A 57671-nucleotide genomic window follows, 5' to 3' on the forward strand; every position below is an offset into this window, starting at 1 on the left:
CACCCGCACTGAGCTCTCAGGCGGCGTAACGCTTAAGGCTTAGATCATGCGTTTCAATGTCCGGTGTCTGGCCGCTGATCAGGTCCGCCAGGAGCTTGCCCGAACCGCACGACATGGTCCAGCCCAGCGTACCGTGGCCGGTATTGAGCCACAGATTGCCAAAGCGCGTCGGGCCGATGATCGGCGTGCCGTCCGGCGTCATCGGGCGCAGGCCCGACCACAGGTTCGGGTGATTGAGGTCACCCGCTCCGCCAAACAGGTCTTCAACGACGTGTTTGAGCGTGTTGAGGCGTGCTTCGGGCAGGTCCTTCGAAAAACCAGCGATCTCGGCCATGCCACCGACGCGGATGCGCGTACCCAGGCGCGTAATGGCCACCTTGTGCGCTTCGTCCATGACGGTTGAAAGGGGCGCACGGGATTGATCAATGATGGACAGGGTCAGAGAATAGCCCTTGACCGGATAGACCGGCACGTCAAGGCCCAGCGGTTGCAGGAAGGCGGGCGTATAGCTGCCCAGAGCCGCCACGAACAGATCGGCCTCGACATCGCCATCGGCGGTCTGCACCGCCTTGATACGTTCGCCCTCGCAGACCAGCCCGCGCAGATCGACGCCATAGCGGAACACCACACCCGCCGCCTCAGCTTTTGCAGACAAGGCATTGGTAAATTTGAAACAATCTCCGGTTTCATCATTGGGCAGACGTAAGCCCCCAACGATCTTGTGACGCGAGGCCGCAAGCCCCGGTTCAGCGGCGACACAGCCGTCCGTATCGAGCAGTTCAAACGGCACACCGCCGTCTTTCAGCACCTGAATATCCTTAGCAAGGCCGTCGATTTGCTTTTGTGTGCGAAAGACCTCCAGCGTGCCTTTTGTGCGTTCATCATAGCGGATGCCGATATCCTGACGCAGGGCCATCAGGCAGTCACGGCTATATTCGGCGACGCGAACCATTCGGCCCTTGTTGCGCTTGTAACTCGCGTTGTTGCAGTTCATCAGCATCTGCCACATCCAGCGCACGGCCTTCGGGTCGAGGTTGGGGCGGATGATCAGCGGGGCGTGGTTCATGAACAGCCAACGCAGCGCCTTTTGCGGGATGCCTGGTGCTGCCCAAGGCGAAGAATAGCCGGGCGAAATCTCTCCGGCATTGGCAAAGGAGGTTTCGAGCGCCGGGCCCGGCTGACGGTCAATGACCGTGACCTCATGCCCGGCCTGACGCAGGTACCAGGCCGAGGTGACGCCAATGACTCCGGCCCCCAGAACGACGATCTTCATGCCTCAGCCCTCCGCAACGATGAGGTGACGGTGATAGCGCGGACCCAGTTGGGTCAGGATTTCGTAAGCGATGGTGCCCGCCGCTTCGGCCACAGCGTCCAGCGACTGATGCGGGCCGATCAGTTCGACAAAATCGCCGGTCTTAAGCGTGCCTTCGGGCAGGGCGTCTATGTCAATAATGATAGAGTCCATCGACACGCGGCCGATAAACGGCAGACGCGTGCCCTTGAAATAGACCGCGCCCTGATCCCCCAGCCGACGTGGCAGACCGTCCGCATACCCGGCCGATAGGGTGGCCAGACGTTTGGGCGCGTCGGTCACTACTGTGCCGCCATACCCAATGCGCGTCCCAGCGGGGACAGTGCGCGTCTGAAGGACGGCCAGATCGAGCGCAATGACCGGCTGCATGGGATTGGGCCGGTCGAGGTGTGGCGCGGCCCCGTACAAGGCAATTCCGGGACGGCACAGATCGGCGTGGTATTCCGCCCCCAGGAATAGCCCACCGGAATTGGCAAAGCACAAAGGTGTATCGGGAAACAGGCGCGAGGCCATTTCAAAGGCTTCGAGTTGCTGGCCATTGGCCGGATTGGCGGGCTCATCGGCACAGGCCAGATGGCTCATCAGATAGTCGATACGCAAGCCCTGAAGACGCTCCTGTGCGGTGGCCAGCGCCTTGAGGTCTTCGGGCATGAAACCTAGCCGCGACATGCCCGTATCAACCTGCAACAGGGCGGGCAGGGTCTGCCCCCTCTGGCGCGCTACGGCAGCCCAGGCGTCGAGCTGTTCGGGGCAGTCGAGGACAGGGATCAGCCGGGCTTCGGCGGCGCGGGCTTCGCTGCCGGGCGTCAGTCCGTTCAACACATAGAGCGCGGCATCTGTGGGCAGATGCGAGCGGAGTTCGAACGCTTCGCGCGTCAGGGCTACGAAGAAATGGCGGCAACCGACGGCGTGCAGCGTGGCGCTCACCGCCTTGACCCCCAGACCATAGGCATCAGCCTTGACCACGGCGCTGACCGGGGTAGGGGCCGCCAACTGACACAGTTTAAGATAGTTGGCTTTCAGAGCGCCAAGATCGACGCGCAAAATTCCGCCCGCGCCGTTTGTCAAAGCCTCATTCGCCAGAGCCTGATCCATGCCGCTATCCTTCCGCCAGTAACGGTGAGATTAACGCAAGGATCGTCGAATGTTCGTGCTATTTGACGTGATTAGTTCATATATGCGTCACATGTCGCAACATTTGTTGGTATTGAGAAAGAATCTGTCATGCGCCCTCTCGATGCGGTGGACCGCAGCCTAATCCGGCTTCTTCGGCTCAACGCGCGGATGAGCAATGCCCGACTGGCCGCCGAAGTGGGACTGTCGCCGTCGGCCTGCCTGCGGCGCATTCAGTTACTAGAAAAGAGTGGCGTCATCCGCGGCTATACGGCCCTGATCGGCGAAGAGGTCGAGGGTGAGCCTATAGCGGTCATTATCCGCATCTCGCTGGAGCGTCAGAGCGAGGGGACGCTGCGACGCTTTGAGGCAGCGGTGCGGCGTTATCCGGAAATCCGGGAATGCCTGCTGATGACCGGGGATGCCGACTATGTGCTGCGCGTTGATATTGCCGACGCGCGCGAATTCGAACGCATCCACACCGAGGTCTTATCGAAGCTCCCCGGCGTGCAGCGTATCCATTCCAGCTTTTCGATCCGCAATGTGCTGGCGCGGGCGGTGTGACTACTTCGGCGGGGTCAGCCGTGCATCGACTGGCGCATTGCGATCCACCGTCAGCCAGCCATCGGGGCCGATCTTCAGTTCGGCCACCTGAATGACGGTGCGCTGGCCGTACTTGGGATCTGAAGCCGCTTCTTGCGCTTTGTATTGATGCACAAAGTAATAGATCAGGGCGCGGCCATTATTGACCACTACGTCGGGGTGCTGGCCTTTGTCATTATCGGTCGCTTGCGTGCCTGGTTGTTCCAGCAGGCGGTTGGGTTGCGGCGTCCAGATCTTCAGATCCTCTGAGCGCAGGACGATAAGCCCTTTCCACACGTCGGCGATCAGCCAGTAATGGCCGCCGAACTGAAACACCTTCGGCCCTTCGGCATTGACATCGATGACCGGATCGGGCTGACGCACCCATGAGGTCAGGTCCCGACTTTCGAGTACAAACAAGCGGCTGCCCCTGCGCTCATCCTTGTACCATAACCGATAGAGGCCATCCTTCTGAAGAACGCTGGCGTCAATTGCGCGGTCGGTCCCCAGATCCAGCCGCTCACCACAGGTCCAGTTTTTGAGGTCCGGGCTGGTCAGGTGAACGATAAAGCGCCCGGCCTTCCAGTCCTTGAAGACACCCGGCACGACCGTCAGCCACATATGATAGGTGCCCTTGTCAGCATAGACTTCCGGAGCCCATAGGGTTTCGCCTGTGCACGACAGCGGGATATCGGCCGTGCCCTGATAGGCCCAGTTCTCGCCGTCCTTTGAGGTCGCTACCCCGATGGGCGTGCCATGCACCCACGACACGTCGCCGTCGGGCGTTTTCAACGTGGCGCGGCGATTGGTATAGAACATCTTCCAGTCTTTGGCCGCGCGGTCGTAGATGATCGACACGTCTGCCGCTCCGTCATAGACCGGGTCGCGGTAGAGGGGCTTGGGCGCGATGTACGACGCCTCGGCTGGGAGCAGGGCGGCACAGCCCCCCAGCGACAGGCTTAGAAGGGCGAGGCTGAGGCGCGTTTTCATCGGACGTTTCCCTTGGCTATTTGTCCGACTTATAGAGCAATTTCGTTCAATTCCAAGCGCTATCGCGCATAAGAAACGCCTGCCGAGCGGGTCGGCAGGCGTCACAGTCCCCCAGAAGCGTTTACACCGTCCACTCGCCGCCCAAAGCGCGTATCAGGCGCACGGTTGCCTGATACTGCTGGGCGCGGACCTGAAGGTCCTGACGGCGGATACGCAGGTAGGAGCGCTGGGCATCGAGCACCTCAAGTTGTGAGACATAGCCGTGTTTGTAGCGCGCGTGCGACAAGTCTAGCGCCCGGCGCGCCGCCGCCAGACCGGTGGCCTGAGTCTCGGCTTCGCTGGACAGGCCTTCAATGTCCGAGAGGGCGTTTTCGACGTCGCCAAAGGCCAGCAGAACCGACTGACGATACTGCGCAAAGGCGATGGCCAGATCGCCCTGCGCCAGTTCGATGCCGGCCTTGCGTTGTCCGCCGTCGAAAATCGCCTGAGCGACAATTGCCGTGACCGACCAGTTGCGCGCGCTATCAGAGAAGACGTCCGACAACTCATTCGACGCGCCCCCGGCAGAGGCGGTCAGGCTGAGGCGCGGGAACCACGCGGCTTTGGCGATGCCGACGCGCTTTTGGGCTGCCTGCATGATCTTTTCGGCGGCGGTGACGTCCGGGCGACGCGTCAGAAGCTCAGACGGCAGCCCCGCCGGGATCAGCGGCACGGCCCCGGCCCAGGGTTGCGTTTCCCACGCCTTGGCCTCGACGCGGAAGGTCGAAGGCAGGTCGCCAACCAGCAGACCCAGGGCGTTTTCCACCTGCGCACGCTGGCGGTCGAGCGCCTTCAGTTCGGCCTCGGTCGTGGCAACTTCGGTTTGCAGACGCACGACATCGAGTTCGGCGACTTCACCGGCTGCGTAGCGGTTTTGCGTGACGCTGAGCGTGCCCTGATAGGCCTCTAGCGTTTCGGCCACGATGGCACGGTCTTCATCCAGGGCGCGCAGGGCGAAATAGGTCTCGGCCACCGCACCCTGAACGAGCAGTTGCGCCCATTTCGCATTGTCTTCGGCGGCGGTGGCATCGAGCGTCGCCGCTTGCGTCGCCTTCAAGAGGCGCCCGGACAAATCGACCTCGTAACCGAGATCGAGACCGGCCGCGTGCAGGGTTGAGGCCTTGGGCGACTGACCCGTTTGCGAGGCGCGCGACGATTGCAGCCCGGCGCTGACCTGCGGCAACTGCACGGCGCGGGCCTGACGGATCAGGGCGCGGGCCTGCTGTACGCGGGCGGCAGCGATGGCCACATCCGTATTGTGGGTCATGGCGCGCGCTTCGAGATCGTCGAGCGCCGGGTCACTGAAGATCAGCCAGAAGGCGTCGGCCCTTTGGGCCAGAGGCGGCGTGGTGGTCTCGTTCGTGGCCGGGGCCTTGAAGGCCGCCGGTGGGGTGAGGCCTGCATCCTTCGCCAGGGGTTCGCCAGCGCAGCCCGTCAGAAGCAGGGCTGCAAAACTTAAGGGTATCAGATGTTTATATCGAGACATTAATGTGCCTCCGGATGTGAGTTCAGTGTGGGGGTGCTCGGCGCGGGGTCGATCCCTTCGTGGCTGGACTCATCGGGGTGGGTGTGAGCCTTGAGCGGACGGTTGCCGGTCAGGGCGCGCAGGGTGACGTAGAAGACGGGCGTCAGGAACAGGCCGAAAATGGTGGCTCCGATCATGCCGGCAAAGACGGCGACACCCATGGCGTGGCGCATTTCCGAACCGGCCCCGTGCGCCAGCACGAGAGGCAGGACGCCCATGATGAAGGCGATGGAGGTCATCAGGATCGGGCGCAGACGCAGGCGGCTGGCCTCGATAGCGGCCTGTAGAGGTTTGTGTCCGGCCAGTTCCAGCTCGCGGGCAAATTCCACGATCAGGATGGCGTTCTTGGCCGACAACCCCACCAGAACGAACAGGCCGATCTGAGTGAAGATGTTGTTGTCGCCGCCCGAAATCCACACGCCGGTGATAGCGGCCAGGAGGCCCATCGGGACGATCAGAAGGATCGACAGCGGCAGGACCAGACTTTCATACTGCGCCGCCAGTACGAGGAAGACGAGCAGGATGACCAGCGGGAAGATGATGGCTGAGGAGTCACCGGCCAAAATCTGCTGATAGGTAAGGTCGGTCCATTCGTACTCAATCCCCGGCGGCAGGACTTCGGCAGCGATTTTGGCGGCGGCCGCTTCCGCCTGACCGGAGGAGAAGCCGGGGGCGGGGCCACCATTGATGTCGGCGGCCAGATAGCCGTTATAGCGGGTAGCATTCACCGGCCCAAAGGATGGCTCGACCTTCAGAAGCGCCGACAGGGGGATCATCTCGCCGCTGCCTGAGCGTACCTTGAGCTGACCAATGTCTTCCGGGCGGGCGCGATAGGGCGCATCGGCCTGAAGACGGACCGAGTAGGTCCGGCCGAACTTGTTGAAGTCGTTGACATACATCGAGCCCAGATAAATCTGCATGGTGTCGAAGACATCCTGGACATTGACACCAAGCTGACGGGCCTTGACGCGATCAATGTCGGCATAGACCTGCGGCACATTGATCTGATAGTTGGAGAAGACCCCGGCCAGTTCCTTGGTTTGATAGGCCTTGGCGACAAAGGCCTTGGTGGCCTGATCGAGCGCTTCGGGCCCAAGCGCGCCGCGATCCTGAAGCTGAAGCTTGAAGCCACCCGTGGTGCCGAGGCCGAGAATCGGCGGCGGTGGGAAGACGACGACATAGGCGTCACCAATGCCCAGAAATTTCTGGTTCAGCGCACCGGCAATGGTGCCGGCGTCGAGATGGTTTTTGCCGCGTTCCTCAAAAGAGTCGAGCGCCAGAAACACCACCGCGGAGTTGGACGCCAGGGTAAAACCGTTGATCGACAGTCCGGGGAAGGCCAGGGCGTCCTTAACGCCGTCCTGCTTCATGGCGATATCGGTCATGGCGCGTGACGCGGCCTCGGTGCGGTCGAGCGTAGCGCCGTCGGGAAGCTGGACCATACCAACCAGATACTGCTTATCCTGCGCCGGGATAAAGCCGGTGGGGACGGTCTTGAACACGAACATGGTGGCCAGCACCAGCACCGCATAGACGCCCAGCATCATGGCCTTGCGCGAAATGATGCCGCCCAGACCTTTGCCGTAGTTTTCTGACGAACGATGGAAGAAGCGGTTGAACAGGCGGAAGAAGCCGCCCAGCCAGCGGTCCATGAAGCGCGTCAGGACGTCCTTCTTGGCGTGATGATCCTTGAGCAGGAGTGCCGCCAGAGCTGGGGACAGGGTGAGCGAGTTGATGGCCGAAATGACAGTCGAAATGGCGATGGTCAGCGAGAACTGACGATAGAACTGACCCGACAGGCCGGTGATGAAGGCCAGCGGCACGAAGACCGCGGCCAGTACCAGGGCGATAGCGATGATGGGACCGGAGACTTCGCGCATGGCCTGATAGGTGGCCTCCTTGGGCGATTTACCGGCTTCGATATTGCGCTCGACGTTTTCGACGACGACTATGGCATCATCGACGACGATGCCGATGGCCAGAACGAGGCCGAACAAAGTCAGGGCATTGATCGAGAAGCCAAAGGCGTGCATCACCGCGAAGGTGCCTATGACGGACACGGGCACGGCCAGCAGCGGGATGATCGAGGCGCGCCAAGTCTGAAGGAAGACGATGACGACGATCACCACCAGCAGGATGGCTTCGAGCAGGGTGTGGATCACCGAGTCGATGGATTCCTGCACATATTCGGTCGTGTCGTAGGCGATGCGGTATTCGACGCCTTCGGGCATGGTCTTCTGAAGTTCGGCCATCGCCTTTTTGACGTCGGCAGACACTTTCAGCGAATTGGCCCCGGCCTGTTCAAAGATGGGGATTCCGACGGCCTTCTGATTGTTCAGCAGCGAGCGCAGCGAATAGTCCGCGGCCCCCAGCTCGACGCGGGCCACGTCCCCCAGATAGGTGACAGCACCGTTATCTGAGCGGACAATGATGTTGCGGAAGTCCTCTTCGGTCTTCAGGCGACCCTGCGCATTGACCGACATCTGAAGCGTGATGTCAGGCTGTCCGGGCGAGGCCCCGACGATACCGGCGGCGGCCTGCACGTTTTCGCCGCGCACGGCATTGGCGACGTCCGACGCCGACAGGCCGCGTTCGGCGACCTTTTGCGGGTCGAGCCAGATGCGCATGGAATATTCGCCGCCGCCGAACATCTGGATCGGGGCGACGCCTTCGATCTTTTGCAGGCGGTCCTTGACGTGGATCAGGGCGTAGTTGCGCAGATAGTTTTCGTCATAACGCCCATTAGGCGAGACAAGGTGCACCACCAGCGGCAGGGAGGACTGGCTCTTTTGCGTGGTGACGCCCAGCGCCCGCACGTCTGAGGGCAGGCGAGCCTCGGCCTGAGACACGCGGTTTTGCACCATCTGCTGGGCCAGGTCCGGATTGGTGCCCAACTTGAAGGTGAGGGTCAGGGTCATCTGTCCGTCGGAGGTCGAGGCCGAGGACATGTAGATCATGTCTTCGGTGCCGGTGAGGGCTTCTTCGATGGGGGTAGCGACGGTTTCAGCGATGACGGCGGGGCTCGCCCCCGGATAAACGGCGCGCACCACCACCTGCGGCGGCACGACTTCTGGGTATTCGGAGACGGGCAGGGTGCGCAGGCTGAGAAGCCCGAACACCACGATAAGCAGCGACAGCACACCGGCGAAGATCGGCCTGTCGATGAAGAATTTTGAGAGGTTCATGGGTGGCCCTTTGGGCAGCATGAGGTTGAGAATCCCTCTCTTCCCTACGAAGTGGGAAGGTTGCAGCCCTCAGGGCTGACGAAGGGAGATTTGAAGCGGCTATCGGCGACGAAGCGATGAAATTCCCCTCCCATCGCGGCACGACAGGGAGGAGATTTTTACGCGTTCGGCTTTGGCGTGGCATCGATGACCGGGCGGGCGGCGATCAGTTGTGGCGCGACGACCGTACCCGGCCGCAGGGCCTGAAGACCCGATATCACCACGCGATCACCGGGTCTCAGGCCCGCCGTGACCACCTTGTGACCATCGATCGTGCCGCCCAGTTGGACCTCGCGGTATTCCACCGCATTGCCCTTGCCCACCACATAGACGAAGCGCTTGGACTGATCGGTGCCAATGGCCACTTCGTTGATGAGGATGGCCGGCTTGGCCGTGGCCTCCCCCAGCTTAACGCGCACAAATTGACCCGGGATCAGCTTGCCATCGGTATTGGCGAAGACGGCACGGGCGCGCACGGTGCCGGACTGACTGTCGAATTGATTGTCGATCAGTTGCAGGTGCCCGCTCAGCGGTTCGGAACCGTTGTCCAGCTCCAGCTTCACCGGCACCTTGCCGAATTCGGCGCCGTTGAGATCGGCCAGCGTGCGGTTGATCACCTCTTCATTGGCGTCGAAGCTGGCATAGATGGGGGAGACCGACACCAAGGTCGTCAGTACGGCTGAACCGGGGCCGGAGGCGATCAGATTGCCCTGCGTGATTTCGATCTTACCGACGCGGCCAGAAACCGGCGCCCGCACCTGAGTGTAAGACAGGTTGAGATTGGCCGATTGCAGCACGGCTTGCGCGGCGGCGAGGTCTGCTTCGGCGCTGCGCAGGGCATTAATGCGGGTTTCGGCCTCAGACTGCGAGATGGCGCGCTCGTTCAGCAGGCGTTCGGCGCGGCTGTTTTCCGAGCGTGCCAGCGTCAGGCGCGCTTCGGCGGCCTGCACCTGTGCACGGGCGCGGGCGACCTCAGCGGCGTAGGGGGCCGGGTCGATGGTGACCAGAAGCTGGCCTTCCCTGACGAAAGCCCCTTCGCGGAAATGGATGGCCTTTACCGCCCCGGACACGCGTGAGCGGATTTCAACGCGCTCGACGGCTTCCAGACGGCCAGAGAAGGAGTCCCAGCCGCTGACGGTCTGTTCTTCGATAAGGGCGACCTTGACGGGAATAGCCTGCGGGGCGGCGGCGGTGGCCTGAGCGTCGGCTTTGGAGGTCAGGGCGTAGATACCGAAGGCCCCCACGCTCAGGGTGGCGATGGCGGCGGCGGTCAGGAGCGCCTGACGCGGCGCGCGCCGGTAAAGGTCGGACGGGGTCAACATGCGGGTCACCTTTGGGGAGAAAGGGAAAAGAAAGGGAAGCGGCACCGGGAACAGCCCTTGAACCGGAGCCGCAGACATCCATTTATGTACTGTTTCGCAAATTAATAGAGGCTTTGCCAAATTTTTGTGCGAATTGGTACAAAAAATTGTCAGTAGTCGCGAAAGCGTGACGAAATCTTAGAGCAGAATGATTTCTACTGGAATCGTTCCGCTCAAGCCGCCATTGAGGCGGCGGCCAAGGTGGCGAAGCCACCGCCCGGCGAGGGGCTAAACAAAAACCTGGATCATTATGTTTCTACCAGAAATCATAATGATCCAGCGTTTAGATAGGCAGATATGACATCTGCGTGTCGGGGACTGGCAGCAGGGAAGCGGACACGCTACATAGGGGGCAGTAAAGGGAGTAATCGTGTTGCCATGGTGCACCAGCCTTACGAGACGCTGATCCATAAGAGCGAGGCCGTAGATGCCGACGCTATGGTGCTGGGTCTGCCCGATGTCTGCGGCGATCAGGCGCTGGAGGCGAGCGCCTGCTGTAAGCGTCCGCGTGGTCGCCCGCGCGCCTACGACCCTGATCTCGTGCTGAAAAAGGCCTTGCATGTGTTCTGGCAAAAAGGCTTTGCCGCGACCTCTCTTGACGATCTGGTCGAAGCGACGGGCGTCAACCGCCCTAGCCTCTATGCCGGGTTTGGGGATAAGGAAGCCCTCTATCTCAAATCTATGCAAAGTTATCGTCAACGTATCAGCGAGCAACTGGATACGGTGCTGAGTTGCAAGGGTCAGGGCGACAGTCTGGTGACCATTGTCGGGCGCTATTTCGACATCATGATCGGTACCTATACTGGTCAGAGCGAACATCCTTTGGGATGTGCCTTTATGTGTACGGCGCTCAACGAAGCGCCGCAGCACGAGTCGATCCTGGAGATGTTGCAAAACACTATCGAAGAGTTCGATGTCCGTTTTGAGCGTTTCTTTACCGATGCCCAAACCTACGGCTGCCTAACCACTAATCATGACCCGAAGGCGCTGGCCCAGATGGTCGGCGGTATTACCGCAAATCTAGGGGTGCGCGCCCGCGCTGGGGCTTCGGCCGACGAATTGCGCCAGATTGCCGGAAATATGACGCAGATACTGTTTGGGTAATGACTAGATCATTATGATTTCTGGTAGAAACATAATGATCTAGATTTTGTCTAGCCCCTCGCCGGGCGGTGGCTTGCGCCACCTTGGCCGCCGCTTCAATGGGAACTTGAGCGGAATGATTCCAGTAGAAATCATTCCACTTTAAAACAGGCGCATCTGCGGGTCACCGCCACGAAACTGCGTCGAATCGAGCGGTGTGCGTGGCGTATCCAGGCCATACCGCCGCACCGCCAGTTCATAGCGCTGTTTCAGCAGGTCCGCCTCCAGTCCCGTGCCGGTCATGCGCGTTTTGAAATTCGGATCGTTCAGCTTACCGCCGCGCAGGGCCCGGATGCGGTTCAGCACGCGCTCCGCGCGGTCTGGAAAGTTGAGTCTTAGCCAGTCTTCGAACAGCAGCTTGATCTCGTTCGGCAGGCGCACCGGAATATAACCGCCGCGGATGGCGCCCGCCTCGGCCCCGGCCTTTAGGATGTTTTCCAGTTCGTGACAGGTCAGGCCGGGGATTAGCGGCGCGGCCAGCACACTGACGCGAATGCCGGCGGCGCTGAGCGCGCGGATGGTTTCGATGCGTTTGGCGGGTGTGGCGGCGCGCGGTTCCATCATCCGCGCGATGTGGCGATCGAGCGTCGTAACCGACAAGGTGGCTGAAAACAGATTGGCCGCCGCCATCGGAGCCAGAATATCTAAATCCCGCAGGATCAGGGCCGACTTGGTGACGATGTGCACCGGGTGGCGAAACTCCCACAGCACCTCCAGCAGCCGCCGCGTTAAACCTTCTGTCCGTTCAATCGGCTGATAGGCGTCGGTATTGATACCGAGCGCCAGCGGCGCAGGGCGGTATTTGGGGTGAGACAATTCTTCGCGCAGCCGTTCGGGGGCATCGGGTTTGCGAAAGATGCGCGTTTCGAAATCCAGTCCCGGCGACAGGTCCAGATAGGCGTGGGTCGGGCGGGCGAAACAATAGATGCAGCCGTGTTCGCAGCCCTTGTACGGATTGATGGAACGGCTCGATCCCACATCCGGTGACTCGTTATAACTGATGATCTTACGCACGGCGTCTATGCCGAGGATGGTCTGAACGCGTTCTATATCGGGATGGTCTTCACTATCCCAGCCGTCGGTTGTGTCGTAGCGATCAGGGGCATCAAAACGGCCGCTCAGACGGTTCGACACCGCGCCGCGTCCCTTGCGCACCCGATCGGGCAAGGCGTTTTCATCGGTGATGCGTTCGGTGCGCAGGGTAGGCAGGGGCTTTGATGGCATGCCCTGAGCTTACCACCAAAAAAGAACAGAACAAGAACAAATATCTCGAATCCGAACGGAAGGTTTGATCAAAAAAGGCAATGGGTAAACGTTGTCATCTGTCTGGATTCCGGTTTACAGTGCGACCACTGCATACGTTCAAACAGAGGAAACCCCCATGATGGATCGCCGACAGCTTTTAATGGGTGCCGGTGGCCTGCCGCTGGTCGCCAGTGCCGCCGCAGCCACCGCCCAAACAACCGGCAAAGCCGCCGGTCAGCCCCTGCCGAGTGGCGTCGATCTGCCGGAACCACCCAAAAAGCGTCTGGGCTGGGCCGTGGTCGGTCTGGGCAGCTATGCCATCAATCAGGTGATACCCGGCTTTCTTCAGGCCGAAGAGTCGCGCATGACCGCCTTCGTGTCTGGCAACCCAACTAAGGCGAAAGACCTCGCCGACCGTTATGGCGTGGCCAAGACCTATGGCTATGACGATTTCGATAAGATCGCCGCCGACAAGGATATCGACTGCGTCTACATCGTCCTGCCGGTAGGGCTGCACGCTGAATACACGATCCGCGCCCTGAAGGCGGGCAAGCATGTCCTGTGTGAAAAGCCGATGGCTTCAACGGTCGAGGAATGCGAAGCCATGGTCGCCGCCGCCAAGGCCGCCAATCGACAGTTAGGTGTGGCCTATCGCGTGCATTTCGAACCGCTAAATACTGAGGTCAAGCGCCGCTGCAAGCAGGGTGAACTGGGCGATCTGCGCTACATCACCGGCGATGCTGGCTTCAATGCCGACCCGCAATACCCGCCGATGAAGTGGCGTCTGGACAAGCCGCTGGCGGGTGGCGGTTCCATGTACGACATCGGCATCTATGCGCTGAACGGCACCCTGATGATGGCGGATCAGATGCCCGACACAGTGTCTGCCGTCTATGCCTATCCGAAGGACGATCCGCGCTTCAAGACCGTCGAAGGCGGACTGAACTGGCGGATGACCTTCCCGTCGGGGCTCAGCGCGCAGGGCTCGTCCTCCTACTGCTATGCCGGGGGATCACGTATCAAGGTGTTCGGAGCCAGTGCCGCCATCAACATGGACCCGGCATCGGACTATTACGACAACCGCGCCAACCTGCACCGCGGCTGGGACCCCGGTACGCCCGTGCGCGCTGCGCCGCCGTATACGCAGTTCGCGGCGCAGGTAGACGGCTTTTCGCAGGCCGCGCGCAGCAATACACCGCACCGCACGCCGGGCGAGATGGGGCTGCGCGACATCCGCCTGATTCAGGCCATGTACCGCAGCGCCGATCAGGGCGGGGTCGTCGTTAAGGTTTAACCCGCGAAAGGCGTCGCGGGCAGGCCTGTGTGCCCGCGCAGCCGGGCCGGCGACACTTCAAACAGTGTCCCGGCTACGGCCTTATCCGGCGCAGCATCAGGCAGGAACTGCGCCGCCGAACTGATATACAGGTGGTCGAGTTTGGCCCCACCAAAGGCCATACTGGTAATCTGAGTGGCGGGCAGGGCAATGGAAAAGTCCAGTTTGCCATCCGGAGTATAGCGACTGACGCGGCCGCCGCCATAATGAGCGATCCATACGCCGCCCTGCGCATCCGTGGCCATGCCGTCTGGCGCGCCAATATCGCCCTCAAACTTTACGAAAAGCCGCTTGTTCGACAGTGTGCCATCGGGCGCCACGTCGAAGGCAAAGACCTCTTTGTCGTACGTTTCGGTATGCCACAGGGCGCGGCCATCCGGGCTGAAGGTCGGGCCGTTGGCGCACAGATAGGGACCATCAACCTTGGTGACGCTCAGATCGGAGTCAATGCGATAAAAAGCTCCGACCTTTTCCTTCCATTTGGTGTCCATAGTGCCGGTCCACAGACGGCCTTTGGCATCGACCTTGCCGTCGTTCAGACGTGTATCGGCGCGCTTTTCGGGTTGCACCAGAAGGGTGAAGGCGCCGGTCTTGGGATCGAAGCCATAGACGCCGTCGCTAAGGCCCGCGATCAGGCCACCGGATTGACGATCGGCGAGGAAGCAGACGGGCTTAGGCGCCTTCCAGGTCCTCAGATCGCCGCTCTGTGGATCGAGCGCGTAGATGGTCTGCCCCGAAATATTGACCCAGAACAGGCGCTTATGCGCCGCCGACCAGTAGGGGCCTTCGCCCAGCGCATCACCCGCCCCCCCAAGCCCCCTTATGCCGGCTTCCGTCGCTATGCTGTGAAGCGGGAAGGCTATGGCGGCCAGTCCAAGGGCAAGGCTGTGGCGACGTGTGATCATGGAGGTTTCCTCGGTCCGGAGGGCGCGGATTCGCCCTGCTTTATAAGGTGACAACGTTATCACCCCTCGCGCCGCGCGAACAGAGAAAAGCGCGTCTGCGCCACCTGTCGCGACAGGTGACGCATCTCACACATCAGAGGGTAATTTTAAAATAAAACATGAGGAAGTATCATTTAAATATTGGTTTTAAACGAGAATTGGAATTAAAATGCACTGATGCTTTAGGAGTGGTTTCAGAATTTAAAGCCGGTGCGAAGACTCAGTTTGTAGTTGCTGTATTCACTATACTTTTCGCCTTCCGCTTCAAGTGCTATATAACCATATTCATTACCGGCCATCATGCGCATGCCTATCAGTGGTGCGCCGCCTTTAAGGTTCCCTGCCGACAGGGTAAACGGGTCGCCGCCTGTAAAGCGCGCGATGGTATCGTCCACCGTCACCGAAAAATTATTGCGATAACCCACCCAGATTTCCGGTTGCAGCAGGGCCGCGCGATCACCACGCCCGAAGCTGAGCAGCGCAGAGGCGGTGGCGATATGGCTCCGGCGTTCGTCCATGCTGAGGTCAAAGGCGGTGCCGCCACCGCTCTCATTCCGCGCCTCTTCCTTCAGGGCGTAATAATCGATGGAGACGAGCGGTTTTACGCTGATTGGCCCCAGTGTCGCCCGGTACGAGGCCCCCGTGCTGCCCGACACACTGTAGCCATTCCATTTGGCGCGCGCGGTGAGCGTATTGGCTGAGCCGACCATCTGTCGCTCCGTCTCGAAGAAGGTCCCGCCCGCCCCGGCGCTTAGCCAGGCCTTCAGGCCGCCGCTATTCAGTCGCCAGTAGCCCCCAAGGGTGAAATCGGCCGCCGAAGAGGTTTCATAGGCGGTGGCGTAGGTGTCCTTCGGTGTCGCCGCCGTGTAGCTGGTGAAAAGACCAACCGCTTGTCCATAACCCAAACCTCGTTCGACACCGCCGGCAAAGCTGAAACCCGTACTCTTGAACCCCAGAGTTTCACCGCGTTCGCGGTTGAGCTGATAGCCCTCTTCCTGAAGCCAATAATGGGTTTCGCCCACGCCGGGCAGGATCGACTGTTTTTCAATCGAGCGCGTCAGCGCCTCGCGTCCGCGCGACAAAGACAGCAGGGTTTCACCCGAAAAATCAGGCAGAAACGCCGCGTAGGTACTGACAAAACCGGTTTTAGTGGTGGCAGCCAATAGGGTATTGGTCGTGTCATCGTCGGTCGCGGCCGCCGTCAGGACCGCACCCAGTGCGCTGTATTCGGTAACGCTCAAACCGGACTCAGACTGCGTGCGCAGACGAAAATCGGCATAGAGCCCGTCATTGGCGGTACCCGTCGTCAGGGTGGACTTGTAAAGCCAGGGGACCTGCTCCTCCATGTCTTCGAAGTCGAGCGTCCCGAAGTCGATGTTTTTGCCGGTCATGAGGGTAAAACGCGTCGGCGTCTGAATGATCTTGTCCAGCGTCAGATAGAGAGCGGCCCCATCGTCGAACACCGTCGTGCCTGTGTTGATCAGAAGCGGGCGGGTGGGATCTGCGGTGGTCAGCCCCAGATAAAGCTCGCTCTCACTCCCCACTTGCAGGCTCGACAGGGTCAGTTGCGAACCTGCGCTCAGCCCCAGACGGCCGTTGGCGACATCGACAGCCACCGTTCCAGACCCCGTCAGTTTGCCGAGAACGATGCCTTCCTCTTCAATCGTCAGGCTGTTGCTGCCCGCGCCGAAGTCGATATTGCCGTAGATATAGCCGTTGGAGACGCGGACAGTATCATTGCCGGAACCCAGTTTCACATCACCGGTGATATAGGGCAGGGCGTAGTCGTCATCATCCAGATGGGCATTGACCACCTCAATCGTCGTCGCCACGCTATTGGCACTGAGGTCTATGGCCACCGCGCGGTTTACCGCGGTATCGGTCACATCGTCTTCGTCCTCATCGCCGGGGGTGATACCGGCGGAGATACTGCCGTTGATCACGAGTGAGGTCAGGGTATTGGAGGTGTCGCGCAAGGCCGTGGCATTGGCCGTCGTACCGTAGCCAAACGCAGTGAGCGCCCCTCCGGTTTCAATTTTCAGCGTGTTTAAAATTGCACCGCTGCTGATATCCAGACCGTAGGCCGTGTGGGAATTGGTCGTGGTGGTGCTGGCGGAAAGCGAACCCGACAGATTAAGCGTGCCGACCTGCGCACCGCTTCTCAGCGCCAGACCTGTGGCGGACGCTTCATAAGCGGACGCAGTGACCGATCCGGACAAGCCTATACCATTGGTGACATACACATCGTAGCCCAGACCGGCGATCTGTACAGCGGTGGCGCTGACCCCCTCATAGACCCCATGGGCGGCCACAGAACCGCGTATGTCCAGCCCGTAGGTACGGCCGCTGTAATCGTCAGTGGCCGTATCATTATAGGCTATGGCCCCTAGCGTAATCGCCTGCGTATCTGAGCCGATCAGCAGGGCCGGGGCCGAGCCATATTGCGTGATGGCGGCGGTGCCTTCATCGCTGTCATCTATGCCGTTGCCATTTTCGTCGTCATTGTCGTCGTCTTCGCTTGTCACGGCGGCGTTGATCAGCACGCCCCCGCTGACGTTGCTGGATATTTGCACGGCTGCCTTGGCTTGATAGAGGTCATCCACATCGAGCAGGTCCAGATAGTCTTCATCAATGCTGGTGTAACGATAACCAAGATTGGTCACGCTGGCGTCCAGTATCAGCGCACCATCAATCTGACCGGAAAGTTCAACCGCCTGCGCGTCCTTGCCCTGGGTATAGATCGAACCGCTTATATAGACCTGCCCGGTTTGCGGGCCACGCAGCGCAATACCGCGGGCGTCGTCGCCCAGAACAGTGATCGTCCCGTCAAACAGAAAATCGCCGACCTGACCTTTCTCAAACAGAATAGCCGCGGACTGATTGCCGTGGACAGTGATCGTTGAATCAATATCCGCGTCGCCCGTCAGCAGCCCTGTGGCGCGTACCCCATAGCGGTTTGTGCCCTCGGCAAAGGGGCCATCGACAATATCGTCGTCATCCTCGTCTTCGGCCGTGTAATCGTCTGTGACCGTGATGGTGCCCGATAGGTCGAGGTCTGTGGTACGCGGGCCATCAATCAGAACACCCGTCGCACCGCTATCCGATGAAGACATGGCGATTTCACCGTTCAGTATCAGGGTGTTATTACTGTTTACTGTGATCGCCGCACCGCTGGTTAAGGTGATCGAACCGTCAGAGGTGATATCAATATCATCTGCGCCGGTGCTATTCGCTGTAGCTGTTTGCAGCGGTGTGGTGGTGGCCGTCGAAACCGTGGTGGTCGCCAGCGCCGCCGGGCTGGTAAAAACGAGAGCCAGAGCGGTGGCAGAAAGAAGCAACGAACGACGGGGATGGCGCATGATCGACCTTGGCGGGGAATGACAGTCGCCAAGGGGGTAAAGGGCCGCTGAGGCGGCAGAAGGGCCTTAAGATTACGCGAAGGTCGCAGAGTGTCAGGGCTGCAATCCAAAGCGACAGAGCCAAGAAAGGTCATTGGATGATCGAAGGCGGAAAGCGATGCTTGCTTAATCCGTTGTGTAACTCATAATTGTGTAAGGCGACTCTGTTCGGATGAGTTGTGCACATCGCGGGGAGGGGGCTTTGTCCGCTTATTCACACCATGGCTTGCCCATGTTCGCTTTACTGTTTGCCGCTCAGTTCGCTTTACCAACGACCGGATATACCCAGAGCCCAACCCAAACGACAGGTGAGAAAAAGGCGGAAACGCCTAAGACCTCTGAAGGTGACGATAAAGCTGCGACAACCATTACGGTTCAGGGCAAGAAACGTGTGGACCCAACGGGTAAAGAGGTCTACGACCTTTCAAAAGACCCGGCGGCTGCCACGGGCACAGCGGCCGAGGCCCTGAACAAGATGCCCGGTGTGTCCGTCGATGCGCAAGGTGATGTCAGTGTGCGGGGTCAGACCGCGCGGGTTTATCTGAACGGTCGTCCGTCACTGATGCTGTCCGGAGATAATCGCGCTGTGGCACTACGCGCCATGCCGTCGGCCTATATCTCCAGCATTGAAATCATCTCCAATCCCGGCGCGCAATATTCTTCCAGCGGCTCGGGTCCAATCGTCAATATCGTGACCAAACGCAATCTGCCGCCGGGCCTGTTTGGGTCCGTGTCCGCGCAGGTCGCTTCGCGCGGCGGCGGTAACACCAACGCCTATCTCAGCTACACGCAGGGTAAGCTGAATATAGGTGGCTTTGCGGCGGTGTTTGACGGCCGTTTCGACAGTGATTTCGACAGCGCCTCGACCGCCTTTGATGCGTCGGGCGGCGCAATCCGCGAGGCGCGGTCTGAGGGGACCGTCAGGGGCGATACCGCATAGGCTCGCTGACGACGAATCTGCAATACGACCTGAGCGACAATGATGTTCTCACCGGAGGCCTTAGCTACAACCAAGGGAAGGTGAATAGCGACTTTGCAGGTTATACCGCCTCGCGTGGGGCCGACGGCGCCCTGAGCGATGTCTTCCGCTCCCAAAGCGACGGGCGGACCCCTAACGACAACGGCAGTCTGAGCTTTGGCTACACCCACTACGGACAAAAGCCGGATCAGTCGTTCAAGCTCGACCTGACTGTCTCGCAATCGAACCGGGATACGCCGTCGCTCACCCGGCTGGACTATGAACGCGCTTCGGTAAGCACCAACACCGGCAGGCGCTATACCCGACGCGATGGGGGTTCCAATACCCGCACCGCCATGCTGTCTGTCGCGTACAACACCACCTTTAACCGCGTTCAGGTCAGCGTCGGTTCGCAATTTGATACGGAAACCAGCAAAACCGAGACCTTGTCCCTTGGTCCGGCGGGCTCCGTAGCGGATTTGCAGCTAGATGCCCTTTTAGTAATCGCTTCAGCTATGTGCAACAGTCGGCGGCGGTATATGCCACGGCGCAGTGGGAATTGACGCCCAAATGGACACTGCTAGGCGGGCTGCGGGCCGAAACCCTTGAGCTTTCGACCGAAGTACCAGGAACGACGCTTGAAAATCAGATCGACTACACCCGCTTCAACCCCAGCCTGTTCGCCACCTATGCCTTTTCCGCCAAGCGCCGTCTGCGTTTAAGCTATACCCATAAGCAGCAGCGACCACAGCCTGTCGATCTCAATCCGGGTCTGGTGTTCAGTTCTGCGACCGCCGTCACCATCGGGAATGCAGCGCTTGGGCCCGAAGAGGTGGACAATCTGGAAATCATTTACGAGGTCAATCGGCCACATTCGGATTATAGAATAACGGGCTTTTATCGTTTCAAGGACGAAACGATCGTCACCTCAAGCCGCGTAATTGCCGATCCGCAGAACCTTGGCAATTTCGTCACCGAGACAACGCGAACGAATGCGGGATGGGAGCGCAATTATGGCCTGACCGCGACCTATAGTCAGCGATGGAACAACACGCTTAATGTGTACGTCGACATGACGGTGACCTCTGTGGACATCGATGTGCCGGAATTGTCTATCCGTCGTTCGGACACAGCGCTAAGTGGTGGGGTATCACTCATCTATACGCTCAAAAAGGGTTCTTTGTCGCTGAATTACAAGCTAAACGGGCGGCGCTACACGACGCAGGGGTATCGCGGCGCCAATGGTTCCGGGATGATTGACTATCGTCGCAATCTGAAGCCGAAACTGTCGCTGGTGATCACGGTGCAGGAACCACTGCCCTTGACGAAGATCGAAACGGTTGCCGAGACAAATCGCTTCCGTAGCGTGTCTGTCAGTGAGAATCGTACACCGACCATCATGATTGGTCTCAGCCGGCAATTGGGTGGTTTCAGTTCCGTACCCAAAAAGCGCTGATTCGGTTTAACAGCACCGTTTAGAGCGGAATGATTTCCGATTGAATCATTCCGCTTAAGCTGCCATTGAGGCGGCAGCCAAGGTGGCGGAGCCACCGGCCGGCGAGGGGCTAATCAAAATCTAGATCATCATGTTTCTATCAGAAATCATAATGATCTAGGAAACCGTCGCAAGGGGCACCGCCTTCTTGGCCCCAAACCTTATGTCAGCTTACCCATGACATTGCACAGGGGCTTTCACGTCGCCACTGACCTGAATAGCGATTATAGGTGCATATATAACCGGAACCCCCTTCGACTTGATGCCCATAGGCAATGACGGCGCGCGTGCGAAACAGGCTGTATTGGGGTCGTGAGACGTAGGTATGGCGATAGGCGAAGGCAAAGACGTCGGCCGATACACGGCGTGCGTCAAGGCTATAGTAGTTTGTAATAAAATACCCACCTTCGGGCTCGTTTTTTGTATAATGCTTGAGTCCATATTTTGAAAAATGGCAGTTCATCTGACCATTGACGTTCAGATAGACTTCGCCATCGTTTTCAAGATTGGCTTCGTCGCGGAGCACTGTGGCCATCAGCGCGCAGTCTGCATCGGGTATGGTTTGAGGGAAGATGAGGTCGAAACTCTCGCCGGGGGCATATTCCGACAGGTTGGCCTCGCACTCAGTACGCTCCTCTTTCCTGGTTCTGTGTCCGCAGGCGTATTCCACATAGGGTTTGGGCAACGTCAACGCCCGCCACTGCGCTTCATAGGTCGGGCGCAAACGGGCGCTTTCGGGCACGTAACAAAGTCCGATGCCGATAAACCCGGCAATCATCCCAAAACCTAAAACCACCGATACCCAAAGGCGACGCAACTGAGTCTTCCTCTATCAACTTAGTGTTGATAAGTTATCAGGAAAGATAAAAAGCACAATCGCAAAGCGCAGGGATCTTTGTTGAGCCATTACCCGCAAATAAAAACGGCCCCGTTTCCGGGGCCGTTCGTTTTAGTCTTCCTTCTGGCGCTTTTTGCGGAACGAGGGGTTCAGTTCCTTCTTGCGCAGACGGATATTGAGCGGGGTCACTTCGACCAGTTCATCGTCTTCGATATAGGCGATGGCCTGTTCCAGAGTCGGACGACGCGGCGGGGTGAGGCGGATGGCTTCATCCTTGCCCGACGCGCGGACGTTGGTGAGCTGCTTGGCCTTCATCGGGTTGACGTCGAGGTCGTCAGCGCGCGAATTTTCGCCAATGATCATGCCCATGTAGGTCTTTTCGCCAGCGCCAACGAACATCACGCCGCGCTCTTCGAGGTTCCACAGGGCGTAGGCCGCCGTTTCACCGTCCGAGTTCGACACCAGAACGCCCTTGCGCTGCTGCTCGATCGGGCCCTTATAGGCTTCGTAGTGCGAGAAGACTCGGTTGAGGACGCCCGAACCGCGCGTGTCGGTCAGGAATTCGCCTTGATAACCGATCAGCGAGCGCGATGGTGACTTGAGCTGGATGCGGGTCTTGCCCGCGCCTGACGGGGCCATGTCCTTCAGTTCGGCCTTACGCGCCGACAGCTTTTCGATGACGACGCCGGTGAACTCTTCGTCCACGTCGATCATGACGTCTTCGATGGGCTCCATGCGCTCACCGGTTTCCGGATCGGTCTGATAGACCACGCGCGGACGCGAAATGGCGACTTCGAAGCCTTCGCGGCGCATGTTTTCGATCAGCACGCCCAGTTGCAATTCGCCGCGGCCGGCGACTTCGAAGGCGTCCTTTTCACCCGACTCGGTGACGCGGATGGCGACGTTCGACTCGGCTTCCTTCAGCAGGCGGTCGCGGATCACGCGCGACTGCACCTTGGAGCCTTCACGACCGGCTAGCGGCGAGTCGTTGACCGACACGGTCATCGAGATGGTCGGCGGGTCAATCGGCTGCGCCGGCAGGGCGGTGTCGAGCGACATGTCACACAGCGTATCGGCAACCGTGGCCTTCGACAGACCGGCGATTGCGACAATGTCACCGGCTTCCGAACCTTCGTCCAGCGGCTGGCGCTTCAGACCGCGGAAGGCCAGCACTTTGGTGATGCGGCCGCGCTCGATTTCCTGTCCGTCACGGTTAAGCGCCTTGATGGCCAGACCGGGGGTTGCCTTACCCTGCGCGATGCGGCCCGTCAGGATGCGGCCCAGGAACGGATCGGATTCGATCAGAACGGCCAGCATCTGGAAGGGCTCATTGACCTTGGCCTGCACGGCGGGCGGCGGCACGTGATCGACGATCAGGTCGAACAGCGGCGCGAGGTTATCGGACGGCACATTGAGGTCTAGCGTCGCCCAGCCCGAACGGCCCGACGCATAGATGTGCGGGAAGTCGAGTTGCTCATCCGTCGCGCCCATGGCGGCGAACAGGTCGAAGGCTTCGTTGTGCACGCGGTCCGGATCGGCGTGGGCGCGATCGACCTTGTTGATGCAAAGGATCGGACGCAGGCCGAGTTTCAGCGCCTTACCCAGCACGAACTTGGTTTGCGGCATGACGCCTTCTTCGGCGTCCACGAGGATAACGCAGCCGTCCACCATGCCCAGAATACGCTCAACTTCGCCGCCGAAGTCGGCGTGGCCCGGCGTGTCGATGATGTTGATGCGGGTTTCGCCGGCCTTACCGTTCCACAGGACTGAGGTACACTTGGCGAGGATGGTGATGCCGCGCTCGCGCTCCTGATCGTTGGAATCCATGGCGCGCTCAACCGTGGCTTCGTTGGCGCGGAAGACGCCCGACTGAGCCAGGAGGGCGTCCACGAGCGTCGTCTTGCCGTGGTCAACGTGGGCGATAATGGCGATATTGCGAAGATTCATAAAAGACTCTGATCTTTCCTCGGCCCATATCGGGAGAGGATGGCGCGCCGATCTCTGCATCGGGGGCCGGGTGGGGGGCATTCCGCACGCCTCCGTCAGGTGCCGGAGGCGCTTGCCAACCCATAAAAAAGCCTCTCGCAGACATATGTGAGAGGCCAAACCGGTTCGGCACGCGTGATTTGGCGCGGTCTATAACCGAATCTGCGTCAAAGCGCCACCCCGAACCGTGGATTATTTTTGCGGATGCGAAGGGACGGAGCGCTTCCGGCAGGAAGCGCTCCGTCCCTTTGCCTACTTTGCGGCCGGTTTTTCCGCGCGCGGCGGAGCGTTCTTGACATAGGTGTCCAGCCAGCGCGTCATCTCCCACAGCGTATGCAGGTTAGACTCTCTTGCCCGATAACCATGCGCCTCGTTGGGCAGGACCACGTAGCGCACATTGGCCCCGGCGCCTTTCAGGGCGGCGTAGAAGCGCTCGCTCTGAATGGGGAAGGTGCCGGAATTGTCGTCCGCTTCGCCGTGGATCAGCAGGATCGGGTTCTTGATATTCCGCACATAGGTGAAGGGGCTCATCTTCGTGTAGGTGTCGGTCGCCTCCCAGTAGGTGCGTTGTTCCGACTGAAAGCCGAACGGCGTCAGGGTGCGGTTATAGGCCCCGGAGCGCGCGATACCAGCGCGGAACAGGTCGGTATGGGCCAGCAGATTGGCGGTCATAAAGGCCCCATAGCTGTGGCCACCCACGGCGATACGGTTACGGTCGGCAACGCCCAGAGCGACCACGGCATCGACCGCGGCTTTGGCGCTGGCGGTCAGTTGCTCGACATAGGTGTCGTTGGGTTCGGCACCGTCCTTACCGATGATCGGCATGGACGGCCCGTCCAGCACCGCATAACCCTGGGTCAGCAGGAACAGGTGGCTGGCGCCGCCCGGACGCACAAAGCGATTGCCGCTATCCACCGTCTGGCTGGCGACCGAGGCGTCGGTGAACTCTTCCGGATAGGCCCACATGAAGAGGGGGAGGGGGCCATCCTTGGCCTTATCGTAACCGGCGGGCAGGTACAGCGTGCCCGACAGCTTGACGCCATCGGCGCGCGTATAGGTCAGGGTCTGCTTGGTGACCCCGGCAAATTGCGGCGCGCGGTCCGGGAATTGCGTCAGAGCGCGGGTCTTGGCGCCCGTCGCTACCGGACGGATGAAGTAGTTAGGCGCGTCATCCTTGCTTTCGCGGCGGGTGATGACCGACTTGCCCGCCAGATCGGCCAGCGCCACCGGCGCTTCGTAATAGGGGGCTTCGGCCTGCCACACACGTGTGACCTTGCCGTCGCTCAGTGACATCTTGCCGACAAACGGGAATTCGCCCTTGGCCGAGGCGCCGGCCCCCATCACGAAGACCGACTTGCCGTCCGGGGTGAAGTGCAGCACCTCTTCGCCTTCGGCGGTCAGGCGCGAGACGGCGCTGCCCGGATCATTGTAGCGGTCCTGATAGTTGCGCTCCAGCAGCACACGGCCGTTACCCGGTTTTGAGGGATCGAGTGCGATGCGCTTTTCCTTGCGCGTATCGAACCAGCGGCTGGTCACCAGCGCGAAGTCGGCGCGGCCCCAGTCGAGCCCGGCATAGCGCTGATCGAGGTCGATCAACTTTTGCGGCGCGCCGTCGAACGGGGCGTTCAGCGTAAACAGGGTATCGCGGATGGCCACCTTGGCTTTCGGATCGCCGCCGTCCTGCGCTTCAGCCCAGACGAGCGTGGCCGAGGCATCGGCGCGCCAGGAGACGGAGCGCGGCCCGGTAGGCACGGCGTCAAAGGCGGCGGGCAGATTGTCGGTCAAAGGCCGATCAGCCAGCAGCTTGACGGGTTTGCCATCCAGCGTGCTCACTGCGATCTCGGTCGGGAAGCGCCCGGCGGGCACAAGATAGCTGTAGGGGCGCTTAAGGCGGCTGGTCAGCAGGTACTTGCCGTCCGGCGATACCGACATAGAGGTATAGAGACCCGGCGTGCCGATGGCGGTGATCGTACCGTCACTTAGGGAAACGCGCGTGATCTGAGACGTGAAGTAGTAGTCGAACAGGGCCTCGTCATAGGCATTGCCCAGCAGGTCCTGATAGGTGCGGATGGCGGCGGTGCGCCCCTTCGACTCCTGAATAATGGGGCCGGACGGCGTGGGGTCCTTCAACGGGGCGGCACCGCGTCCAGCGGGAACGGCCGAAAAGAGAGCCCCCGAACCGTCGGATAGCCAGTCAAAACCGGCCCCGAAGGCCGCATTGACTATGCCGCCGGTCAGCTTTTTGGCCGTCGCGGTTTTGACATCGGCGACCCAAAGCTCAAGACCGCCGCTGGCGTCCACCAGAAAACCCAGCCTTGTGCCGTCCGGCGACCAGCGTGGCGACAGAAAGCGTGTCCCGGCGGGCAGGGCGACCGGACGCACGGACCCCGTGGTCACGTCTTCGAAGGCCAGACTGTTCATCCAAGCGGCGCGGGCTTCGATCGGGCCATTATTGCGCGGATTGATGCGATACCCGCCCAAGCGCAGGATTGGCTCGGATACAGCCGCGATGGAGGGAAGATTCTCACGGCCCAGTTGCGCCATGGTGCGGCGTTCGGGGCTGACTATGACGCCGGGCGTCGGCGGGGCATCGAGGATCTGCGCAATCGGTGCCGGGGGGAGTTGATAGCCTGTGGCCGGTGCGGCCCACACCGGCGTCATCGTGGCGGCAGCAATAAAGGCGGTGACGGCGGCCGCAGTGGCGCGCAGGTGGCTGAGTCTCATGGCATGGCCCTTTTTGATTAGGGCGACAGTCTTACGGTTGTCACAGATGTAATCAAGGGGCGGGTTCATCCCTCTCCACCGGGGTGCGGCGATTTATCATAATGAGAATTGTTTTCAATGCGCTTGCGAATGAATTGCAGGAGTGCTAGTCAGCCCTATCGTCCGGATCGTTGGGGTCCGGCTCGTTGTCACTGGCTTTTGACGCATGACCGCCCAGAGTATTCTCACCGATGCAAACGGTACAACGCGCAGCGAACGTAAGGTGCCTGCCGCTGTAAAGCGTCTCAAAAGGACGAGCGGCGGAACATCGGTGGCTATCGGTGTGTCACTGGCGGTTCATGCCGCTCTGGCCGCCTATATCGTCAGCACACAATTTCGTCTGACGACGCTGGAGATCGAGGACACCGCGCCTTTGGTCGTTGAAATGGTGCCGATTGAATCGCGCCGCGCGCCGCCAAAGCCCGTGATCATGCCCGATACACCCAAACCCGAAACGCCCGTGGTTGAACCCAAGCCGTTGCTTCAACCGCGTGAAACGCCGACACCGGTTGTGGCGCAGGTCGCCCCGCTGGAGATGACCCCCGTGAAGGCCCCGCCGGTTCAAGCCCCGGTAGCGCCTCCCGTTGTGGCCAAGGCCGCGCCGGCAGCGGCACAACCGCGCAATGATTTTGTCGGCGTCGATGTCGAGTCGGCACTGAACAGCAATCCGCCGCCCGCCTATCCCCCGCAAGCCAAGGCGCGGCGCGAGGAGGGGACGGTGCAGCTACGTCTACAGGTGCGCCCCGACGGCACTGTCGGTGAGGTGCAGGTGCAGGCGTCCAGCGGCTACATGCGACTGGATCGCGCCGCTATAGACTCGGTCAAACGCTGGAAGTTCCGTCCGGCGACCCGTGGCGGTCAGGCGGTCGATTCGTGGGCCACCGTCCCCATTACCTTTGGCCTCAAACGCGCCTGATACTTCTTTAAGAACACATTCCGGAGACTCATCATGACCCTGCTTCAGCGCCTTCTGACCGGCACCGCCGCGTTGGGCCTACTGGCGACCGCCCCGGCGGCTCTGGCCCACAGCCAATGGCTGCTGCCCTCGGCGACGCAGGTCGAAGCCTCGGCCAATCCGCAGCGTCCTACCTATGTGACGGTGGATGCCGCCTCGTCCAATGGCCTGTTCTATGCCGACCATAACGCCATGCGCCTGACCAATCTTCAGATCAGCGCGCCGGACGGTTCGCCGGTCGAAGCCGAAAACGCCTCGACGGGCAAGCTTCGCTCGACCTTTGACGTTAAGCTGGCGACCGAAGGCACCTATCGCATCGCTTCGGTCAATCGCATGGTGATGGCCACGTGGAAGGCTGGCGAAGAGAGCAAAACCTTCCGCGGTTCCGAAGACGACTTCGCCAAGCAGGTGCCGGCCAACGCGCCGGAGCTTAAGGTCAGCCGCAATTTTGGCCGCGTCGAAACCTTTGTGACGTCGGGAAAACCGTCTGAAATCAAGCCGGTGGGGCAGGGACTTGAACTGTTCCCGCTGCAACCGACGACCGATCTGGTGGTGGGTGAAACGGCAAAATTCCGTGTGCTGATGGATGGCAAGCCGATGCCGGGCCTCAAGGTCAAGGTGGTGCCGGGCGGCGTGCGCTTCCGCGGCGAACTGGATGAGCAGACGGTGACCGCTGACGCCGAAGGTACGATTTCCGTCAATTGGAAATTCGGTGGTCAGTACTATCTGAACACCTCTTACCCGCCGCGTCCCGAAGCCGACGACGACCATGGCCCCCAAGCCGGACCGCAGGGCGGGCCTCAGGCCGGTGCTGAGGGTGCGCGACCGCAGGGGCAACCGGCGCAACGTGACATGCCGCCGGTGCGGTCGTCCTATGCCGTGACGCTGGAAGTGTTGCCCTTCTAAGGTTTTCAGAGGGTATAATATGCCTTACCCGCTACGGCGGGAACGGGGGCCGGCGTTGCGGGTGTGGGACCACGGCGTCGGCCCTCGGTCATTTCGGTGTTGCGACTTGTTGAATTTGCGACACACTTGCAAAAAACAGCGTCATACAGTGGAAAACGGTCATTTTGCGGTTGCAATAAAGCCGCAGTGCGGTATTTGCACCTGACAATTATTCGCAATTCCACCGAGAATGCTCATAGGCCGCTCTGCCGGTCACCCTCCCTCGGCGTCAGACGGAAACCGCGACGCCTCATTTCAAAGATGTTGATGCACATGTCTCACATTCGCAATCGCAAACACGCTTCCAACCGTTACCTGACCGCCGCCCTGATGGCCGCGGCGGCGGTACCGGCACTCGCCTCAGCGGCGCTGGCGCAGGACAAGAAGCTGGAAGGCGTCACCGTCACCGCAGACGACAACAGCTATAAAGCCGACGTGGTGTCGTCGCCCAAGCAGACCCAAGCCCTGATCGACACGCCGCAGACCGTCAGCGTCATCAAGAAGGAAGTCCTTCAGCAGCAGCAGGCTGCGTCCCTGATGGAAGCTCTTCGCAATGTGCCGGGGATCACGGTTCAGATGGGCGAAAACGGAAATACCTCGGCCGGTGATACCTTTCAGATGCGCGGTTTCGATGCGTCGACCTCTGTGCTGGTCGATGGGGTGCGCGATATGAGTTCGGCCTCACGCGATACTTTCAATCTTGAGCAGGTCGAAGTGATCCGGGGGGCCGGTGGGGCTGATATCGGGCGCGGGGCCTCTTCGGGCTATATCAATCTGGTCTCCAAGCATCCGACGCTTGCAGCAGCCGCTTCGGGTACGCTGGCGGCCTACAGTCAGGGCGGTGCGCGCGCCACGGTCGATGTCAACCGTGCCGTGGGTAAGACCAGCGGCCTGCGCCTCAACCTGATGGCTGAAGATGTGAATGCGGTGGGCCGCGATGAGGTGAAGAAGTCAGGCTATGCGGTTGCGGCAGCCTATGGCATCGGTATCGGCACGCCGACGCGTCTCTATGGCTTTGCGCAGGTGTCAAAGGGCGACAACGTGCCCGACGGCGGCATTCCTTCGGTCGGCTATCCGGGATTCTACAACGCCACGCCGGCCATTCAGGCCGCACCGCGTGTTGATCCCGAAAACTACTACGGCTCGGCGCGTGATTACGAAGATACGGAGTCCTCGCAATTCACCGTCAAGTTCGAGCACGACTTTGAGTCTGGCGTCTATATGACCAACACGACGCGCCTCAGCCGGACCTCCCTGGACCGCGTCCTGACCGGAGTGAGTACGGGCAGTGCCGGGATCACCGCGACCAATCTCACTGATCGTTCGACGTGGACCGTCAACCGCTCGCGTCAGCATGTGGTCAAGGATAATGACGCCCTGATCAACGCGACCAACTTTACGGCTTCGGTGACCACGGGGGCCTTCACGCACGACCTGTCCTACGGTCTGGAGTTTTCAACGGAAAAGGTGGCGGTCTATGGCGTGAACGCAGTTACGCTGACCACCGCCCAGCAGGCCAATCTATACAATCCGAACCCTAATGTTGATCTGCCGGTCAATGGCCTAAATGGGGCGCGCGCCTTCGTTAAGCTGAATGTGGGGTCGGCCTATCTGTTCGACACCATCCATTTCGGTGAAAAGTGGCTGTTCAGTGCCGGGGTACGCGTCGACAGCTACGGCGTCACCACCACGACCCCCACCAATAGCCGTATCGAGGGCGACGGCACACTGACCAGCTATAAGGCCGGTCTGGTCTATAAGCCGGTTGAAACGGCCAGCCTATATGTGGCCTATGCCAATTCCAAAACACCGCCGGGCACGGTCAATCTGGGGGCTTCGACCACCACGGTTGGTGGTAGTGAAACCTCGACCAATATCAACAACCCGAATGTCGATCCGACCGAGACGCGCAACCTCGAAGCCGGGGTCAAGTGGGACGTCCTGTCGGGCCGCGTCTCACTGACCGCCGCCTATTTCTCGACTGAGCACTTGAACGAGTTTGTCGAAGACCCCTTCAACACGGGCTTTGGTGAAAACTTCGGCAAGCGCACGGTCAAAGGCTTTGATCTGGGCGTGGTCGGCAAGATCACCGACAAGTGGAATCTGACCGCCGGTATCCAGACTATGGATACCGAGGTCGAAAGAGGTACGACGGGCGCGAACGCCACCGGTGCTGTCACCCGATGGTCGCCGGAACTGGCGGCTACTTTCTGGACCACCTATGAGGTGTCGCCGAAGCTGACCCTTGGCGGCGGCGCGCGCTATACCGGTGAGCAGGTGCGCGCCAATACGCCCGGCGTCGATCTGGCGACCCAGAACGTACCGTTCATCCCGGAATATTGGGTGGTCGATGCCTATGGGTCGTACAAGCTGACGGATAAGGTGTCGGTGCAGTTGAACGTCTATAACGTGCTGGATGAGGACTATATCGCCACGCTGAACAATGGCGGTTCGCGTCTGATCCCGGGTGCGCCGCGTTCGGCCACCGTTACCCTGAACTATCAATTCTAAAATATCAGGGCCTGAGTCACTGTTTCGCAGACGCGGCCCTTTCCACCTTTTATCAATCGCGTCATGATCTTCTGGCCCCGACCTTCCGGTCGGGGCCATGTTTATGTGAGTTCACCATGCTGTTGCATCTGCCCGAAGTCCTGAGCCGCGAAGAGGTGGCCGAGATACGTGCCGCACTGGCTGAGGCGCGCTGGGTGGATGGTGCGGCCTCGGCCGGGCCGCAGGCGCAGAAGGTCAAGCAAAACAAGCAACTGCCCGCCGATGCACCTGAGGCCCGGACACTGGGTGAACGCATAGAGGCGGCGCTGCGTCGGCATCCTCTGTTTCAGTCTGCCGCCCTGCCACACATTGTGCTGACACCGCGCTTTAATGCCTATGAGCGGGGCGGGCATTACGGCAACCACGTGGACAGCGCCCTGCATCACGATCCGTTTAGAGGGGTGACGGCGCGCACCGACATTTCAACCACGGTCTTCCTCAATGACCCCGACGAATACGAGGGCGGCGAACTGATCGTCGAAGACACCTACGGCGCGCATGAGGTCAAGCTGAACGCCGGGGATGCCATCCTCTATCCGTCCACCTCGCTGCACCGCGTCGAGCCGGTCACCGGTGGCGTGCGGCTGGCCTCCTTTTTGTGGACGCAAAGTCTGGTGAAAGACAGCGAGCAACGGCGGATGCTGTTTGAACTCGACATGACCATCCTGCGCCTGCGCAGCCAGTTGGGCGACAGCGAAGAGGTGGTAGGCCTGACCGCCCACTATCACAATCTCCTGCGGCAATGGGCGCAGATGTGATGTCCCCCAAGTCCCCCCTGACGGTCATTCCCCCCGATATCGTAGCGGTCTCAGACTACGAGGCCTATGCCCGTGAGCGGCTGAGCGATATGGCCTGGGCCTATCTTCAGGCCGGTGCCGGGGATGAACACACGGTCCGTCGTAATCTTGAGGCCTTCTCTGAAATCCTGCTGAAAGGACGAGTGCTGGGGTCGGCGGCCGGAGGCCACACGCGCCTGAGCCTGTTCGGCCATGTCTATGAACATCCAATCTTTTTAGCCCCTGTGGCCTATCAGAAACTGTTTCATAGCGACGGCGAACGCGCCACGGCTTTGGGTGCAGCGGTGACCCAGACCCTGATGGTGCTTTCGACCCTATCGACCGTCACGCTGGAGGAGGTGGCTCAGGCCGAAACCGCGCCGCCTCTGTGGTTTCAGCTTTACTTACAGGCCGATCGCAGCGTGTCGCTTGACCTGATCCATCGGGCTCAGCGTGAAGGCTATCGCGCGCTGGTCATCACGGTCGATGCGGCAATGGCCGGGGTGCGCAATCGCGAACAGCGCGCCGGGTTCCGCCTGCCGCCGCATCTGTCGGCGGTCAATCTGCCATCTCAGTCGCCGGTGCCCACCGCGGCACCGGGGCAAAGCCGCGTCTTCGACGGTTTGATGAAGACGGCCCCCGGCTGGGACGACATCGAATGGGTGCTGTCTGAGGCACGTTTGCCGGTCATCCTCAAGGGAATTATGGCCCCGGAAGATGCCGATCATGCGTGCCGCATGGGCGTGCACGGCCTGATCGTCTCCAATCACGGGGGCCGGGTGCTCGATACCCTGCCGGCGGCCATCGAGGCCTTACCCACTGTGGCGGCGGTTGTGGCGGGACGGGTGCCCATCCTGCTGGATGGTGGTATCCGGCGCGGCAGCGATGTGTTCAAGGCGCTGGCTTTGGGGGCATCGGCGGTGCTTGTCGGGCGTCCTTACGTGCAGGCCCTGGCCGCCGCCGGGCCTCTGGGTGTGGCCCATGCGATACGCACGCTAAGGGAAGAACTGGAAGTGGTCATGGCCCTGTCGGGAACCCCAACGCTGGACCGTATAAGAGCTGAACATCTGTCTCTTTGAGGCGGATTGCTGCCTTGCAAAAGGCGGGATGCCTTGATAATGAGAATGATTATTAGATAAAGCCTCAAACCTGATGACGACCGCGTTTAAACCGACTCCCTCCTTCTGGCGCAATCAGCTACGCCAATGGCACTGGATATCTTCGGCCCTTTGTCTGGTCGGCATGATCCTGTTTTCGGTCAGCGGCTTTACGCTCAACCACGCCAGTGTCATCGAGGCCAAGCCGCAGGTCACCAACTGGGAAAAGGAGATCAGTGCGCAGACGAAGGCGCTTTTGCCAAAGGCGCAGGACAAGACGCGTCTGCCGGACGATCTGGCTAAGGCGCTCAAGGCGGATACGGGGGTCGATGTCTCAAAAGTTCTGCCCGAAGTCTCTGATAGCGAACTCTATTTTGCCATGCCGGGACCGGGTTTTGACGAATGGATGAGCGTCGAGCGTGACACAGGCTATGTGACCTACGAAAAAAGCCATCGTGGCTTTATTGCCGTGCTCAATGACCTGCATAAGGGGCGCAATGCCGGCCCGGCCTGGAGCCTGTTTATCGACATCATCGCCATTGCCTCGGTCATCTTCTGCGTTACCGGGCTGGGTCTTCTGTGGATCTACGCGCGGGGGCGGCGCATCACCTGGCCGCTGGTCGGTCTGGGCACCATCGTGCCCTTCATCCTCTTTCTTCTGTTTATTCATGCGTGAGGTTTATCATGTTCGCTAAAGCCGCCATCTGGACGACGGTCCTCAGCGCCGGTGCGGTCGGTGCCGCTCAGGCCGGGACCGTAACCGTCGATGTCGAAGTGCCGCGTCTCAGCGTCGCCGAGTACCACAAGCCCTATGTGGCGGCGTGGATCGAAGACGGCGCGGGCGCACACAAATCAAACCTGTTTGTCTGGTATCAGATCGGTAAGGGCGACAAGTGGTTGAAGGACCTGCGTACCTGGTGGCGCAAGTCAGGCCGCGATCTCAGCGCCGAAGACGTCAGCGGTCTGTCGTCGGCTACCAAGGCACCCGGCCGTCAGACGGCGAAGATCGACACCTCGGCTTTGAAGGGCCTGACGCCCGGCGACTATGTGCTGAATGTCGAAGCGGCGCGCGAAGGCGGCGGCCGCGAAGTGGTCAAGGCACCATTCAAGTGGGACGGCAAGAAGGCGGTAGCGGCTTCGACCAAGGGCACGACCGAGCTGGGTGCTGTGGCGTTCACCATCAAGCCGTGATCTGTCCATAACTCCCCCGGCACGCCGGGGGAGCCGGTATATCAAATGATCCAAACAGACACTTTAGCAAACCGGCGCGTTCTGGTTCCGGCGCTGATCACGCCGCCGGAAGATCTATCGGCGTGCCTGCTGTGCGAAGTGTCCGGGAAGGCCTTTGCCACGACGTGGCGGGCGCGGCTGTTCAGTGACGGACCGGTCGATAGGCTGGGCTTGTCGGCGCGGATGCAGGCCATACTCGACCGTATCGACGCTGAAATGTCGCCCTATCGCGCGGATTCCGACCTGACGCGCTTCAATGAGGCCAGGGCAGGGGCGTTTGTGCCCCTGCCGCCTAGGCTGATGCAGGTCATCGCCCACGCACTCGACATAGCGCGTCTCACGGAGGGGGCCTTCGATCCGGGTCTGCTGGAAGCCGTTGAGTTGTGGGGTTTCGGCGCGAAGATCGTGCCCGAAGGTGTGCCGACCCTACAGGTGCGCGCCGCACTCAAGAAACGTCAGAACTGGCGCGCCCTCGACTGGCAGCACGACGGACTGATCAAACCCGAAGGCCTCAAACTCGATCTGTGTGGCATCGCCAAGGGCTATGCAGTCGATGCGGTGACTCAGATGCTCAAGGCGACGCCGGGGGTGCGTTCGGCGCTGATCGAGATTGGTGGCGAATTGAAAGCGTTTGGCGTGCGCGCAGAGGGTCAGCCGTGGTGGGTCGAAATCGAACGCGCTGATCCGGCGCACACTGAAACCCTTGTCGCCCTGTGCGATCTGGCCGTGGCCACGACGGGCGACAGCCAACGCTATTTCATCCATGACGGCGTGCGCCTGTCGCACACGATCGATGCTGCCACCGCCGCTCCGGTGCAGAGTGGTATTCGTCAGGTCAGCGTCTTTGATGCCCAATGCTGGCGCGCCGATGCACTTGCCACCGCCCTGATGGTTATGGGCGAAGATCGTGCCCTGTCTTTTGCGCAAACCCATGCTATCCCTTGTCTGATGGGGCTGAGCGACGGGCGTGAGGTTTTAAGCCCGGCTCTTGAGGACTGGCTATGATCGACTTTGTAACGACCGATCCGCTGCGCGTGGGGCTGGCCGCGGGGGCCGGCGTGCTGTGGCTGCTGATGAGCGGCGTCATGCTGACACGCGGACGCGCCCGTGCGTCGGCTGTGGCCGTCGATGCCCTGATCCTCTCGGCCTCGCAGACCGGGCAGGCCGAGGAACTGGCGCGCCATACGCACAAGGCGTTGAACACGGGCGGTCTGACCACGCGCCTGATGTCGCTGGGCAAGGTAACGGTCGAAGACCTGCAACAGGCAAAGCTGGTACTGGTGGTCGCCTCGACCACCGGCGTCGGTGATGCCCCGGACGACGGCGCGGCCTTTGAGCGCGCACTTATGTCTGCGCGTCCGGACCTGTCGGCCCAAAGCTTTGCCGTGCTGGCCTTGGGCGATCGCAGCTACGAAGACTTCTGCGCCTTTGGCCATCGCGTGCACAACTGGTTCACCGCCTGCGAGGCGACGGCCAAAAAGCCAATCACCGAGGTTAATGATCTCGATGCACAGGCTCTGAAACAATGGGAGTCCTACCTCAAGGAGTGGGGCGGGGCGGCGATGCAAGCGGATAATCCGTTCGCCCCCACGTCCCTGATTGCGCGTGAACGGTTGAATCCCAAAAGCGAGGCGGCGGGGCTTTACGCCATTGAGTTCGCAATACCCGAAGGCGCGACGTGGGTGGCCGGTGATCTGGCCGAAATCCGGACATCGTCCGGGCATCGTCGCGACTATTCCATTGCCTCCCTGCCCGAAGAGGGGCGGGTGCGCCTGTTTGTACGGGAAGTCATCAAGGCCGATGGTTCACGGGGTGAAGGTTCCGGCCTGCTGACGACGCTTGCTGTCGGCGAAAACGTGCCGCTGCGTCTGAAAACGCATAAGGGGTTTCATGCCCCGACGGGCGACGGCCCGGTATTGCTGATCGCCGCCGGGTCGGGTCTGGCCGGCTTGCGGCCGCATCTGCTGGAACTGGCCGGGCGCGGGCGGGGCTGCTGGCTGATCTATGGTGAGCGTCATCCGCTGCACGACGGACGCCTGTCCGACGAGATGCGCGGATGGCAACAGGGCGGGCGTATCCGCAAGCTGGACCTTGCTTTTTCGCGGCCTGACGATGGCGTGAAAACCTACGTGCAGGACGTAGTGGCACAGCAGGCCGCAGCCATCCGCGACTGGCTCGGGCAGGGCGGCAGCGTGTTGGTCTGCGGCGGGCTGGATATGGGGCGCGGCGTCGATGCGGCGCTGAAAGCGGCATTGGGACCGGACTGGCTGGAGGCCGCGCTCAGCCACGGGCGCTATCGCCGCGACCTGTATTGATCCAAAAAAAACCCGCCTCATGAAGAGGCGGGTTTAAGTGCACCGAGGATAATTGAGCGACAAGACGTCTCTCAGAAAGCGCCGGAAGGGGAGGCTGTCCGGTCCCGAACGCTTGAGATTATTTAGCCTTGATGGTGTATTTTTGTCAATGCGAATTATTCGCATTATTAGCTTTGTAGGTTTCCGTTCACGGAAATGCGAATAGGCGATGCGGCGATTTCGGTTACACTTGCAAGCGGTGATGACAACCGCGAGGGTGCAAACCGAATGAAGTCAATGGCTGCCCTGCTGGGAGGTTTCTGTCTGGTGTTTGCAGCCGGACAAGTAGCGGCGCAGCCGTGCGAGCGGACGATAACCCTCGATATCCGCAGCATCGATTATAAGACCAAACCCTATGATCCGATGCTCAAACCGTTGCTTGAGAAGGTGGACCCGGAGATCGGGCGTATCGAACTGACCTTTGCCTCGGCACGCGTACATCCCGAAATCGTCGATCTTCAGGCCGCCGGCCTCAAATATGTGCAGTCACGGATCACGCTTCAGGGCTACGACCCCGCTCTGATTCAGCGTCAGGAGGTCATGCTGCCGCGTAGTTTTGCCGGCAAGGATGAGCTTTACCGCCTGATTGTCACCTATGGTCCCAAAGAACACGCGCCTGCCTGCTGAACCGTGACCGGTTCCGGGTCGTATTGGCCACATGGGTACACTCAGGCTTGTTCTTGCGGATCAGTTGTCGGCGCGTCTCGACATCCGGACTCGCGCCGATAAGGAAACCGATGTCTTTCTGATGGCTGAGGTGGCCGAAGAGGCCAGCTATGTCCGCCACCACGTCAAGAAGATCGCCTTCCTGTTTTCAGCGATGCGCCATTATGCCGAGGCCTTGCAGCAGGCGGGATACCGCGTGCGCTATGTGCGGTTTGATGACCCGGAAAATACCCACAGCCTGAAGCGCGAGATCGACCGGGCGCGCACGGAGTTGAAGCTGTCTGCGGTCCATGTGACTGAGCCCGGCGAGTGGCGGCTGAAGGAAGTCTTTGCCGCCATGGACGATGTGACCTTGCTCGAAGACAACCGTTTCCTCTGTTCGCCGCAGTGGTTTTCGCGCTGGGCCGAAGGCCGCAAGCAACTGCGTATGGAATACTTCTACCGCGAAATGCGCCGCGCGCACGACATACTGATGGACGATGGCAAACCGTGTGGTGGTGAATGGAACTACGACGCCGAAAACCGCTCGCCGCCGCGCGACGGGCTGGTCTTTCCGCGCCGGCTGAGCTTTCGCAAGGACTCCATTACGCGTGATGTGCTCTATCTGGTCGCCAAAGTCTTTCCGGACAATCCCGGTCAACTGGAGCCCTTTCATTTTGCAGTCACCCGTTCGCAGGCGCTGAAAGAACTCGATCATTTTGTGGCGCACATCCTGCCGCAGTTCGGCCCCTGGCAGGACGCCATGCTGGGGCGCGAACCCTATATGTATCATTCACTGCTCTCGAGCTATATCAATGCCGGGCTGCTCTATCCGCTGGAGGTCTGTCTGGCGGCTGAGCGCGCCTATCGCGAAGACGGCGCGCCGCTCAATGCCGTCGAAGGGTTTATCCGTCAGGTGCTGGGCTGGCGTGAATATGTGCGCGGTCTTTACTGGCACTTTATGCCGGACTATGTGGCGATGAACGCGCTGGACGCCCACGAGGACCTGCCGTGGTTCTACTGGTCCGGTGATACGCAGATGAACTGCGTGCGCACGGCGGTGGCGCATACGCTGGAACACGCCTATTCACACCATATCCAGCGGCTGATGATTACCGGTAACTTCGCTCTGCTGGCGGGTGTTGATCCAAAACAGGTGCATGAATGGTATCTGGCCGTCTATGCCGATGCCTATGAGTGGGTGGAACTGCCCAATACGCTCGGTATGGCGCTGCACGCCGATGGTGGGATTATGGCCTCGAAGCCCTATGCCGCGTCAGGGGCCTATATCAACCGCATGAGCGATTATTGCAAAGACTGTCATTACAAGGTCGAAATGCCGGTGGGCGAAAAATCGTGTCCGTTCAATGCTCTGTACTGGGATTTTATCGCGCGTCACGAAGAGCGTTTCCGCAAAAATCCGCGCCTGTCTTACGTCTATGCCAACTGGACGCGTATGGGCGACGACAAGCAAAAAGCCCTGCGCGCCCAGGCACAAGCGCACCTTCAGGCCATGCGCGAAGGACATCTGTGATGCCACGCGGGGTAAAGAAATGCGACCTGCCGCAAAAGACCTGTCAGGGCTGTGGCCTGCCCTTCACCTGGCGTAAAAAGTGGGAAAAGGTGTGGGCCGAGGTGAGCTATTGCTCGGACCGTTGCCGCCAGGCTAAAAAGAGCGCCCGATAACCGGAACCGCTCTCATGACCCTGCCGCCGCTCAATCCGGTCTATGCCGGGCTTGGCACGACCATCTTCACCACCATGTCGGCAATGGCGGCTGAGACCGGCGCCCTCAATCTGGGGCAGGGCTTTCCCGAAACGGACGGCTTCCCGGAGGTGCGTGAGGCCGCAGCAAAGGCGCTGATCGACCGCTCAAATCAGTATGCCCCGATGAAAGGGCAGGCTGCGTTACTGGAGGCCGTGGCAGAGTTTTATGGCCGCACGCAGGGCCTCAGCCTTGATCCGGCAAGAAATGTGCTGATCACCTCCGGGGCGACCGAAGCGCTGGCGGCGGCGGTGTTTTCGCTGATTTCACCGGGCGATGAGGTGATTGTTTTTGAGCCCCATTACGACGCCTATGCGCCCCTGATCGAGCGCGCCGGGGGCGTGGTGGTGCGTGTGCGTCTCAGCCCACCCGACTGGCGCTTTACCGAGGCGCAACTGACCGAAGCCTTTTCGCGGCGCACCCGCATGGTGATGGTCACCACGCCCAACAATCCGACCACCCGCCTGATACCCACCGAGGATTGGGCGCTGCTGGCACGGTTCTGCATCGAGCATCAGGCCTATGTGGTGTCAGACGAGGTGTGGGAGCAGGTCGTGTTCGATGGCGCGACCCATAAGGGCGTGCTGAACGTCCCTGGACTGGAGACTTTAGGGGTCAAGATCGGCTCGGCAGGCAAGCTGTTTGCCCTGACCGGCTGGAAGGTGGGCTTTGTTTGTGCCCATGAGCGTCTAGTCAGCCAAATGGCGAAGGCGCATCAGTTTCTGACCTTCTCCACGCCCCCTATGTTGCAGTCGGCGGTGGCCTTTGGTCTGGGTTTACCCAAAAGCCGATTTGTCGAAGAGGTCGCCGCCCTTCAGCGGTCCCGCGAACGCTGGCGCGCGGGCCTTGAGGCTGAAGGCTTTCGAACCCTGCCGTCCGAAGGTACCTACTTTCTCAATATTGACCTTCCGGGCTCAGGTATTGCGCTGGAGGGGGAGAGTTTTGCCCGTCGTGCTCTCAAAGAAGCAGGTGTCGCCGTCATCCCGCTCGATGCGTTCTGCGCGCCGGGAGGTGACAGTCTGCCGGTTGTCCGGCTCTGCTTTGCCAAAAGCGATGCGACGCTGGATCGCGGGATTGAGCGGCTCACCGTTGCCCGCCGTCTTTGTGGGATAGTCTAAGACGGATTATTTGCAGTGCAGCAAAATGGCCACAGTTTCAGTTGCGATCAAACGGTTGAAGTGGCTCAGTTTTGTTTCCTGACAAAGCGTTTCTTAAATCGCATTTATGTTTAGCGGACTTATTGCGGAGCACAAAAAACTGTGTGACGTTTTTATGATCTATACACAGTGAGTGGTCGGTATTGTGCACCACCGGCGCTCCGCAAAAGGGGATCATACATGTTGAATGCGACAGGCCGTCTCAGGGCGAAAAGTCTTTCCCAATTTGCCGGCGTCTCTGCTCTGGCGCTTCTCAGCGCGGGTGTGGCATTTGGAGACGAACTTGCGCCGGAACCTGAAGTGACAGACGTGGTGGTGACGGCGACGCGCCGCGCTACTAATGTGCAGAAAATCCCCTACAATATTTCGGCCATCGGGGCTGCCGAAGCTGAACGCAACGGTATCGTGGAAATCGCCGATCTGGCGCGCGTAACGCCGGGGCTGAGCTTTCGCGACGTAGGTGCCCGCGACAACGGCTCCGTCATCTTACGTGGCCTGTCCGTTTCACCCCTGCGCGTCTCGACAGGTGGCGATAACGGATCAGTTGCACAGTATATCAACGAGACACCGGTCACCAATCAACCGCGGGTGTTCGATATCGACCATATCGAAGTCTTGCGCGGGCCACAGGGGACACTTTATGGCTCGGGTTCTCTAGGGGGCGCGATCCGCTACATCGTCAATGACCCTAAAATGTATTTCAATACCTCTGCCGGTGCTGATGTTTACAAAATTTCCCAAGCCGGGGAGGGGTCGTATAAATTGACCGGCATGATCAATCTGCCGTTGGTCGAAGACAAGCTGGCCCTGCGCGTCGCCCTGCAGCACCTTGATGATTCAGGCTTTACCGATTACCCCATGGTCATCAGCGGTCCGAAAACCGATCTTGATTTCGAAAAGCGTACCACGACGCGTGCGTCTCTCCTCTGGAAGCCCACAGCGGTCTTCTCTGCGACGGCCAGCGTCTATTACGACAATGCCAAGGCGGGCGGGCGCACAGGCTCCAATGCCGGTCTCACCATCAAGGCGCCTTATGACGGCGTCTCGGATAATTCCGACCCGACAATGTGGTCCTATCCGGCTTCCAACTATCGCCCCTACACACTCGGCAAGTTTGAGATCGGCCAGCGTTTCGAGGAGCCTGAATCCAACCACTACCTCCTATCGGCACTTGAACTTAAATACGATCTAGGTTTTGCGGACCTGACGTCGTCGAGCTCCTACACTACGGAAAGCGTGCTGGGTCACAGAGACCAGACCGACCTCCTGCTGGGGTTGGGGTTTGGCTACGAAAACTACCCCGATTTCCGGGCCTTCACCACGGAAGAATCGGATTTTGAAGCCACGGTGCAGGAGCTGCGTCTGGTGTCGAAATCGGGAGGTGCGTTCGATTACGCCGTAGGTCTCTACTACACCCGCGAAACGGCCCACAGTACCTCTAAGGAATTCACCCCGGGACTTGCCCAGTTTTGGGGGCTAGGACGTACGGATGACCTAGAGTATTTCTCGGTCGAGGACTCAAAATATACCGAAATGGCGGCGTTCGGGGAACTGACTTGGCATGTCAATGATCTGTGGCAGATCACCGGTGGTCTGCGGACGTTCGAACTGAAAGACGATGTGGTGTCGTGTACGGCCCTGCCTCTTTATGACGATCCCTTCTCGGACACTATCACCTTCTCTTGTGCAAACGGCGCGTCCAAGGTCAGCAAGACCATTTACAAGGCAAATAGCTCTTACCAGCTGACGCCTGACATGATGCTCTACGGCACCTTCTCGCAAGGTTTCCGACGTGGTGGTGTCAACACCCTCCCTGACGGTGCGCAGTTTGCCGGCATCACCGACGCGCAGCGCAAGTATATTCCGGATAGTGTCGACAATTTCGAACTGGGCGTGCGTTCACAGTGGTTCGACCGTCGTCTGACGCTCAATGCCGCCCTGTTTCACATCGACTGGCAGGACGTGCAACTGGCTTCTCTGGCACCGGGCAACCTTCCCATCATTGCCAATGCCGGAAAGGCGACCTCCGACGGCGTCGAGCTGGAATCGGAGTGGAAGGCCAATGACGCTCTGACGTTCAGTTTCGGCTACGCGTACACGAAGGCCGAGATGGCGCAGACCTATTACAATCGTAATGAAGACGGCGACATCCTTAACACTTTCCTCAAAGGTACATCTCTGCCGGGGACGCCGGAACACCAGGTCAGCCTGGCGGTCGATTACAACCTCCCGACCCTACCGGTCGGCGAGTTGAGCCTTCATGCCGATGTCAGTCATTCATCGAGCGTAACCACGTCGGCGGAAAAAGACAGCCTCGACTACCGCATGCTGGATGGCTTCTCTGAGGTCAATGCCTCGGCCTTGCTGATCCCGTCTAATGGGATGAAGATCCGGTTCTATGTCACCAATCTAACCAATGAGTACGCTTTCGTTTCGTCGCAGGGGCCGTCAACCTATGGTCTGCAAGGCCAGTTCCTCATTCCGATCCGCCCCCGCACGATAGGTGTGTCCATCTCCAAGAATTTCTGAGTGTTACAACTTGATCCAGATGCTATTCTGGCCGAAGCGCTGAGGCTTCGGCGGGCCGGATATTTGACGGACGCGATCGCTGCCGCGCGCCGCCTGACCGAGGTGGCTCCTTGGCGGCTGGAGGCTTGGTTTATCTGGGGAACCAGTGCGCTGGCCGCCGGTCGTTTGTCCGAAGCCGAGCAGGTGCTGGGGGAAGGGGCGCGTCGCTCTCCCGTAAATGCGCGGGCGAGGTTTCTCGTTCCGCGCGCCCGGACCCTCACAGCGCTCGGTCGCTCAGCTGAAGCGGTCGCCAACACACGTGCAGCCGTCCCGCAGATCACTCAGGCCGCGGATTTCAATACGCTGAGCGCCGTGATGTCACAGGCGAATTTGCTCGACGAGGCCCTGCCTTTGTCTGAGGCGGCGGTCGCACTCGATCCGCTGGCGTCAGATGCTTGGCACAACCTGGGCAGTTTGTACCAGTTTATGGGGCGTCTGGAGGACGCGGCTACGGCCTTTGAGCGTGCTATTTCAGTCGAGTCCAATGCCGCGGCGCATCTGGCTTTGGCAAGGCTGCGTAAATGGTCTGTTACAGATAATCACATTGAACGGTTGAAATCGGCACCACTGGTTTCGCCGCTGGACGAAGCGCGTCTTAACTATGCCCTGTTCAAAGAACTGGATGATGTCGGCCATCACGATGAAGCCTGGGAGAGGTTAAGGCGCGGTGCTGAGGTCGCGAAAGTGGCCATCGGGGGGTGGGACGCGGAGCAGGAGGCCGAGACGCTTGCAGCCTGGATGACGGCGTTCCCAAACGCCGCCTCTCTAAAAAGGGGCGACGGCCTGAGCCGGATAGAGGGGATGCGCCCGCGCCGACTCTTTATCGTTGGTCTGCCGCGTTCCGGCACAACGCTTGTAGAGCGCGTACTGGCGGCACATTCCGAAGTTCAGGCTTTGGGCGAACTTCAAACTTTTGGCCTCGCGGTCAAGCGCGTGTCGCAAAGCCGCACTCCGTATCTGCTAGATGCCGATACAGTGCGCCGCGTGTCTGAAGCCGATCCATCGGAAATAGCTGCCTGTTACGACCCCGAGACCGACTACCTGTGGGACGGGCGAAGCTCGGTCACCATCGACAAGCTGCCGCATAATCATGACTACTGCGGCCTGATCCGCCGAGCCTTTCCGGATGCGCTCATCGTACACGTCCGACGTGAGCCTCTGGATGCCCTGTTCGGAGCCTATCGTCTGCTATTTGCGCATGCACACAAATGGTCCTATGACTTCGAAGATCTCGCTACCCATTACGACCATTATCGCCGTCTGATGGCGCATTGGCAGGCTGTTGATCCGGCCATTATTGATGTTTCGCTCGAAGGCCTTATTGCGAACCCCGAAAGTGAAATTCGCCGGTTGCTTAGCGACTGCGGCCTGCCGTTCGAGCCTGCCTGCCTGTCACCGCATGAGGTCATGGGTGCGGTGGCCACCGCCTCTTCGACACAAGTACGCAAACCGATCAATGCCGAAGGAATTGGTGCCTGGAGACGCTACGCCAAAGGTTTGAAGCCGCTTCATAACCAACTGACAGCTCTGGGCTATATTTCCCCTTCCCCATAATTGGGAATGCGATAGTCTGTGATCACGAATTGGCGTCGGAGGCTCCCATGCGACATATCTCACACTTTATCGGCGGGCAGGCGGTAGCGGGGGTGTCGGGCCGGGTCGGTGAGGTGTTCGATCCGAATACCGGCCGGGTTCAGGCGAAGGTCGATCTGGGCACCTCGGAGGAGCTGGCTCAGGCCGTAGCGGTGGCGAAGGTGGCGCAGGCGGGTTGGGCCGCGCTTAATCCGCAGCGCCGCGCGCGGGTGATGTTTGAGTTCAAACGCTTGCTGGAACGTGACATGGACGCGCTGGCGCATCTTCTGGCATCCGAGCATGGCAAGGTCATTTCCGATGCGAAGGGCGATATTCAGCGTGGGCTGGAGGTCGTTGAGTTCGTCTGCGGCATCCCGCATCTGCTGAAAGGCGAATATACAGAAGGCGCCGGGCCTGGCATTGACGTCTTTTCGATGCGTCAGCCACTGGGGGTCGTGGCCGGCATCACGCCATTCAACTTCCCGGCCATGATCCCCATGTGGATGTTCGCACCGGCGCTGGCCACCGGCAATGCCTTCATCCTCAAGCCGTCCGAGCGTGACCCTTCCGTCCCCGTGCGGCTGGCGGAGCTGCTGCTGGAGGCTGGTCTGCCCGAAGGCGTGCTCAATGTCGTGAACGGCGACAAGGTGGTGGTTGATGCCATACTTGATCACCCCGATATCCGCGCCGTGAGCTTCGTCGGCTCGTCTGACATCGCGCAATACGTCTATGGTCGCGGGTCGCAAAACGGCAAGCGGATGCAGTGCATGGGCGGCGCAAAGAACCACGGCATCGTCCTGCCTGATGCCGATCTCGATCAGGCGGTGGCCGATATAATGGGGGCCGCCTATGGCTCTGCCGGCGAACGTTGCATGGCGCTGCCTGTGGTGGTGCCGGTGGGCGAAGAGACGGCGGAGCGTCTGCGGCCGAAGCTTCTGGCGGCGGCCGAAGGCTTGCGCGTCGGTGTCTCGACCGATGCCGAGGCCCACTATGGCCCGGTCGTGTCGGCGGCGCACAAGGCGCGCATCGAACACTATATCCAGATGGGCGTCGATGAGGGCGCTGAACTTGTGCTCGACGGGCGCGGCTTTAAACTTCAGGGGCATGAGGAGGGCTTCTTCCTGGCCCCCAGCCTGTTCGATCACGTGACCCCCGCCATGCAGACCTATCAGGACGAAATCTTCGGTCCGGTGCTGCAAATCGTGCGGGCCAAGACTTTGGAAGAAGCCATCCGCCTGCCGTCGCAACACCCGTATGGCAATGGCGTGGCTATCTTCACGCGCAACGGCGACGCGGCGCGCGAATTCGCCTCACAGGTTGAGGTCGGCATGGTCGGCATCAATGTCCCCATCCCCGTCCCAGTGGCCTATCACAGCTTCGGCGGCTGGAAGCGCTCCGGTTTCGGCGACCTCAACCAATATGGCATGGATGGCGTGCGTTTCTATACCCGCACCAAAACCGTTACACAAAGATGGCCGCAAGGCGGGGTTGTACGCGACCAAAGCTTTGTTATCCCAACGATGGCGTAGGGCAGCTTTTCGCCCAGTGGGGACGTCGGTTAACTCGGTACTACCTTGCCCGCAAGTGGTCATCAAGGATTCAATATTCCCCAATAAGACCGGTCGAGAAGCGGGGCAATGGCAGCATAGTCCTCTACGCGTTAAGCCAGCGCGGCACTGTCCCCGACGCACCAGCACCCAGCCCGGATACTCGGCGAGCAGGCAAGAGGCCGCGTCCAGCACGACTAGGTCTTCGGCATTAAGCTTAACCTCTTGGGCCTTAACATTGTCGCTCAGTTGCACCGAGCATTTGGCCCCGATGATGACGCTGCCACGTGCTTCTGATGTAGGAGCCACGACAGAGCCACCTGCGCCACGCTGACGCCCTCTGCCGGCGCCACCTCATGCAGCACAGCGATAAAGGCGTCGCCTCGCGCGAGAACGACCGGTGTGAAGTTCGGCTTGGCGCGGAAGCCTAGTGACAACGGCCTTTGTTTTTTATCTCTTCACCGTGTATGGAACGGCAGGGCGGGCAAGCCTTCCTTATTCATCAGGTTGGGGCGGGCGGCTTCGTCCCAGGCAAACCGCACGGAAATGGGTTGTCGCACATTGGGGTTTGAGGCGATGACTGTTTCAGCGGAGATACTGGCTGTAGCGGGCCACCATACGCCGTCAGCACCGGAAATTTGAAACCACGTTAGTGGCTTGGCGTCCCTAGCGACCAGCCCGCCGCCAATGTCGTCAAAGCTGAGAATGGCTTTATCATTTTCAATACGCACGTCGCGGAACTTAGGTCCGTTGATGACAAGGCCCGTCTGTCCATAGGTCTTCGACAGGGCCAGATTGGCCAGACGCTGCCCCACCGTAACCTTATCACGCGGGTGGATGTCGCTCAGATCATCGACCAGATCGGTGGTGACGACCATGCCGGTATTGGGAATGCGCAGGGCAGCCGTCTGAGCCTCCCACATCTGCGGCAGGCCTTCGGCTGAGGCTACCTGAGCCGGGCGCACAACGTGATAAAGATGCGGCGCAAGCTGAACATAATAAAAGGCAAGGTCCTGCCCGAACACCTTGCGCCAGCCCCCGATCAGGGCTTCCATCTTGTCTGTGTAATCGGCCGCCCCGCCCGGAAACTCACCGGCAGTCATGAGATTTGATTCTCCCTGATACCAGATCACGCCTTTCAGCCCGAAGGGCGCCAGTGGAGAAATCATGCTATTGTAAAGGCCTGAGATATCCGACCCGTCCACCTTCTGACCGGGTTTAACATCCGCATAGCGTTTGAGCGTCGGCACAGCTGCCATGCCTTCCGGGGCCGTCCACGGCTCGATCCGCGTGCCGCCCCAGGTCGAGTCGATCAGCCCGACTGGAGTGTTCAGTGTCGTATGCAGGCGCTTGCCGAAGACATAGGCAACGGCGGAAAAACGTGATGTATCAAGCGTCTCTGGCGTTGTAATCACCCACTGCCCTTCAACATCCGCTGCGGGTGTGGTCGAACGCGCCTTTTTCACTTTGAACAGACGGATTTGTGGCATGTTCGCCCCCGCCAGTTCGGCGTCGGCATTTATCACATCTTTCTGACCTGGCTGATTGCGGAAGGGCTTTTCCATGTTTGACTGCCCCGACGCCAGCCAGACTTCGCCGATCAATATGTTAGACACCGTCAGGCGGTTACTCTTACCCGCGACGGTCATATTGAGGGGGGCGGCATCGGATTTCAGGGGTTTTAGCATCACTTTCCAGCGGCCATCAGCCCCGGCCGCCGTGCGGTGAGTCTGACCGGCAATGCGTACCGTGACCATTTCGCCCGCATCGGCCCGTCCCCAGATGGCGACCGGCTGACCCGCCTGAAGCACCATGTGGTCTGAGATCAGGTTCGGTAGTTTTACCTCCGCTGAGACGGGGGCCGCCCCCAGGTTCAGGGTCGCAGCCAAGACCAGAAATGTGCTGGCAAAAAATCGTCTGTGCATCGGTTTCCTCACTTCTTTGTGGTTTTGGCTTGACCTTTCGACGGTGCGACGAAAGTCGTGCGTTACACGCTTGTCAAATCCAGCTTAGGCTCTAAACTGAGCACAAACAATCAATATTGAGCAGAGAGTCATGTTATGCCCGTATCTATGGATCGCCGTCAGCTCTTGACCGCGGCGGCGGCCTCCGCCCTGTTGCCCGGTGTGGCCTTTGCGCAGGATTCCGGCGCGCCGCTGGCGTCCGAAGGGACGAAGGTGCCACTTCTGCCGCCGCTGGAAAGCTTCCCCCTATGGCCCAAGGGCAAGGTGCCGGGGGCAATGGGCGTGACGGTGAAGGAAGAGTGGATTTTACGCAACCCCAAAGAGGGGAACCCGAACGACACAGCGGCGACGCATGTCACTGAGCCAGTCCTTATGGTGCGGCGACCGAAAAATCCGAATGGTTCAGCCATTCTGATGATCCCTGGCGGCGGCTATGTGCGCGTTGCCGTAAGTCGCGCAGGAGGCGGCACGGACAAGGACTTTGCTGATCGTGGCACGACGGTGTTTGTCATGACCTATCGTCTGCCGGCGGATGGCTGGGGTGCAGGGCCCGAAGCGCCGTTGCAGGACGCGCAGCGCGCCATCCGCCTGATCCGCCATCGCGCTGCAGACTTCGGTATCGACCCGAACCGTCTCGGCGTCATCGGCTTTTCGGCGGGTGGGCATCTGGCCGGATGGCTTTCGGAAAGTTTTGCACGGGAAACCTATGCGCCGGTCGATGCAGCCGATACACAGCCAACCAAGCCTTTGGTGACCGGGATGTTTTATCCGGTGATGACCATGATGGCCCCTTACGCGCATGGGGGCTCGGTCAATGCCATGTTCCCGAATGGCGGCACGGACGAGCAAAAGCGCAAGGTCTCGCTAGAGTTCAATCTGCCTAAGGATATGCCGCCAACCTTCATGGCGCATGCGGGGGATGACCGTACGGTCCCGGCGGAAAACAGCCTGATCCTCTATCAGGCCCTGCGCGCACAGAAGACACCGACGGAGCTGCATATTTTCGAAAATGGTGGCCACGGCCTTCGCGTCAATGGACAGGATCAGCCCTATATGTCGCTGTTTGAGGCCTTTGCGAAACGCCACGGCCTCTGGGGTTAGGGTCTTTTTTGAAAAATACCCCGCTGGAGCTAAGTCCAGCGGGGTCGCTTTTTATCTGACCGCGTTTACCACTTACGTTCGATAGACAGGGTAAAGGTACGTCCCAAAAGGTCGTACTGGCTGGTCAGGGCCGCATTGCCGAGACGCGCTGCGCCGTAGTTGGAAATTTCCGGCGGCGTTTCGTCCAGAACATTTCGCACCGAAGCAATGACACTCCATTGATTGAACGACTTGCGTATCGAAAGGGTGTGATTGGCGTAAAACTCGGTATTCATATCATAGCAATAGGATTGATTGGCCACGCCGAACAGCGTGCCGGTGTAACAATTCGTCTTGTAATAGTCGAAGTCTGACGTTTCACCCACGAAGGTGCCGCTATAGGTGAAGGTATAGGTGCCACGGCGCAGCGACGCCGTCAGGTTACCAACATATTCCGGATAACCCACATAACCGAGATAGTTGGTCGGCGTAGAGGCGTTCTTCAGTTGATAGGTCCACTTGCGCACAAACGAGTGCTGGCTGGACACCGACACATTGCCGAAGTTAAACCGACGGTTATAGGCAAAGGTCAGATCAAACCCGCGCATAAACTGCTGGGCCACGTTGACATAGGCGTTCTGGATCGTGCGAACGCTGCCGTAGGTCGACGAGCCACTGGTGAGGTCGCGCGTGAACAATGAGCAGTATGGTGACGACATACCGACAGAGTTCATGCACTCATAGACGATGTTGTAGGACCCGTAGGTCGTGATCTGGTTTTTGATCTTCGTTTCGAAGAAATCGATCGCCACGCTGGCATTGGTGAACTTCGGCGTCCACACCATGCCGACCGTGCGGTTGTCAGAGGTTTCGGGCTGAAGGCCCGCCGCCTTTCCGCCTCCGGTATAGACCGTAGCCGAGGACCCCAGACCGGCATACGTGCCGCTGAGCCCCAGAGCCGCGCAGTTGGTTTTCACTGTTTCCGAAATGGTCGCCGACGTACCGTAATTAATGCACGGGTCAACCGACAACTGCGTCGAATATCCGACCTGATTGCCGAGATATTGCTCATACAGTGACGGCGCGCGGAACGAGGTGCCCTCTGAGCCGCGGACGCGGAAGGTGTCCGTAAGAGCCCAGTTCAGACTGGCTTTGTAGGTCGAGCTTTCGCCATAGGAGTCGTAGTCGCTGTAGCGGCTCGAAACCGCGATATCCAGCGTCTTGGCGAACGGCAGGTTCTTCAGGACCGGAACACCAAATTCGACATAAACTTCGTTGATATTGTCCTTGCCGACCGTCTGGCCCGCTGTCGTCAGGCCCCAGTAGTTGGCCTTCTGCGCCTGAGTTCCGGGCGTATCGTTGATATACTCCTTACGCAGCATAACACCGATGCTGGCGGCCACCGGACCGGCGGGCAAGGTGAACAGGTCCCCCGACATGCTGGCTTCGACATAGGACTGACGATAGGTGGTGCTACCCTTTTCATAACCGAACAGGAAAGCGGTTTCTTCGGGAGAGAAGATGCCGGTTTCGACGGTTGACTGACGATAATACTTGACGCCGCCTGTAGGACAACTGGTTGCCGTGGTCAGCAGCGCGGTATTGCAGACGCTGGCCCCCACCGTGGCGTTGACGCGGTCATTGTAGATGAAGTCGTAGCCATAGGTGGAATTGTTCAGCGATATCTGAGCCGCAACGTCATAGGTCCAGCCCTTCAGGAAGCCTATCTCCGGCACATCCCCCTTAATGCCGAGCAGACCGCGCGTATAGCGCACGTCCTGATCGACATTATAAGGGATGAGGATGATGGGATAGCTGGTGGCCTTCAGAATATTGTTGGGGTTCGACGTGTTAACGGTCGGATAGAACTGGCGCCAGCTCTCCTGACGCGAGGTGCGGCGGTTGTACATGAAGTCGCCATAAACTTCGGTGCCATTGTCGAAGGTATAGCCACCCGTGAAGTTCACCGAGCGGCGCGTCACAGGCGAAATGACGGTCTTTGACAGGTAGCGGTCCTGCATATAGGGCGCGGTAGCGCGTGAGTTGCGCGATTCATCGGCCGTTGTGCCAGTATAGATGACGCGCTTGAGTCCGTTCGCCTGGGTCGAGTCAAAGACGTAATAGTTACCCGTATAGAGGACGCTGGCGATGAGGCCATAGCACTTGTAGTCACCGGTCGCCGGATCGACCACGTCGGCACGGGTGCCGTCAGCGTAGGTGATGCGCTGTTGCGGGCAGGCCAGATAGTCGCGGTCTCCCTGGCGCAGCGCTTCCTGCTTGTAATAGTCGAGGTTAAACAGCCCGTGGAACTTGCCTTCATTGATCGACTGGCTGAGGCTGGCATTATAGGTTTCACCGCCGCCATGCTCTGGCACGGAGGCAAAGGCGCGGAAGCTGCCGCCAATGGACTTCTTCTTGGTCACGACGTTGACGACGCCGGCGATGGCGTCTGAGCCGTAGATGGCCGAGGCACCGTCTTTCAGGATTTCGTAGCGGTCAACGATGGAAGAGGGGATGGTGTTGAGATCCACCGGTCCGACCTGACCACGCGTGCCCGCCGGGCCGACACGGTGACCGTTGATTAGGATCAGGGTGCGGTTGGCCCCAAGACCCCGCAGCGACAGGGTGTTGACGCCGGGACCACCCGTTACGTTATAGCCCGTATAGCTGTTGTCGATCTGCGAGGCGCTGGCGGCAATGGTGGAGCTTTGCAGGATGCGCGTTGTGTCCACCACGCCTTCCAACTCGGCCTTTTCGGTCGAAATGATCTGCACCGGCGAGGTCGCGTTGAATTCGGTGCGACGCAGGCGTGAACCGGTGACCACAACCTCCTGAACGGCGGTGTCTTCTGTGGCTTTGGCTTCGGACTTGTCCGCCTTTTCCTTGTCTTTGGCGGTTTGCGCCTGAACCTGCGGCACGGCCAGCGCGGTCAGAGCCAGAGCGGTGCAAAGGGCGCTGCTAAGTCCATAGCGTCCGGGTATGACTTTTTTCATTTATACGCTCCAAATGTCGCCGCAGAAGGGGAGGAAGCGGCGAGAACGTATCAAATGAAAAGGATTGCCCTCTATACGTCAATAAACTGTCGTGTAAATACCATATATACGTATCTGTATATTGTAATTTTAGCATGGTATATTTCAAAATATGATCGTTATATTCGATAATGAAATAAATTAGTTTGATAATGTTGTTTTCGTGTTTTTTGAGTAATGGAACGTCGATATTGTAACATTTGAGACATTTTTCATTGATAAGGGATTGTCGGTGTACTCAGGCTGCTTGTGTCGGCGTCAGCGAAACGGCTGTCATTAGAGCGGATTTTGTTCAGGTTTAATCGAAATCTGCCTCTAACATTCTGTTTTGTCACGCATTTGATTCCGAAACGGAGTTCGGCGAAGCCAAAACCGTTGCATACTTTTCAGAATGCGCTTTAAGGCGTGGGCCCGCTTGAAGGCTGGCAGGCAGATTTTCAAAGCAACTCACGCAATCATCCGGCGCAGGACCGAGTTGCCCTTTCGCGCGGCTAACACCGCGGTGACGAACTCGCGGCGAATGGCCCGGTAGTCTATGGTCGGCGCGTAAAAGCCCTGAAGGGCATGATAAATGTAGGCGTGGATGCGCGTAATGTCTTCACCCGTCAGGTCGGGCAGAGGGTCGCTGATCAGTATGGCCAGCGCCCGCACCACGGCCCCTTCGGCCTCATCGTCGGTGGCATAGACGTAGAGCAGCCGGTCAAGCGCATGTTCCAGAACCTTCAAGTCGATCATCATAGCAGGCCTCTTGGGCAACCTCATCCGATAAGATGAGGCTGCCCCCGAAGCCGTAAACGGACAATCAGGAGAAGGGGCTTCCGAAATAAAGGGCGTCAGATGTCTGTTTCGGCCAGAGACAGCAGGGTGGCATTGCCGCCCGCCGAGGTCGTATCGACTGAGACCGTGCGCTCACTGGCAAAACGCAACAGATAGTGCGGGCCGCCCGCCTTGGGGCCCGTGCCGGACAGGCCTTCGCCGCCAAAGGGTTGTGACCCGACCACAGCGCCGATCATCGAGCGGTTTACATAGAGGTTGCCGACCTTGGCCAGAGACTTGACCCGTTCGGCCGTTTCGGCGACGCGCGAATGCAACCCCATGGTCAGGCCATAGCCGCGCGCATTGATGCGGGCGACGACGCTGTCCAGTTCCCCGGCCTTCCAGCTGACGACGTGCAGGATGGGCCCAAACCATTCCTGCGACAGGTCTTCGATAGCGTTGAGGCGGATCAGGGTCGGCGGCACAAACAGGCCGGTATGCGGGGCTTCAAGCGTATGAATCCACTGCGCTTTCATCGACTGGCGATACGCAAGTAACTTATTGTGCGCAGAGGCGTCGATGACCGGGCCGACATCGGTACGGATATCCGCCGGGTCGCCCAGAACGAGCGCATCCATCGCGCCCTTAAGCATGTGGATGATCCTATCGGCCACATCTTCCTGCACGATCAGCAGGCGCAGGGCCGAACAGCGCTGACCGGCTGAGCGGAAGGCGGAGGTCACCACATCGCCGACCACCTGTTCCGGCAAGGCGGTGGAATCGACGATCATGGCGTTGAGGCCGCCGGTTTCGGCGATCAGCGGCACAAGCGGGCGGCTGTCATCGCTGAGCAGGCTGCGGGCAATGGCGCGCGCCGTTCCGGTCGAACCCGTGAAGGCGACGCCGTGCACGGCGGCAGAGGCGGTCAGGGCCGCACCGACATCGGGGCCGCCGGGCAGGAAGTGCAACACATCGGCCGGTATTCCGGCCTCGTGCGCCAGTTGCACAGCGCGGAAAGCGATCAGCGGCGTCTGCGGCGCAGGCTTGGCCACCACGGGGTTTCCGGCGACCAGAGCGGCGGTCACTTGCCCGATGAAAATGGCCAGTGGGAAATTCCATGGCGAAATGCAAGCGAAAGTGCCGCGCCCGGTAAGACGCAGTTCGTTCAGTTCGCCCGTCGGCCCCGGCAGGCTCACAGGGCGGAATTGTTCGCGCGCATTAACGGCGTAGTAGCGACAGAAATCGACGGCTTCGCGGATTTCGGCCACGGCATCACCGATCGTCTTTCCCGCCTCATGCACGCACAGCACCATCAGTTCGAGGCGGTGCGCCTCCAGCAGGTCGGCGAGGCGCTCCAGACAAGCAGCACGCTCTTCGACCGGTGTGGCGGCCCAACGGTCGGCGGCGGCATCGGCGGCAATAAGAGCGCGCGCCACGTCGTCGCTGGAGGCTTCGATGACCGTCCCGATGGGCTGCGACGGGTCTGCGGGACGCACGACCGCCCTGGCCGTGCCGCTAACCGCCTGACCCGACACCAACGCCGTGGCGGCGTGAGGTTTCGCACCGATTTCGGCAATTGCGCTCAAGGTCGCATCAAGCGTGGTCTGATCGTTGAGGTCCAGACCCTGCGAATTGATGCGACCGGGGAAGAGGCCAGCGGGCAGGGCGATGGCCGGGTGCGGGCGACCTTCGACGGCGGCGATGTGGGCGGAGGGATCGGACAAAAGCGTTTCCTCATTGACAGCTGGGTCGGCCAGTTGATGCACGAACGACGAATTGGCGCCGTTTTCCAGCAGGCGGCGCACCAGATAGGCAAGCAGTTCTTTATGCCCACCAACGGGCGCATAGGTGCGGCAGTTATAGCCCAATTCGCGCACCAGGCGCTCATGCAGACCTTCGCCCATGCCGTGCAGGCGCTGGAACTCAAAGTCGCGACGTTCGCCGGCCCACTCCATGATCGTCGCCACGGTCAGCGCGTTGTGGCCCGCAAAGGCCGGCCAGATGTGTGTGGCATCCAGCATATCCTTCGCACAGGCGAGGTAGGAGACATCCGTCGCCGGTTTGCGCGTGAACAGCGGATAGTCGCTGAGGCCTTCGACCTGCGCGCGCTTGATCTCGGAATCCCAGTAGGCTCCCTTGACCAGACGCACCTTAAGGCGATGGCCGGTCTCCTGACCGATGGCCTGCGCCCAGCCAATCAGCGGACGCGCGCGCTTGCCGTAGGCTTGCGCCGCCATGCCGAGGCCGTCCCAGCCGGAAAGGGACGGATCGAGCAGCACGCCTTCGATGATGTCGAGCGAGATCATAAGGCGCTCGGTCTCTTCGGCGTCGATGGTCAGGTCCATATTGTAGCCGGCGGCCTTGGCTGCCAGATGGCGGATCATTTCAATTAGTTGCGGAACACAAGTTTTTCGATTGGCGACCTCATAACGCGGGTGCAGGGCCGACAGTTTGATCGAAATCGAATGGCCAGTCCCCTTGGGTGAACGGCCGACCGTGTCCAGCGCCTGCTCATAGGCGGAGAAGTATTTTTCGGCGTCTGCAAAGGTGCGTGCCGACTCTCCCAGCATGTCGAAAGAGGCGGTGAAGCCCTTGTTTTCGGGTTTGGCGGCGACATCGAGTGCTTCGTCAATGGTGCGGCCCATGACGAAGACCTCCCCCATCATCTTCATGGCGACGGCCACGCCCTGTCGGATGACCGGTTCACCCATACGGGTGATCAGCTTTTTTAGCGTGCCGGCCTGTTGCGGGTCTTCGACCAGGGCGCGGGTGACGATCAGGCCGAAGGTCGCCGTATTGACCAGAGCCGAGCCGGATTTCGCCTTGTGCGCTCGCCAGTCTGCATCGCCGATCTTGTCGCGGATCAAAAGGTTCGCCGTTTCAGGATCGGGCACGCGCAGATAGGCTTCGGCGAGCGACAACAACGCCACGCCTTCGGCCGTATTCAGCCGGTATACCTGTAGGAAGCGATTGACCCAGCCGGTCGATTGCGCCGCCTTGAGGTCCTGAAGGATGAGGCGCGCCTGTGCCATCACCCGCTGACGCATGGCGGTATCGAGCGTGGCGTCGGGCAGCAGGGCCGCCAGCACCTCCGGCTCAGGGGCGCGATGAAGGGCAATCATGCGGGCGCGGGCGTCAGCAGGCGTCATGGAGGCTCCGGGATGGTCATATGTGAAACTTTTTAGAGTATGCCTGGTTTATGGAAAATGTCCTTGGAATTTTAGGTCAATTGTCCGAAGGATATTTATGCATTATTGCCATCTTTATGCATATATTCTGTATAAATCGGATCAGGAAACGCCATGCTGGATGAGATCGACCGCAAGATTCTGCGTCTGCTGCAAGCGGACGGGCGCATGACCAATCAGGCTTTGGCTGAAGCGGTGCACGTGTCACCGGCGGCCTGTTTCGAGCGGGTCAAGCGTCTGAAGGCCAATGGCTATATTCTGGGCACCATGGCCATTCTCGATCCGGTCAAGCTGGATCGTGCCCTGCTGATCTTCGTCGAGGTTCTGTTGGATCGCACGACCGAAGATGTGTTCGACGCCTTTCGCCACGCCGTGACGCGCCAGCCGGAAATCCTGGAATGTCATATGGTGGCGGGTGGTTTCGACTATCTGATCAAGGCGCGGGTGAAGGACATGGCGGCCTATCGGCAGTTTTTGGGCGACGCGCTGGTGTTGCTGCCCGGCGTGCGTGAAACCCGCACCTATGCGGTGCTGGAAGAGGTTAAAAACGCCATAGCTCTGCCGGTTTAAACATCGGGTTGGCTTGACCCGACAACGTTGTCGTGTTTTGAAGCGGGTATGCGCCTGATTACATTGACCTCTGATTCCTGTACCCTGACCTCTGCCACGGCCATGCCGCGCGCGTCCGGCTTTCTATGGAACCGTAAGATGATGCTGCACTCGACCTGTCGCGGCTTCGTCACGGCCCAGCACATGCAGCCGGAACCGGCCAAATACAGCCACGCGCCGGTCGTCGAGGGCAGGACCTTCATGCTGCCGGAAACGGCGCACTACGCCCATCATCCGGGGCGGTTTGTCTATGTGCGTGATTTGGTCAGTCAGCGACATTTCTCGGTGCCGCATGAGCCTGTGCGGCGCGCGCCAAAGATGTTTGCTTTTACGCAGCATCCTGAAAGGCTCGAATGGGCTTTAGAACAGGATGAACTCGATATCCGCTGGAGCTTGGTGCTGCCCGTTGATGAGGCGGTCGAACTGTGGCGGCTGGAAATCCGAAACCGGCTGGATATAGAGCGCGCCCTGCGCATCGTACCCTATTTCCCGGTCGGCTATATGAGCTGGATGAATCAGGGAGCATACTTTGATGCCGGGCTGAATGCCGTTATCGCCAGCTCGGTGACCGCCTATCAGAAGATAGATGATTACTTTAAAAACCAGCACCTTAAAGACAAAACCTTCCTTACGTGTGATCGCCTCGCGGACGCCTTTGAGACGCGGCGCGAAGACTTTGAAGGCGAGGGAGGGCTGAGCGATCCGGATATGCTGCGCAGCGGCCTCAAGGGCGGTGAAGCGCTCTATGAGACACCCGCGGCGGTCTTGCAATTCGATCAGACGCTGGACGCGCATGAGACGCAGGTCTGGCATTTCGTCTTTGGTCCCGCCTTTGATGAGGCCGAGGTGGCGCGTCTGAAAGACGCCTATCTGGGGGCCGAGGCCTTTGAGCGCGTCTGTACGGAGGCGCGCGCCTACGTGGAACAGGGGCGGGGTGTCCTTTCAATCGAAACACCGGACACGCATTTCGATGCCTTTATGAACCGCTGGCTGGCGCGACAGGTCTATTATCACGGCGATACCAACCGCCTGACCACCGACCCGCAGACGCGCAACTATCTACAGGACGCGCTTGGCATGGTGTTTGTGCGTCCGCACAGCGCCAGAGAGTCGCTGCTCTATGCTCTATCGAAGCAGAATGCGGACGGCTCGATGCCCGACGGCATCAAGCTCTATGACGGGGCGCAGTTCAGCTTCATCAATCAGGTGCCGCATACGGACCATTGTGTGTGGCTGTTTATCCTGCTCGAAGCTTATCTTGATGAGACCGACGATTATGCGGTTCTGGAGGCGGAGGTTGGTGGTCAAAGCGTGCGGGCGCGTCTGGAGGCGGCGCTGCACTGGTTGCTCAAGACCCGTGACCATCGCCGGATGAGCTATATTGATCAGGGCGACTGGAACGACCCGATGAATATGGTCGGCTGGAAGGGCAAGGGGGTATCCGGCTGGCTAACCCTCGCCGTGGCCTATGCCCTGCGCCTGTGGGTGCGTCTTTCGGGAGAGACCGAGCCGTGGGCGGCCGAGGCCGAGGCGATGAACGCTGCGATGAACACGCATCTTTGGGACGGCGACTGGTTTGGGCGGGGGATCACCGACGATGACGCGGCATTTGGCATCAAGAGCGATCCGGAGG

At 60.0% G+C, this 57671-nt stretch carries 42 protein-coding genes (1 of these 42 running past the window's edge); 25 read left to right on the top strand and 17 right to left on the bottom strand.

From position 1 onward, the window contains the following. Positions 1-16: 16 nt before the first annotated feature. Positions 17-1273, bottom strand: coding sequence for a D-amino acid dehydrogenase (locus ASTEX_RS06325; RefSeq protein ID WP_013478779.1), 1257 nt, complete (start codon positions 1271-1273; stop codon positions 17-19). A gap of 3 nt (positions 1274-1276) precedes the next feature. Beyond that, positions 1277-2407: an alanine racemase gene (gene alr / locus ASTEX_RS06330; RefSeq protein ID WP_013478780.1), complete on the bottom strand. Its 1131-nt coding sequence runs from the start codon at positions 2405-2407 to the stop codon at positions 1277-1279. 129 nt (positions 2408-2536) lie between these two features. Here alr and ASTEX_RS06335 point away from each other — a divergent pair, with 129 nt between their 5' ends. Further along, complete coding sequence (locus tag ASTEX_RS06335) at positions 2537-2989, top strand: Lrp/AsnC family transcriptional regulator (protein ID WP_013478781.1); 453 nt, start codon at positions 2537-2539, stop codon at positions 2987-2989. On the opposite strand, the gene ASTEX_RS06340 is transcribed toward ASTEX_RS06335, so the two are convergent. From ASTEX_RS06340 to ASTEX_RS06355, 4 genes are all read right to left on the bottom strand, one after another. Further along, positions 2990-3997, bottom strand: coding sequence for a family 43 glycosylhydrolase (locus ASTEX_RS06340; protein ID WP_013478782.1), 1008 nt, complete (start codon positions 3995-3997; stop codon positions 2990-2992). It abuts the gene before it with no gap. A 121-nt stretch (positions 3998-4118) separates the two neighbouring features. Continuing rightward, the gene (locus ASTEX_RS06345; RefSeq protein WP_013478783.1) at positions 4119-5522 is read right to left on the bottom strand and encodes an efflux transporter outer membrane subunit; all 1404 of its coding nucleotides are present in this window, start codon (positions 5520-5522) and stop codon (positions 4119-4121) included. Next, complete coding sequence (locus tag ASTEX_RS06350; RefSeq protein WP_013478784.1) at positions 5522-8746, bottom strand: efflux RND transporter permease subunit; 3225 nt, start codon at positions 8744-8746, stop codon at positions 5522-5524. The genes ASTEX_RS06345 and ASTEX_RS06350 overlap by 1 nt, the downstream gene beginning before the upstream one ends. Before the next feature lie 158 nt (positions 8747-8904). Further along, a complete protein-coding gene (locus ASTEX_RS06355) occupies positions 8905-10107 on the bottom strand; it encodes an efflux RND transporter periplasmic adaptor subunit (protein ID WP_013478785.1) in 1203 nt (400 codons plus the stop codon). 417 nt (positions 10108-10524) lie between these two features. On the opposite strand from ASTEX_RS06355, the gene ASTEX_RS06360 reads away from it, so the two are divergent. After that, positions 10525-11250, top strand: coding sequence for a TetR/AcrR family transcriptional regulator (locus ASTEX_RS06360; RefSeq protein WP_013478786.1), 726 nt, complete (start codon positions 10525-10527; stop codon positions 11248-11250). A gap of 141 nt (positions 11251-11391) precedes the next feature. On the opposite strand, the gene ASTEX_RS06365 is transcribed toward ASTEX_RS06360, so the two are convergent. Next, positions 11392-12513 (bottom strand): PA0069 family radical SAM protein, encoded by a 1122-nt coding sequence (locus ASTEX_RS06365; protein ID WP_013478787.1) that lies wholly within the window; start codon positions 12511-12513, stop codon positions 11392-11394. A 157-nt stretch (positions 12514-12670) separates the two neighbouring features. On the opposite strand from ASTEX_RS06365, the gene ASTEX_RS06370 reads away from it, so the two are divergent. Beyond that, positions 12671-13828 carry a Gfo/Idh/MocA family protein gene (locus tag ASTEX_RS06370; protein WP_013478788.1) on the top strand — a complete coding sequence of 386 codons (1158 nt, stop codon included), beginning with the start codon at positions 12671-12673 and terminating at the stop codon, positions 13826-13828. Here ASTEX_RS06370 and ASTEX_RS06375 read toward each other — a convergent pair. Both ASTEX_RS06375 and ASTEX_RS06380 read right to left on the bottom strand, forming a co-directional pair. Beyond that, complete coding sequence (locus ASTEX_RS06375) at positions 13825-14772, bottom strand: SMP-30/gluconolactonase/LRE family protein (RefSeq protein WP_013478789.1); 948 nt, start codon at positions 14770-14772, stop codon at positions 13825-13827. The genes ASTEX_RS06370 and ASTEX_RS06375 overlap by 4 nt on opposite strands. A 233-nt stretch (positions 14773-15005) precedes the next feature. After that, complete coding sequence (locus ASTEX_RS06380; protein WP_013478790.1) at positions 15006-18170, bottom strand: autotransporter outer membrane beta-barrel domain-containing protein; 3165 nt, start codon at positions 18168-18170, stop codon at positions 15006-15008. Between the two features lie 271 nt (positions 18171-18441). On the opposite strand from ASTEX_RS06380, the gene ASTEX_RS06385 reads away from it, so the two are divergent. The 3 genes from ASTEX_RS06385 to ASTEX_RS06395 all read left to right on the top strand — a co-directional run bounded on the left by ASTEX_RS06385 (position 18442) and on the right by ASTEX_RS06395 (position 20623). Then, the gene (locus ASTEX_RS06385; protein ID WP_041658564.1) at positions 18442-19149 is read left to right on the top strand and encodes a TonB-dependent receptor plug domain-containing protein; all 708 of its coding nucleotides are present in this window, start codon (positions 18442-18444) and stop codon (positions 19147-19149) included. Positions 19150-19229: 80 nt separating this feature from the next. Further along, positions 19230-19730 carry a hypothetical protein gene (locus ASTEX_RS06390; protein WP_041658565.1) on the top strand — a complete coding sequence of 167 codons (501 nt, stop codon included), beginning with the start codon at positions 19230-19232 and terminating at the stop codon, positions 19728-19730. Continuing rightward, positions 19685-20623 carry a TonB-dependent receptor domain-containing protein gene (locus ASTEX_RS06395; protein WP_083805559.1) on the top strand — a complete coding sequence of 313 codons (939 nt, stop codon included), beginning with the start codon at positions 19685-19687 and terminating at the stop codon, positions 20621-20623. Before ASTEX_RS06390 ends, ASTEX_RS06395 begins: the two co-directional genes overlap by 46 nt. Positions 20624-20828: 205 nt before the next feature. On the opposite strand, the gene ASTEX_RS06400 is transcribed toward ASTEX_RS06395, so the two are convergent. From ASTEX_RS06400 to ASTEX_RS06410, 3 genes are all read right to left on the bottom strand, one after another. Further along, a complete protein-coding gene (locus ASTEX_RS06400) occupies positions 20829-21479 on the bottom strand; it encodes a hypothetical protein (protein ID WP_144004625.1) in 651 nt (216 codons plus the stop codon). Between the two features lie 132 nt (positions 21480-21611). Further along, entirely contained in the window at positions 21612-23447 is a 1836-nt protein-coding gene (typA, locus tag ASTEX_RS06405; RefSeq protein ID WP_013478792.1) for a translational GTPase TypA, read from the bottom strand. A gap of 291 nt (positions 23448-23738) precedes the next feature. After that, positions 23739-26210: a S9 family peptidase gene (locus ASTEX_RS06410; RefSeq protein ID WP_041659027.1), complete on the bottom strand. Its 2472-nt coding sequence runs from the start codon at positions 26208-26210 to the stop codon at positions 23739-23741. Positions 26211-26415: 205 nt separating this feature from the next. Between ASTEX_RS06410 and ASTEX_RS06415 the strand changes: the two genes are divergently transcribed. The 16 genes from ASTEX_RS06415 (at position 26416) to ASTEX_RS06485 (ending at position 45391) form a co-directional block, all read left to right on the top strand. After that, positions 26416-27165, top strand: a complete 750-nt coding sequence (locus tag ASTEX_RS06415) for an energy transducer TonB (protein ID WP_013478794.1) — start codon at positions 26416-26418, stop codon at positions 27163-27165. A 33-nt stretch (positions 27166-27198) separates the two neighbouring features. Continuing rightward, positions 27199-28110: a DUF4198 domain-containing protein gene (locus ASTEX_RS06420; protein WP_013478795.1), complete on the top strand. Its 912-nt coding sequence runs from the start codon at positions 27199-27201 to the stop codon at positions 28108-28110. 312 nt (positions 28111-28422) lie between these two features. Then, positions 28423-30660, top strand: a complete 2238-nt coding sequence (locus tag ASTEX_RS06425) for a TonB-dependent siderophore receptor (protein ID WP_013478796.1) — start codon at positions 28423-28425, stop codon at positions 30658-30660. A gap of 116 nt (positions 30661-30776) precedes the next feature. Then, the gene (locus tag ASTEX_RS06430; RefSeq protein ID WP_013478797.1) at positions 30777-31457 is read left to right on the top strand and encodes a Fe2+-dependent dioxygenase; all 681 of its coding nucleotides are present in this window, start codon (positions 30777-30779) and stop codon (positions 31455-31457) included. Further along, on the top strand, positions 31457-32554 hold the full coding sequence (locus ASTEX_RS06435; protein ID WP_013478798.1) for an alpha-hydroxy acid oxidase: 1098 nt from the start codon (positions 31457-31459) through the stop codon (positions 32552-32554). The genes ASTEX_RS06430 and ASTEX_RS06435 overlap by 1 nt, the downstream gene beginning before the upstream one ends. A gap of 73 nt (positions 32555-32627) precedes the next feature. Further along, a complete protein-coding gene (locus ASTEX_RS06440) occupies positions 32628-33248 on the top strand; it encodes a PepSY-associated TM helix domain-containing protein (RefSeq protein WP_013478799.1) in 621 nt (206 codons plus the stop codon). An 8-nt stretch (positions 33249-33256) separates the two neighbouring features. Next, positions 33257-33763 (top strand): DUF2271 domain-containing protein, encoded by a 507-nt coding sequence (locus tag ASTEX_RS06445; RefSeq protein ID WP_013478800.1) that lies wholly within the window; start codon positions 33257-33259, stop codon positions 33761-33763. Positions 33764-33808: 45 nt separating this feature from the next. Beyond that, the gene (locus ASTEX_RS06450; RefSeq protein WP_013478801.1) at positions 33809-34807 is read left to right on the top strand and encodes an FAD:protein FMN transferase; all 999 of its coding nucleotides are present in this window, start codon (positions 33809-33811) and stop codon (positions 34805-34807) included. Further along, on the top strand, positions 34804-36117 hold the full coding sequence (locus ASTEX_RS06455) for an NADPH cytochrome P450 oxidoreductase family protein (protein WP_013478802.1): 1314 nt from the start codon (positions 34804-34806) through the stop codon (positions 36115-36117). Before ASTEX_RS06450 ends, ASTEX_RS06455 begins: the two co-directional genes overlap by 4 nt. 267 nt (positions 36118-36384) lie before the next feature. Continuing rightward, positions 36385-36783 carry a hypothetical protein gene (locus ASTEX_RS06460; RefSeq protein WP_013478803.1) on the top strand — a complete coding sequence of 133 codons (399 nt, stop codon included), beginning with the start codon at positions 36385-36387 and terminating at the stop codon, positions 36781-36783. 31 nt (positions 36784-36814) lie between these two features. Next, on the top strand, positions 36815-38335 hold the full coding sequence (locus ASTEX_RS06465) for a cryptochrome/photolyase family protein (protein ID WP_013478804.1): 1521 nt from the start codon (positions 36815-36817) through the stop codon (positions 38333-38335). Then, positions 38335-38487, top strand: coding sequence for a DUF2256 domain-containing protein (locus ASTEX_RS19830; protein ID WP_013478805.1), 153 nt, complete (start codon positions 38335-38337; stop codon positions 38485-38487). Before ASTEX_RS06465 ends, ASTEX_RS19830 begins: the two co-directional genes overlap by 1 nt. Before the next feature lie 14 nt (positions 38488-38501). Beyond that, on the top strand, positions 38502-39683 hold the full coding sequence (locus ASTEX_RS06470) for an aminotransferase (protein WP_013478806.1): 1182 nt from the start codon (positions 38502-38504) through the stop codon (positions 39681-39683). Positions 39684-39902: 219 nt separating this feature from the next. Beyond that, complete coding sequence (locus ASTEX_RS06475; protein WP_013478807.1) at positions 39903-42251, top strand: TonB-dependent receptor; 2349 nt, start codon at positions 39903-39905, stop codon at positions 42249-42251. Then, positions 42252-43844, top strand: a complete 1593-nt coding sequence (locus ASTEX_RS06480) for a tetratricopeptide repeat-containing sulfotransferase family protein (RefSeq protein WP_041658568.1) — start codon at positions 42252-42254, stop codon at positions 43842-43844. It begins immediately after the preceding gene. Between the two features lie 47 nt (positions 43845-43891). Beyond that, entirely contained in the window at positions 43892-45391 is a 1500-nt protein-coding gene (locus tag ASTEX_RS06485) for a CoA-acylating methylmalonate-semialdehyde dehydrogenase (RefSeq protein ID WP_013478809.1), read from the top strand. A gap of 263 nt (positions 45392-45654) precedes the next feature. Here ASTEX_RS06485 and ASTEX_RS20645 read toward each other — a convergent pair whose 3' ends face one another. Both ASTEX_RS20645 and ASTEX_RS06490 read right to left on the bottom strand, forming a co-directional pair. Further along, positions 45655-45846 (bottom strand): hypothetical protein, encoded by a 192-nt coding sequence (locus ASTEX_RS20645; RefSeq protein WP_174266571.1) that lies wholly within the window; start codon positions 45844-45846, stop codon positions 45655-45657. Between the two features lie 21 nt (positions 45847-45867). Beyond that, complete coding sequence (locus ASTEX_RS06490) at positions 45868-47334, bottom strand: sialate O-acetylesterase (RefSeq protein ID WP_013478810.1); 1467 nt, start codon at positions 47332-47334, stop codon at positions 45868-45870. A 135-nt stretch (positions 47335-47469) separates the two neighbouring features. On the opposite strand from ASTEX_RS06490, the gene ASTEX_RS06495 reads away from it, so the two are divergent. Next, positions 47470-48474 (top strand): alpha/beta hydrolase, encoded by a 1005-nt coding sequence (locus ASTEX_RS06495; RefSeq protein WP_013478811.1) that lies wholly within the window; start codon positions 47470-47472, stop codon positions 48472-48474. 65 nt (positions 48475-48539) lie between these two features. On the opposite strand, the gene ASTEX_RS06500 is transcribed toward ASTEX_RS06495, so the two are convergent. The 3 genes from ASTEX_RS06500 to putA all read right to left on the bottom strand — a co-directional run bounded on the left by ASTEX_RS06500 (position 48540) and on the right by putA (position 55390). Beyond that, positions 48540-51446: a TonB-dependent receptor plug domain-containing protein gene (locus ASTEX_RS06500; RefSeq protein WP_013478812.1), complete on the bottom strand. Its 2907-nt coding sequence runs from the start codon at positions 51444-51446 to the stop codon at positions 48540-48542. Positions 51447-51932: 486 nt separating this feature from the next. Further along, positions 51933-52223, bottom strand: coding sequence for a hypothetical protein (locus ASTEX_RS06505; RefSeq protein WP_013478813.1), 291 nt, complete (start codon positions 52221-52223; stop codon positions 51933-51935). Between the two features lie 95 nt (positions 52224-52318). Continuing rightward, positions 52319-55390: a bifunctional proline dehydrogenase/L-glutamate gamma-semialdehyde dehydrogenase PutA gene (putA, locus tag ASTEX_RS06510; RefSeq protein WP_013478814.1), complete on the bottom strand. Its 3072-nt coding sequence runs from the start codon at positions 55388-55390 to the stop codon at positions 52319-52321. A gap of 153 nt (positions 55391-55543) precedes the next feature. On the opposite strand from putA, the gene ASTEX_RS06515 reads away from it, so the two are divergent. Both ASTEX_RS06515 and ASTEX_RS06520 read left to right on the top strand, forming a co-directional pair. Next, a complete protein-coding gene (locus ASTEX_RS06515; protein WP_013478815.1) occupies positions 55544-55999 on the top strand; it encodes an Lrp/AsnC ligand binding domain-containing protein in 456 nt (151 codons plus the stop codon). Positions 56000-56047: 48 nt separating this feature from the next. Further along, on the top strand, positions 56048-57671 hold the 5' portion of the coding sequence (locus ASTEX_RS06520; protein ID WP_013478816.1) for a GH36-type glycosyl hydrolase domain-containing protein. It continues 683 nt past the right edge of the window; only the first 1624 of its 2307 coding nucleotides appear in the window; its start codon is at positions 56048-56050; its stop codon lies off the right edge, out of view.

Origin of the sequence: Asticcacaulis excentricus CB 48, from assembly GCF_000175215.2 — a bacterium.
GTDB lineage: Bacteria > Pseudomonadota > Alphaproteobacteria > Caulobacterales > Caulobacteraceae > Asticcacaulis > Asticcacaulis excentricus.

Excerpts from the sequence above, each read along its gene's own strand:
- ASTEX_RS06350 (WP_013478784.1), bottom strand. The coding sequence starts at position 8,746 with ATGAACCTCTCAAAATTCTTCATCGACAGGCCGATCTTCGCCGGTGTG.
- ASTEX_RS06410 (WP_041659027.1), bottom strand. The coding sequence starts at position 26,210 with ATGAGACTCAGCCACCTGCGCGCCACTGCGGCCGCCGTCACCGCCTTT.
- ASTEX_RS06415 (WP_013478794.1), top strand. The coding sequence starts at position 26,416 with ATGACCGCCCAGAGTATTCTCACCGATGCAAACGGTACAACGCGCAGC.
- ASTEX_RS06425 (WP_013478796.1), top strand. The coding sequence starts at position 28,423 with ATGTCTCACATTCGCAATCGCAAACACGCTTCCAACCGTTACCTGACC.
- typA (WP_013478792.1), bottom strand. The coding sequence starts at position 23,447 with ATGAATCTTCGCAATATCGCCATTATCGCCCACGTTGACCACGGCAAG.
- ASTEX_RS06465 (WP_013478804.1), top strand. The coding sequence starts at position 36,815 with ATGGGTACACTCAGGCTTGTTCTTGCGGATCAGTTGTCGGCGCGTCTC.
- ASTEX_RS06445 (WP_013478800.1), top strand. The coding sequence starts at position 33,257 with ATGTTCGCTAAAGCCGCCATCTGGACGACGGTCCTCAGCGCCGGTGCG.
- ASTEX_RS06435 (WP_013478798.1), top strand. The coding sequence starts at position 31,457 with ATGTCCCCCAAGTCCCCCCTGACGGTCATTCCCCCCGATATCGTAGCG.
- ASTEX_RS06470 (WP_013478806.1), top strand. The coding sequence starts at position 38,502 with ATGACCCTGCCGCCGCTCAATCCGGTCTATGCCGGGCTTGGCACGACC.
- ASTEX_RS06385 (WP_041658564.1), top strand. The coding sequence starts at position 18,442 with ATGTTCGCTTTACTGTTTGCCGCTCAGTTCGCTTTACCAACGACCGGA.
- ASTEX_RS06375 (WP_013478789.1), bottom strand. The coding sequence starts at position 14,772 with ATGATCACACGTCGCCACAGCCTTGCCCTTGGACTGGCCGCCATAGCC.
- putA (WP_013478814.1), bottom strand. The coding sequence starts at position 55,390 with ATGACGCCTGCTGACGCCCGCGCCCGCATGATTGCCCTTCATCGCGCC.
- ASTEX_RS06440 (WP_013478799.1), top strand. The coding sequence starts at position 32,628 with ATGACGACCGCGTTTAAACCGACTCCCTCCTTCTGGCGCAATCAGCTA.
- ASTEX_RS06340 (WP_013478782.1), bottom strand. The coding sequence starts at position 3,997 with ATGAAAACGCGCCTCAGCCTCGCCCTTCTAAGCCTGTCGCTGGGGGGC.
- ASTEX_RS06345 (WP_013478783.1), bottom strand. The coding sequence starts at position 5,522 with ATGTCTCGATATAAACATCTGATACCCTTAAGTTTTGCAGCCCTGCTT.
- ASTEX_RS06365 (WP_013478787.1), bottom strand. The coding sequence starts at position 12,513 with ATGCCATCAAAGCCCCTGCCTACCCTGCGCACCGAACGCATCACCGAT.
- ASTEX_RS06430 (WP_013478797.1), top strand. The coding sequence starts at position 30,777 with ATGCTGTTGCATCTGCCCGAAGTCCTGAGCCGCGAAGAGGTGGCCGAG.
- ASTEX_RS06515 (WP_013478815.1), top strand. The coding sequence starts at position 55,544 with ATGCTGGATGAGATCGACCGCAAGATTCTGCGTCTGCTGCAAGCGGAC.
- ASTEX_RS06380 (WP_013478790.1), bottom strand. The coding sequence starts at position 18,170 with ATGCGCCATCCCCGTCGTTCGTTGCTTCTTTCTGCCACCGCTCTGGCT.
- ASTEX_RS06325 (WP_013478779.1), bottom strand. The coding sequence starts at position 1,273 with ATGAAGATCGTCGTTCTGGGGGCCGGAGTCATTGGCGTCACCTCGGCC.
- ASTEX_RS06335 (WP_013478781.1), top strand. The coding sequence starts at position 2,537 with ATGCGCCCTCTCGATGCGGTGGACCGCAGCCTAATCCGGCTTCTTCGG.
- ASTEX_RS06360 (WP_013478786.1), top strand. The coding sequence starts at position 10,525 with ATGGTGCACCAGCCTTACGAGACGCTGATCCATAAGAGCGAGGCCGTA.
- ASTEX_RS06420 (WP_013478795.1), top strand. The coding sequence starts at position 27,199 with ATGACCCTGCTTCAGCGCCTTCTGACCGGCACCGCCGCGTTGGGCCTA.
- ASTEX_RS06490 (WP_013478810.1), bottom strand. The coding sequence starts at position 47,334 with ATGCACAGACGATTTTTTGCCAGCACATTTCTGGTCTTGGCTGCGACC.
- ASTEX_RS06455 (WP_013478802.1), top strand. The coding sequence starts at position 34,804 with ATGATCGACTTTGTAACGACCGATCCGCTGCGCGTGGGGCTGGCCGCG.
- ASTEX_RS06370 (WP_013478788.1), top strand. The coding sequence starts at position 12,671 with ATGATGGATCGCCGACAGCTTTTAATGGGTGCCGGTGGCCTGCCGCTG.
- ASTEX_RS06500 (WP_013478812.1), bottom strand. The coding sequence starts at position 51,446 with ATGAAAAAAGTCATACCCGGACGCTATGGACTTAGCAGCGCCCTTTGC.
- ASTEX_RS06475 (WP_013478807.1), top strand. The coding sequence starts at position 39,903 with ATGTTGAATGCGACAGGCCGTCTCAGGGCGAAAAGTCTTTCCCAATTT.
- ASTEX_RS06355 (WP_013478785.1), bottom strand. The coding sequence starts at position 10,107 with ATGTTGACCCCGTCCGACCTTTACCGGCGCGCGCCGCGTCAGGCGCTC.
- ASTEX_RS06460 (WP_013478803.1), top strand. The coding sequence starts at position 36,385 with ATGAAGTCAATGGCTGCCCTGCTGGGAGGTTTCTGTCTGGTGTTTGCA.
- ASTEX_RS19830 (WP_013478805.1), top strand. The coding sequence starts at position 38,335 with ATGCCACGCGGGGTAAAGAAATGCGACCTGCCGCAAAAGACCTGTCAG.
- alr (WP_013478780.1), bottom strand. The coding sequence starts at position 2,407 with ATGGATCAGGCTCTGGCGAATGAGGCTTTGACAAACGGCGCGGGCGGA.
- ASTEX_RS06450 (WP_013478801.1), top strand. The coding sequence starts at position 33,809 with ATGATCCAAACAGACACTTTAGCAAACCGGCGCGTTCTGGTTCCGGCG.
- ASTEX_RS06485 (WP_013478809.1), top strand. The coding sequence starts at position 43,892 with ATGCGACATATCTCACACTTTATCGGCGGGCAGGCGGTAGCGGGGGTG.
- ASTEX_RS06495 (WP_013478811.1), top strand. The coding sequence starts at position 47,470 with ATGCCCGTATCTATGGATCGCCGTCAGCTCTTGACCGCGGCGGCGGCC.
- ASTEX_RS06505 (WP_013478813.1), bottom strand. The coding sequence starts at position 52,223 with ATGATGATCGACTTGAAGGTTCTGGAACATGCGCTTGACCGGCTGCTC.